Here is a 54,250-nt window from a genome sequence, read left to right as displayed (position 1 = left end):
CAAGGCCGAAACGCGCCGCCAGCCCCGGCGCGTAAGGCCTGCCGGCCTCGCGAAAGATCTCCGACGTGCCGATCCACAACAGCGGCGCGGACGCATCGGGTTCAGGCAACAGCCGGCAAAGCGCCAGCGCAAAACCGACCGCCGCGCCCGCGTCGCGAACCGCGGCGGCATGGATCTCGAGCAACCCCTCGGCGGGCAGGCCACCGCCGAGGGCCGCATCGAGCCGTTCCACCCCCAAAAGCAAGGCGCGAGACCGGCCCGCCGGAACAAGCGCCATACCCTTCACCGCCGGTTCTTCGGCGTCTTCGAGGCGCTCGGCGAGCCGTCCTTCGATCTTCGCGATTTTATGCCGCAGGGCGCAAACAACGTCCCGCGCCACGGCACCGGTAGCCATGACATCTTCCGATCAATCTTGTTCCTGTTATGTTCTTATAGATTCCAGAGCGGATAGGCAGAGTCAAGCGCAGCCAGCGAAGAATTTATTCCTCCCCTAGCGAGTTTTCATATGCCTTCGCGTAAAAGCCTCGAAACATGCGAGGCAAAAGGCTATATGCGCCTCAAAAGGACTAGGAATGGCCCGCATTTACCAAACCCGCGCATGGCACGATCAGCTTTCGCCTTCCATCGAGGAATTCGAACTCATGGCGCTGGAAGCCTATGCGCATCTGCCGGAGGATTTTCGCAAGCTCACCGGCGAGGTCGTCATCGAGATCGCCGAGTTCCCGACCGACGAGATCATGGACGATCTTTCGCTGGAAACGCCGTTCGACCTGCTCGGCCTGTTCGAGGGCCGGGGCATCGCCGAGCGCTGGAACCCGGCGACCGGCGAAGGGCCGAACCGCGTCACCCTCTACAGGCGCGCCATCCTCGACTACTGGGCCGAGAATGAGGAAACGCTGGGTTCGATCGTCAACCACGTGTTGATCCACGAGATCGGCCACCATTTCGGCCTCTCCGACGACGACATGGACAAGATCGAGACGAGCGTCGAATAACGCTGTCTTGCCTGGCACGCGCCAGCCGTCCCTGCCGGATTGCGCCTCAGCCGGCGGGAGCCGGGGCGTAACGGCTGCCGAGCGAGTAGCGGCTGCCGGCATAGGTGAAGGTGTTGACGGTGGCGATCGCCGCGCCCGACCAGGTGCGCCGGTGCAGCAGCAGGCAGGGCTCGCCCAGCCGGATCGCCAGATGCCGGGCGCTGAATGCGTCGGCCGGCACGGCGGAGATCACCTGCTCGACCTCGGTCAGCGGTGTCGCCCGCTGCAGGTAATCATAGGTGGTAATGGCGGAGAAATCCTGCCGGTGGTAGTCGGGTGCGAGGTCCGGATTGACGAAGCGCTCCTCCAGTTGCACCGGAACGTCGTTCTCGAAATGCACGACGATCGAATGCGCGACAGGACGCCGGGCGGCGAACTCAAACGCCGCGACCAGTTCCGGCTCGGGTTCGGCGATAAGCTCCACAAGCACCATCCCGGCACGATGCCGGCTGCCCCGCGCCCGGATCTCGCTGGCGATGTTGGCGATCTCGATCAGCGTCGATTGCGGTTTCGGTGGCGCCACGAAGGTGCCGACACCCTGGATGCGCAGCAGATGACCTTCGGAGGTCAGCTCGCGCAACGCCCGATGCACCGTCATGCGCGATACGCCCAGCGCGCTGACCAGCTCGTTCTCGGACGGCAGACGGCGATCCTTCGACCACTTCCCGCTGCCGATGTTGGCGAGCACGAAGTCCTTGACCTTTTCGTAGAGCGGGCTGGCCGTGTCCGGAAGGCCGGGCGAGGGTTCGGGCGCGGCATCCTCGTTGCGGCCGGTCATCGCGCAGCCTCTGCCGGGACCATGCGTATGATCGTCTTCAGCCCGGTGCTTTTACCGGCGAGCAGCCGCGCATAGGCCGCGGGGATGCCGTCGATACCGATCTCCTCGTCGATCAGTTGCAGGAGCTGCGGCTGAAGCGTCGGCAGCAGACCGGCCGCTTCAGCGAGCTCATCGGCGTAGACATGGCAGCCGACCAGCGAAATCTCGCGCTCGACCAGCAGGTTGGGGTCGAGGTCGAGCCGGCCATGGGCGATGCCGACCAGACCGAGCGTGCCTCCTCCCGCAAGCAGTTCCACCAGCGCCATGATCGCCGGCACGCTGCCGGTCGCATCGAGTGCGTGTCGCAACGGGCGTTCGCCAAGAACCGCCGCGATCGATACCTTGTCCAGCGCGACCGGATGTGCCCCGGCAACCTCGACGACGAGCGCGGCACGTGCCAGATTACGATCCGCGACCAGCACCGGTCCGTCATGCAACCGCGACAAGAGCAGCGCGGCAAATCCGCCGATCGGGCCGCAGCCGGCGAGCAGTATTGGCTCGGCCTTCACCATGTTTAGCCGGCGAATGGCATGCAGCGCCACTGCCAGCGGTTCAGCCATAGCTGCCACGCGCGGATCGAGCGCGGGATCGTGGCGGACGAGGAGGCGCGCAAGCAAAACCGCTTGCTCGGCAAAGCCGCCGTCGCAAACCTCGCCGACGAAACCCAGCGTCTCGCACACGTTGTGCCGTCCCGCCCGGCAATTCGCACACGCGCCGCACCAGAAGCGCGAATCGGCGACGACGGTGTCGCCCGGCGCAAGATCCGGCACACCCGCGCCGACAGCGGTGACGACGCCGGCGAATTCGTGACCGGCGGTGCTCGGGCTGCGCGAGATCCACTGGCCGGTACGGAAATTGTGCAGGTCCGAGCCGCAGATGCCGGCGGCTACAACCTTCAGCCGCACCCAGCCGGGTTCGGGATCGCCGGGTGCGGGAACATCCTCGACACGCAAGTCGCCGGCCGCGTAGAGCCGCGCCGCCTTCATCGGATCACGCCTTCGCTAGATAGTGTTCACGCACGGCCGACACCGCGTGTTCGTGCGACGAAAATCCCTCGTAGCGCGCCAGCGTATGCGCGGCCTTCGCGAATTGCGGATAGGCGGACGCCGTCACGTAACCGATCGACGAGCGCTTGACGAAATCGGTCACCGACAGCGGTCCGCAGGTGCGCGCCCAGCGGCTGGTCGGCAGCACGGCATTGGGGCCGAGTCCGAAGTTGCCGATCGACACGGGCGTATAAGGCCCCATCAGGATTTCCGCCGCCTCGGTGATATGGCCGAGATGGGCAAACGGATCGGTCGAAAGAATCTCCAGATGCTCCGGCGCATAGGCGTTGACGAACCGGTAGCTCTCCTCGATCGACGGGGTCAGCACGATGCCGCCGAACGGGCCGGTGAGCACGGCGGTCGAGAAGGTGACGCGCTGCTCGGTCATGCGCGCCCAATGGTCCGGCAGGGCGGCCAGCGCCTCCTCGGCGACACGCCTGCTGTGCGTCACCAGATAGGCGGAAGAGTCGGGGCCATGTTCCGCCTCGATCAGCAGGTCCAGCGCCGCCAGCCCGCCATGTACGCTGTTGTCGGCGAGGACGATCGCCTCCGACGGCCCTGCCGGCAGGCCGGGATCGATGGTACCCGCCAGCAGCCGCTTGGCCGCGACCACCCACGGGCTACCGGGGCCAACGATCTTCAGCGCCTTCTTCACTGTCTCGGTGCCGTAGGCGACTGCCGCAACGGCCTGCGCGCCGCCAACCTTGTAGACCGTCCCGACGCCGGCAATGCGCGCCGCCACCAACGTCGCCGCATCGACCGAACCGTCGGGCGCCGGGGGCGTGACGATGGCGATGTCCGGTACGCCGGCGACCACCGCCGGAACGGAGGTCATCATCGTCACCGAGGGAAACGCCCCCTTGCCGCGCGGCACATAGAGCGCGACGGAACGGATCGGCGTAAACCGGTCGCCGGCATAGGCGCCGGGGCGCATCTCCTTCAGCCACATCGCCTCGGGCTTCTGCTCCTCATGGAAATGCCGGATATTGTCGATGCCGAAGCGGATCGACTCCACCACCTCCTGCTCGACGAGCGAAAAGGCACGGTCGAATTCGGCCTCGGTCACCTTCAGCGCGCCGGGCTTCACGTCCGCCTTGTCGAGGTCGCGCGCAAAACGCAGCAGCGCCGCATCGCCTTCGGTGCGAACCGCCTCGATGATCGGCCCGACCTTGTCGATGAAGCCCGAGAGATCGGTCTCCGAACGCTTCATCAGCGCCTCGCGCTGGTCGGGTCCCAGCTTGGCCAGTTCATGAAAGGAGACGTTTCTTTGCATGGCATTTCCTTCCGGCCGGAGCCGGTCACTTTGACTTGAGGAAAATTTCCAGCCCGACCAGCCTGTCGAGCAACACGATGGCAAGGCCGGAGCAGGCAATGAACACCACCGAGATGGCGGCCAGGTCGGGCGTGATGATGGAGCGGATCGAATTGTAGATCTGCACCGGAAGCGTCACGATGCGCGCGTCGGTCAACAGCAGGCTGACCAGAAACTCGTTCAGCGCCAGGATGAACATCAGCAGCGAGCCGGTGATGACGCCGGGCATCACTGCCGGCAGGGTGACCGAGAAGAACACCTGCAGCGGCGGCGCGCCGCAATTCGCGGCGGCGAGTTCGAGGTCGGGGTCGAGGCCGGCCGCGCTCGCCGTCACCGCCCAGATCATGAAGGGCAGGTTGATGACGCAGCAGGCGATGCCGACCGGCCAGAGCTGCCCGAGCACGCCTGCATTGCCGAAGATGAGCATCAGGCCGATCCCCGAACCGATCAGCGGGATGGTGAAAGGCAGCAGCAGGTAGACCTGAATCGTCCTCTCGAAACGCACCGCGTATTTGGCGAGCGTGATGCCCGCCAGCGTTCCCACCGGAATGGCAACGACCGTACAGACGGCCGCCACCCACAGCGTGCGCAGGAACGCGTTGCGCAGGTCGCTCGCCTGGGAGATCGCCGCATACCATTTCAGCGACAATCCGTCGGGCGGGAAGGTGATGATATTGCCCGCAGTGAAAGAGGCGCCGAGCACGACGACGGTCGGCGCCGACAGCGTGACGATCGCCACCACAACGAACGCCCACAGCACCAGCCGTTTCGACAGCGGCTCCCTCATTTGCGCGCCCTCGCAACGGCCAGCGTGCCGGCACCAAACAGCGCGAACACCAGCCCGACCACGATCGAGCCCAGCGCCACCAGCATCAGCGCCAATGTTGCGCCAAGCCCCTGGTCGGAGGTGCGGAAGAACTGGTCGTAGATCGCGTTGGCGATGAAATCCTGCGATCCGCCGCCGAGGATTGCCGGAACCGCGAAATCGGTAAGCGACAGCGTCACCACCACCACGCCGGCGCCGATGAAACCGGGCCGCGCCAGCGGCAGCACGACATGGAGGAAGGTGCGAACCCAATTGGCGCCGAGCGAGCCGGCCGCCGCCTCAATCTCTTCCGGAATGGCCGTGAGGGCAGGCGCCAGCATCAGCACGGCGAAGGGCAGCATGTATTGGATGAGGCCGAACAGCACTGCCGGATAGTTGTAGATAAGACGCATAGGCGGGACGCCCACCAGCCCGAGCGCTTCGTTCACCATGCCCTGGTTGCCCAAAATGATCAGCCAGCCATAGGCGCGCACCACCTGGCCGATGAAGAACGGCAGGAACAGCGCGATCAGCAGGATTTTCCGCAGCGCGGAAGAACGGGTCCTTACCATCAGATAGGCATAGGGAAAGGCGAAGATCAGCGTCACGACCGTGACGATCACCGCCGCCAGCAGGCTGCGCCAGGCGACGACGGCGAACAGCGGCTCGGTGACGGCGCGGCGGTAGTTTGCCAGCGAATAATCTTCGGAGAACAGGAAGGTCGTGGTGTCCAGCGTGCGCAGGCTGGCATCCGCCATCTGCGCCAGCCCGAGCACCAGCAGTCCGACCAGCAGCACCGCCGGCGCCAGCATCAGATACGGCGTGGCGCGCGCCATCCGCCTCGGCCAGGCGAATGCCGCCAAGGCTTCCAGCGCATCCATGATGCGCCAGGTGAGGGGGTAGGCTGTGCGTGATGTCGCCATAGAATTCCTGATTCACATAGGCGCCGCCGGTGCGGCCAGATCACCCTCCCCCTTGAGGGGAGGGTCGACGAGACGGCGTAGCGAAGCGAAGCCGACGAGGCGGGGTGGGGTCGCTTCAGGATGGGGCACCTCTTGAACGACCCCGCCCCGCGTCAAAACCTTGCGTTCGCTCAGCTTTCTCTGCCCCGGCCCTCCGCTATGGTTCCGGGCGTTCGTCGTTCGAAAAGCCAAGTCGTTCGCTTTTCGCCGGCCACGTCCGGACGTTTCTCACCCCTGCATGATCGCCTTGAACTTTCCGAACCAGTCGCTTTCGTTCTCGACCTGCACCTTGGAGGAAATGCGGATGAGGTTCTTGAAATCCTCTTCCTTGGTTGGATAGGACGGGTCGCCGACGAGATCGGCGGGCGGCGTCAGGCCGGGCACGACCCCGGGCAGGCCGAGACCGTCGAGCCACACCTGCTGCGCTTCCTTGGTCAGGGCGAAGTTAATGTATTGCTTGGCCCAGTAGAGTTCGTTCTCCGGCAGGCCCTTGGGAATCCACAGCCCGTCGGTGTCGAACTTGCAGCCTTCCTCCGGCACCACCCAGCTGATGTCGATGCCGTTCTTCTTGGCCTCGCGGGCATTGGTGGAAATCGTGCAGGCGGCATCGATCTCGCCGTTCTGGAACCAGGTCGTGAAGTCCGGGTCCTCGCCGAGCAGCGGCTTCTGTTCTTTCATCTTGGCAACGAAATCCCAGGCCGCCTGCATGTTCGCCGGAATGTCCTCCAGCTTGCCGCCGCCGGCAACCTGCGCCGGGAAATGGAAGCCGATGCCGTCATTGTAGAAGGCGACCCGGCCCTTCAGCTCCGGATCGAGCAAATCTTTCCACGACTTCGGCGCGCCATCCGGGAAGGCAGCCGGCCGGTAGGCGAGCACATAGACGTAGCCGTAGGTGTTGACGATCGGATAGCCGTCGAGCCCGACCGGCTTGGCAAGGTCGGTCACATTGGCCAGGTTCGGCAGGTCGGAGAGATCCTCGGTCACGCCGCGCAGCGCCGATTTCGTCGCGTTGGTGGTCGTATCCCAGTTGATGTGGATCGGCGGCACGCGCTTCTGGGCGACCGCCGCCCAGACCTTCGGCTGGATCTCGTTGTCCTCGGTCAGGTCGTGGCGCACGGCAACGCCGGTCGCCTTGGTGAAGGGATCGGACACGCCGGCCTTCAGGCTGTCGACCCAGCTGCCGCCCCAGGCGCGCACGATGATCTCGGCTGGTTTTGCCGGCTCCTGCGCGAAGGCGCCGCGCAGGCCGAGCGCGGATGCACCGCCGAGCGCCGAAGCACCCTGCAGCAGCATGCGGCGATTGACGTAAGGCATGGAAAGCTTCTGCTCTTTCATTGTCGTTCTCCTCTGGTTGGTTTCTGGTTGGCTTCAGGCAAATACGAGCACGTCCCGGGCATTCCACCCGAGGACAACTTTCGAACCGATCTCATGCTGGGAATGGCCTTCGGGGTCATGGTCGAAGACCCTGAGCACGGCGCCGCCAAGCGCGGCGACCGTGACTTCGTAGACGACCCGTTCGCCTTCGAAGATCGCATCGGACACCACGCCCCCGATGACCATGTTCAACTCCGAGAGCCGGCCGGCATCGCCCGCGATCCGGATCTGCTCGGCGCGAATCGCGCCCGAGGCGGTTCCGCCGACCTTGGGCGGCGACTGAGGATCACCAGTCGTTCCCCGGATTTCGAGGTCGCCATGAACCAGCGACACAAGGCCGCCCTGGACCTCTCGCACCGTCCCGCTCAGGAAATTCGTCACGCCGATGAAATTGGCGACAAAGGCATTGTGCGGCTGGCGATAGGTGATGGCCGGGCGGGCGATCTGCTGGATCTCGCCCTTGTCCATGACGATAATCTCGTCGGAGACGACCAGCGCCTCGCGCTGGTCGTGCGTGACGTTGATCGTCGTGACGCCGAGTTCGCGCTGGATACGGCGGAATTCCAGCTGCATCTCCTCGCGCAGCTTGCGGTCGAGCGCGGCAAGCGGCTCGTCGAGCAGCAACAGATCGGGCTCGAACACCAGCGCCCGGGCAATCGCCACCCGCTGCTGCTGGCCGCCGGAGAGTTCGTGGATGCGCCGGCCGCCATAACCGCCGAGTTTTACCAGATCGAGGTAGCGGTCGACGCGCTCGGGAATCGTGCGGGCATCGCGCCGTCGCATCTTCAGCGGAAAGGCGACGTTCTCGGCGGCCGTCATATGCGGAAACAGCGCCAGTTTCTGGAACACCATGCCGATAGACCGCCTATGCGGGGGAACAGCGCTAACCGCCTCGCCATTGATGAATATCTCGCCGGCGGTGGGGGTCTGGAAACCGGCAATCATCCGCAGCAAGGTCGTCTTGCCGGAGCCTGACGGGCCGAGGATGGTCAGGAACTTGCCCCTGGGCAGATCGAAGGACGCATCCTTGACCGCAGGGACCCCATCGAAGTCCATGCCGACATTTCGAACCGCGACTGCGACCGGAAGGGCGCCGGCGGCTTGTGCGGCCGCTATCGCCGGGATCGCCTCCTGCATGCGACTATCCTTGCTTGAAGCAGGCCGATCATAGGGTCGTTAACTCGTATATACAAGTACGTACAACCAGGAATCCATCCCGCCTTGCGATGTCTCTGGCCGTCAGACGGAAGCCAGATAACCGCCGTCGATCGGAATGCAATGGCCGGTGACATAGGCCGACGCGTCACTCGCCAGAAACACCACCGTTCCGCCGATATCCTGCATGGTGCCAAATCGCCTCTGCGGGATCTTGGCCAGCATCGCCTTCTGCCACTCCGCATCCTGATAGAACACGTCGGTCATCGCCGTATGGAAGTAACCGGGGGCGATGGCGTTGACGCGGATGCCCAGCGGCGCCCACTCGGTGGCAAGCGCCCGCGTCATGCCGAGCAGCCCGGTCTTCGACGAACCGTAGGCGACAGCGGTAGGGATGCCGACATAGGAGGTGAGCGAGCACAGATTGATGATCGCACCGCCCTTGCCGCTGGCCGCCATGCGTTTCGCCGCAGCTTGCGCCGCGAAGAACGCGCCTTTCAAATTGGTCTCGACGATCCTGTCCCACAGCGCCTCGTCAACCTCGAGGGACGGGCGCACCTCCTCGTAGCCGGCATTGTTGACGAGGATATCGAGCCCGCCGAACTGTCCGGCAGCACCAGCGATCGCTTCGCTCGATCCGGGAATGTCGGTGACATCATGCGCAATCGCGATGCACCGCCGGCCGACCGCCTCGACCTTCGCCCTTGTTTCCGCAAGCGAATCCAGGCCGCGCGCCGAGACGGCGACGTCTGCGCCGGCCTCGGCCAGCGCCTCGGCGATGGCCTGTCCGATGCCGCGGCTGGCGCCGGTCACGAAGGCCTTGCGGCCGGTCAGGTCGAAATAACGGGTCATGAAGCACTCATCGGGATACCGCCGATCGACGGTAACGAAACCGGAACACGAAACGCCCGGACTTGTCCATCCATCCTAAGCGGACGCGCAGGCGTCTCGATCAATTCTGGATTTCAAGCCGCCCATGTTATAGGCGGGGCTAGGATTCCTTGCCCGCAAACCGATCGGACGTGCCGTGACGCCAAAAACCCTGATCGAGATCGGCCTCGCAGCCGGCCGCGAGATCATGGCGGTCTATGCGGACAGCACGTTCGGGCACCGGCATAAGGGTGACGGATCGCCGGTGACGGAGGCCGACCACCGGGCGGAAGCCGTTATCCTTCAAGCACTTGCCGCCAAGGCCGGCGACATACCGGTGATCGCCGAGGAAGAGGTTTCGGCTGGCCGCGTTCCAGCGGCGTCAGAAAAATTCTTCCTCGTCGACCCGCTCGACGGCACCCGCGAATTCATCAATCGCAACGGTGAGTTCACGGTCAACATCGCCCTGGTCGACCGGGGCATCCCGGTGATGGGCATGATCTACGCCCCGGCGCTGGGACAGGTCTTCGCCGCCGTGAACGGCTCGGCCTGGCGCGCCGATGTCGACCACGGACGGGCGGGCGAATTGCGGGCGATCAAGGCGCGGCCAGCGCCGAAACGCCTGGCCGCGGTCGGCAGCCGTTCTAATTGTACCGATGAAACAATGGCTTGGCTTAAGCGCTTCGATGTCGAAGGTTTCGTCTCGCGCGGTTCGTCGCTGAAATTCTGCCTGGTTGCATGCGGCGAGGCCGACATCTATCCGCGCTTCGGCCGCACGATGGAATGGGATACGGCGGCGGGAGATGCGATCCTGCGCGCCGCCGGCGGCGTCACCACCACCATCGACGGCAGGCCTCTCGGTTACGGCAATCGAGGCAGCGGGGCCGACGCGGATTTCGCCAACCCGTCCTTCGTGGCGTTCGGCGATCCGTCGCTGCGCGACGCGGCAGGCAGCCCCATTCTGAGCCCGTGAAGTCCGCAATATCGTTTGCAATCATAGGCTTGCGCGGCGCATCGGTCGCCAGGTGGCGAATCGAATTCACGCGAGGCCGTTTTTGACGGGCCAGACCATCCTTTTCCGTGGTTTTGACCTTCCTCGACAAGCCAATTCGCTGATCATTGTGCCTATGACATTTCCTTCCTCGCCCCTTGTGGGGTGCTGCCCTATTCTGGCTAACTGACGCGGAGGCAAGACGCCAAGCGAGGGACCCTGACCATGCCGCTTTTTCCGATTTCGAGACGTACGCTTCTGTCAGGCTCGGCCGTGCTGCTGGCCTCGACCGCGCTGCCTTCGACCTTGTGGGCGCAGGAGGCGAAGAAAGGCGGGCGCTTGATCGTCGCCGCCGATTCCGAGCCCCGCAATCTGAATCCGGCCATGGTGGCCTCGAACGGAGTCTTCTTCGTCTCCAGCAAGGTGGTCGAGACACTGGCCGAGGCCTCGTTCGACGGCAAGGACGGGCTGGAACCGAAACTGGCGACCAGTTGGGAGGGATCAGCCGACGGACTGACGATAACCTTCAAGCTGCGCGAGGGCGTGACCTGGCATGACGGCAAGCCGTTCACCTCGGCGGACGTCGCCTTCTCGGCGCTGCAGGTGTGGAAGCCGCTGCAGAATCTTGGCCGCGTGGTGTTCAAGGATCTGGAGGCCGTCGACACGCCTGACGAGCACACCGCCGTCTTCCGTTTCGCCAAGCCGACGCCGTTCCAGTTGATCCGCAACGCGCTGCCGCCGCTGACCAGCGTGCTGCCGAAGCATCTTTATGAAATCGGCAAGATCGAGGAGAATCCGGCTAACAATGCGCCGGTAGGCACCGGCCCGTTCAAGTTCGCCGAACACAAGCCGGGCGAATATTACCGGCTGGAGAAGAACACGGCCTACTGGGGCAAGGACCTGCCCTATCTCGACGAGATCGTCTATCGCGTGCTGCCCGACCGCGCGGCGGCGGCCGGCGCATTGGAAGCGGAAGAGATCCACCTTGCCGCATTCTCCGCGGTGCCGCTGGCCGACCTTGCCCGCATCGCGAAGGTCCCGGGCATCGAGGTGGTTTCGCGCGGTTATGAGGGGCTGACCTACCAGCTCGTGGTCGAGATCAACCATCGCCGCAAGGAACTGGCCGACCTCAAGGTGCGTCAGGCGATTGCGCACGCCATCGACAAGAAGTTCGTGGTCGACACGATCTTCCTCGGCTACGCAACCGCCTCGACCGGACCGGTGCCGGTCAACGACAAGCAGTTTTATACGGCGGACGTTCCGCAATACGCCTTCGACGTCGCCAAGGCCAACGCCCTGCTCGACGAGGCCGGCTACAAGCGCGGCGCCGACGGCAACCGGTTTACGCTGAAACTGCTGCCCGCGCCGTATTTCAACGAGACGCGCCAGTTCGGCGACTATCTGCGCCAGGCGCTGGCGGCCGTGGGCATCGACGCGCAACTGGTCAACAACGACGCCGCCGCGCACCAGACTGCGGTCTACAAGAACCATGATTTCGATCTGGCGGTCGCGCCGCCCGTCTTCCGTGGCGATCCGGCGATCTCGACGACCATCCTCGTGCAGAGCGGCATTCCGGACGGGGTGCCCTTCTCCAACCAGGGCGGCTACAAGAACGACGGCATAGACGCGCTCATTGCCAAGGCAGCTGAAACCATCGATCCGGCGGCGCGCACCGAACTCTATCGCGAATTCCAGAAGAAGGTCGAGGAAGACCTGCCGCTGATCAACGTCGCCGAATGGGGTTTCATCTCGGTGGCGCGGACATCCGTGAAGAACATCGCCAACAACCCCCGCTGGGTGGTGTCGAGCTGGGCGGATACGTGGGTGGACGCATAGGCGCGGGAACGCGCTTGCACGACATCGCCGCGGGTGCTCAATTCGTGAGGTGAGCGCCCTACGTTGCCCCCCCCCGTCCTGCCGGACATCTCCCCCGCAAGGGGGGAGATTGGACGGCCGTTTTGCTGTGGCCAATCTTCGACGTTGGGGACGAGACGCCGAAGTCGATCTTACCCCGCGCAGGGCAAATGTCCGACAAAGCGTAGAGAGACGCCATGGAACAGTGCTCATCGAAATCCGTCGGCACGAGGCCGATGCCGGGGGAACTGGAGGGGACAGTTTACTTAATTCCGCCTGCATCAACCTTGAAGCGCTGCGCCTTTCTGCGGAATTAAGTAAACTGTCCCCGGCCTCTGCACCGCCTCCGCAGCAAACCTTCGAACGGATTTCGAGTTTACGGCTGGGCCGAGCAGTACCTTTTCCCAAGGGCGAGCCGCAGCAGCGGAAATCTCACGCGGACGGAATGAAACAATGCCATCCCCCGCACCTCTCCCGGACTGACGCGAAGAATGCGGCGGCTCGTCAAGCTTCCCCATGAACCGCATCCGCGCTCTCATCCTTCGCCGGCTTATCGGCGCCCTTCCCGTTCTGGCGATCGTCATCGTCGGGGGGTTCCTGCTGCTCGAGGCAGCGCCCGGCGACGCGGTCGACGCCTATGTCGTGTCGGTCGGCGGTGACGCGCAGATGATCGAGGAACTGCGCCGAGCCTGGGGCCTCGACCAGTCGGCGTGGGCGCGCCTGGCCTTTTATCTCTGGTCGCTAGTCCATCTCGACCTCGGCCAGTCCGTCACCTTTTCGCGCCCTGTGCTCGATGTCGTGCTGCAGCGGCTGCCCAACACGCTGCTGCTGATGGGCAGCGCGACGGCGCTGTCCTTCTCGCTCGGATCGCTGCTGGGAATCCTCGCCGGCTCGCGGCCGGGCAGCCTTCGCGACCGGCTGCTGTCGGTCGGCTCGCTGGCGCTTTACGCGGTGCCGGGATTCTGGCTCGGGCTGGTGCTGAGCGTGGTCTTCGCCGTGCAACTGCGCTGGCTGCCGGGCAGCGGCATCGAGACCATCGCCTCGGGCAAGGCCGGCCTGGACCGGGCGCTGGATATCGCCCGTCATCTCGTGCTGCCTGTCGCCAGCCTCGGCTTGATCTACCTCGCCCTCTATCTCAGGGTCATGCGCGCCGGCATGGCGGAGGCATGGCGCATGGACTACGTGCTGGCCGCACGGGCCCGCGGCGTGCCGCGCCGGCGCATCGTCATCCGCCATGTCGCCCGGAACGCGCTGCTCCCGCTTGTCACCATGCTCGGCCTGCAATCCGCCGCCATGCTCGGCGGCAGCGTCGTCATCGAAAGCCTGTTCTCCATCCCCGGCCTCGGGAGGCTGGCGCAGGAGGCCGTGAGTTCGCGCGACACGCCGCTGCTGCTGGGCATCATCCTGGTGAGCGCGGTGCTGGTGATCGTCATCAATCTGGTCGTCGACTGCCTTTACGCGGTGCTCGACCCGCGCGTCGGCGCCAGCGAGGCGACGGCATGACACGCGTGGGGTTCTTCAGGTCGCCGGAAGCCGTTGCCGGCGTCACGATCCTCGTGGCGATCGCCGCGATGGCGCTTTTCGCGCCGGTGCTCTTTCCGGCTGATCCCCTCTCCATCGCCGGAGCGCCGCTGATCCCGCCGTTCCAGGACTGGTCGCATGCGCTCGGCACCGACAGGCTCGGCCGCGACGTGCTCGCCGGCCTCTTCCATGGCGCACGCACCTCGCTGACGGTCGGACTGGCGGCGGCGGCGGCGGCGATCGTCCTTGGCAGCGTCGTCGGCACTGTGGCGGGTTTTGCCGGCGGCCTTGCCGACGAGGTGTTGATGCGCATCACAGACGCGTTCCAGACCGTGCCGGCCTTCCTGCTGGCGCTAGCCTTCGTCAGCGTCGTCGGCCCCTCGCTCGGCACCGTTGTCGCGGCGATCGCGCTTGGCGCCTGGACAGGACCCGCCCGCATCGCCCGCGCCGAAATCCTGTCCCTGCGCGAACGCGACTTTGTCGCAGGCGCACGCATCATCGGCATGCATCCGGGCGAGATCGCCTTCCGCGAAGTTTTGCCCAACGCGCTGCCGCCGGTGCTGGCCCTGAGCTCGGTGATCGTCGCGGGCGCGGTGCTGATCGAGGCGTCGCTCTCGTTCCTCGGCCTGGGCGACCCGAACCGGGTGACCTGGGGCGGCATGATCGCCGAGGGACGCACGGTGCTGCGTTCCGCGCCGTTCCTGTCGATCATTCCAGGCATCGCGCTCGTGCTCTCGGTGCTCGGCGTCTATCTCGCAGGCGAGGGCGTCGTCGAGGCATCGGCGGCGCGCCGGAGTTTTTCGTGACCGCGCTGCTGGCGATCTCCAGATTGCGGGTGCGTTACGGCGCGCGGCAAGCCGAGGCGCTGCGGGGGATCGACCTGACGGTCGGCGCCGGCGAGCGCGTCGCCGTGATCGGCGAGAGCGGCTCCGGGAAGAGCACGCTGGCCCTGGCGATCGCCGGACTGCTGCCGCCCAAAACGTCGACCGACGGCATCATCGGCTGGCCGGGACTTCCCCGCCCGCCGCGCAACGGCAAGGACATCGGTTTCGTCTTCCAGGACCCCGGCGCGACGCTCGATCCGGTGATGACGGTCGGCCGTCAGGTGGCGGAGGTCGCGGAAGTGCATCTCGGCCTCGGCAGCCGGGCGGCGCTCGGCCTCGCGGCGGAGCTGTTCGAGCGGGTGCGGCTGCCCGCGCCGCACACGCTCGTCCATGCCTATCCGCACCAGCTTTCGGGCGGGCAGCGGCAGCGCGTCGGCATCGCCGCCGCGATCGCCGCCGGACCGGCGCTGCTGATCGCCGACGAACCGACCAGCGCCCTCGACACCATCGTCCAGGCCGACATCGTCGGACTGATCGGCCGTCTCGTCCGCGAGACCGGCATGTCGCTGCTGATCGTCAGCCACGACATCGCTCTGGCGGCAACGATCGCCGACCGCATCGTCGTGCTGAAGGATGGCGCGATCGTCGAGGCGGGCGCCGCCCTGGACATCGTGCAGAGGCCGCGCGAACCCTATACACGCTCCTTGCTGGCGGCGGCGCTGAGCCTCGACCCTGTCGAGGACTGGCAGACACGATGAGGACGCCGGGGCCGCTCTTGCAGGCGACCGGCCTGCGAAAGGATTTCCGCCGCGGCGAGGATCGATTCGCCGCCCTTGCCGGTGTCGACCTGGACATCGCGGCTGGCGAGACGCTGGCGCTGGTCGGCCCCTCCGGCAGCGGGAAATCGACGCTGGCGCGCGTGCTGATGCGGCTTGCGGAGCCGGACTCGGGCACGCTGCGCTTTGCCGGCGAAGACCTGCTGGCCTTGCGCGGATCGCGGCTGCGCGTCTTGCGGCGGCGGTTCCAGATGGTGTTCCAGGATCCGCTGTCGGCCTTCAACCCCCGCACCACGGTGGAGCGCGCGCTCGACGATCCCCTGCGCATCCATGCGATCGCCGGACGGGCGGCGCGGCCCCGCGCCATCGGTGCGCTGCTGGAGCGGGTGGGGCTTGCGGACGGCCTGCGCCACCGGCGCATCCACGAGATTTCCGGTGGTCAGCGGCAGCGCGTCGCCATCGCCCGCGCCATGGCGACCCGCCCGGAACTGATCGTGCTGGACGAAGCGGTGTCGGCGCTCGACGTCTCGGTGCGGGCGGATATCCTGGCGCTGCTTCTCGACCTGCAACGCCAGCACGACATCGCCTATCTCTTCATCTCGCACGACCTGGCGGTGGTCCGGCAGACCGCGCATCGCGTGGCGATCATGGACCAGGGCCGGATCGTCGAGACCGGCGACGCACGGCAGGTCATCGCCGCGCCGGCGTCGAAGATGGGGAAGGCGCTGCTGGCCGCCGCGATGAAGCTGCCCGGCGGATCGAACGTTTAGGCTGCAAATACGGTGCTGTCGTCCGCGAAGCGGGCGGGCATCCATCTCTTTCCGCGAGCAGCCTGCGACATGCCGTTTTTCGTTACCTGCACGGCGGCGGCATGCTATCCCGCGTCCCATGGCGCAACTGAAAGCACATGAGGTGGACGGCTGGCTGGCGCGGCCGCAGGCCGGCACGCCGATCGTTCTGATCTACGGGCCGGACCGCGGCCTGGTGAGCGAACGGGCCCGGCGGTTTGCCGAGAAAAGCGGCGTGCCGCTCGACGATCCGTTCTCGGTCGTGCGGCTGGAAGCCTCCGAACTCGACAAGGATGCGGGACGCCTGGTCGACGAGGCCAACACGCTGCCGATGTTTGCCGGCCGGCGGCTGCTCTGGGTGCGGAACGCGGCGGGCCAGAAGGCACTGGCCGACGACGTGAAGGCGCTGTGCGCCGCGCCGCCGCCCGAGACGACGATCCTGATCGAGGCCGGCGACCTGAAGAAGGGGACCGGGCTGCGGGCGACCGTCGAAGGAGCCAAGCAAGCGATCGCCCTGCCCTGCTACAGCGACGACGCGCGCTCCGTCGACACGGTGATCGACGACGAATTGCGCAAGGCCGGCCTGTCGATCGATGCGGAGGCGCGGGCCTTGCTGCGCCGCAATCTGGGCGGCGACCGCATGGCCACCCGGGCGGAGGTCGCCAAGCTGGCGCTCTACGCCCTCGGACAGCACAGCATAACCAGCGACGACATCCGCGCCCTTACCGGCGACGTGTCGTCCGTCTCGGTCGACGAGGCGGTCGACGCGGTGCTGGAAGGCAATCTGGCCGCCTTCGACGCAGCCTATTCCCGGCAGGCGATGGGCACCAGCCAGGCCTATGCAGTGCTTTCGGCTCTTCAGCGCCAGCTGCAGTCGCTGCAGCTGATGCGGGCGGCGATGGAGAGGGACGGTGGAAACGCCGCTTCCGCCGTGGCGGCGGCGCGGCCGCCGGTGTTCTTCGGCCGGCGAAAGATGGTCGAGCAATCGCTTTCGCGCTGGCCGAGCCGGACGTTGGCGCGCATCCTCGAACGGCTGCACGAGACGGTGCTGCTGACGCGGCGGCGGCCCGAACTTGCGGTCGCCGCCACGCATCGCCTGCTGCTGGATGTGGCGCGCGACGCCGCGCGCGGCGGTCAGGCGCGAAACTAGATAGCCAGCTAAATATCTATGAAATGTTGCCGCCTAATTCTTTAGCCGGCGGCATAACTCGTCGAGCTGTTCGAGGCTGCGGTAGGCGATACGCACCTCGCCGCCCTTCTGCTTGTGGTTGATCGCCACCTTCAGCCCAGTCACGTCGGAGAGCAGTTTTTCCAGCGCGATGGTGTCGGCCTCCTTCTCCACGACCGGCTTCGGCGGCGTATCGGCCTGCGCGGCCGCCGGCTGCTGGGCGAGCACCTCGGCCTGGCGCACGGAGAGACCATCCTCGACGATGCGCCGTGCCAGCGCAGCCGGGTCTGGCGCCGTGACCAGCGTGCGGGCATGACCGGCCGACAGCGCTCCGTCGATCAGCAAGGCGCGAATGTCGTCCGGCAGCTTGAGAAGCCGCAGCGTGTTGGCGACGTGGCTGCGGCTCTTGCCGATCACCTGCCCGAGATCGGCTTGCGTATAACTGTGGTCGTCGATGAGTTGCTGATAGCCCATCGCTTCTTCGATCGGGTTGAGATCGGTCCGCTGGACGTTCTCGATGATCGCCAGTTCGAGCGCCGTGCGGTCGTTGACCTCGCGCACAATCACCGGGATTTCCGTCAGTCCCGCCCGCTGCGCAGCGCGCCAACGCCGTTCACCGGCGATGATCTCGTAACGCCCGGCGGCGTCGGCGGCCGGTCGTACCACGACCGGCTGAACGATGCCGTGTTCCTTGATGGACTGGGCGAGGTCGGTCAGATCGGCATCGCCGAAGGCGCGACGCGGGTTGCGCGGATTGGGCTGAATGAACTCGATCGGCGCCTTGCCGTCGACCGGTACTATAGACTGACGCGACACAGCCGGCTTGTCGATCTCGCCGATGAGAGCCGCGAGGCCACGACCCAATCGCCGTTTGGAGAGGTCTTCGCTCATGTAACCCTACCTGGAATAAACTCGAAACCGAACAGCGACTATGCCGCTCGCAACTTGCGTTCCTGCCTGATCACCTCCGACGCAAGCTGGAGATAGGCCTGGCTGCCGGAACATTTGAGATCATACAGGATCGCCGGCTTACCGTAGGACGGCGCCTCCGAGACACGGACGTTGCGCGGAATGATCGTGTTGTAGACCTTGTCGCCGAGATGCGCCCGAACATCGTCAACCACCTGGTTCGCCAGGTTGTTGCGGCCGTCATACATGGTCATCACGATGCCCTGGATGGTGAGGTCCGGATTGATCGTCCGGTGCACCTCCTCCACCGTCTCCAGCAACTGGCTGAGACCCTCGAGCGCGAAGAACTCGCATTGCAGCGGGACAAGCACCGAATCCGCAGCCGCCATGGAGTTCAACGTCAACAGATTGAGGGATGGCGGGCAATCGATCAAGATGTAGCTGTAGAGCCCTACTTTTGCCGCCGAGGCGCGGACGGCATTGCGCAGCCGCAGCACACGATCGGGCGTGCCGGCGATCTCCATCTCCACGCCGAGAAGGTCCAGCGTCGAGGGAACGATCGAGAGACCGGGAACAGCCGTCGACACGGCCGCATCCTCAAGACTCATCGCACCGGTGATCACATCGTAGGACGATGTCGTACGGTCGCGCTTGTCGATCCCCAGCCCGGTGCTGGCGTTGCCTTGCGGGTCGAGATCCACAAGGAGAACGCTCTCGCCGATCGCGGCAAGCGCCGTCGCCAAATTGATGGCGGTGGTCGTCTTACCGACGCCGCCTTTTTGGTTGGCGATGGTTATGATGCGTGGAATATTGGACATTGTACGTGCCGCGACAGCCATTTCATCAACGCGGCAGACGCTTCAAGCCTTTGATCTCAAGGATCACGCTTTGCGATTCAACCACGCTTGCGTGTTCTATCAGGTCGTAGCTCCACGAGTGAGCACTTTCTTCGACCTCACGGCGATATTCACGGCCTTTGTGGAAGAGAGCCGTGGCGCCCGAGGATAGGAATGGCTCCGACAGCTCCAGAAGTTTTGTCAAGGACGCGAGTGCGCGGGAGCTTACAATCTCCGGCAGGCTGATTCTTGCGGCGACATCCTCTATGCGCCGGGCATGAACGACAGCGGGGAGCGCGAATTGTCCGGCCATCATCTGAAGGAAAGAAGCCTTCTTTCGATTGCTTTCCACCAGATCGACGCGGCTCTCTTTTGTCTCCCGAATCAAGATCGCCGTCACAAGCCCCGGAAAGCCACCGCCAGAGCCGAGATCGAGCCAACGCCGTGCATCAGGAGCCAGGCTTTTCAACTGTGCGCTGTCCAGCACATGTCTATGCCAAATCTCATCGACGGTGGAGGAGGCGACCAGATTGGTGACCCGGTTCCAGCGCTGGAACTCGCCTAGAAAGCTCTGAAGAACGGAAAATGTTTCACGTGAAACAGGGCCGGCGATCTTGACAAGCTCGTCATACTCGCCACTCACGCCGCTGTGTTCCTGGCAAGCCGCTCGTGCTCCCGAACCCGCGCCACGATAATAGCCATCGCGGCCGGCGTCATGCCTTCCATACGTTCCGCCGCAGCAACAGAAGTCGGGCGATAGCGCAGCATCTTCTGTTTCAGTTCGTTCGACAATCCCGGAAGCGAGGCATAATCGAGATCGATTGGCAAAGCTCGATGCTCTTCCCGCTTCATCTGCTCGATGTCCGAAGCCTGACGGTCAAGATAAACCGCGTAACTGGCTTCGATCTCCAGACCTTCCGCAGCCTTGATACTCAATCCCTTCAGCTCGGGCCAGATCTTAGCCAATTCATTCAAACTATTGCCTGGATAGGACAATAGTTCATAGGCCGTGCGGCGACGTCCGTCCATATTAACGTTAAGTCCGTGCCTTTGGGCTTCGTTCGGCGTCAACGATAGCGACTTCGCCAGCTCAACCGCTGCCGACAACTCACCTGAGATAGTCTCGAATGCGTTGACTCTCGCGGAAGAAGCGAGGCCGAGCTTCATAGCCACAGGTGTCAACCGTTGATCGGCATTGTCCGACCGTAGCGAGAGCCTGAACTCAGCCCGGGACGTGAACATCCTGTAGGGTTCGGTGACGCCGCGGCTGGTGAGATCGTCCACCAGCACCCCGATATAGGCTTCCGAGCGACCTATCGTGACGCCCTCCGCGCCGCCGGCACGCCGCGCCGCATTGAGGCCGGCGAGGAGGCCCTGGGCGGCCGCTTCTTCATAACCGGTCGTACCGTTTATCTGCCCGGCCAGGAACAAACCGGAAATCCTGCGTGTCTCAAGCGTTTTGTGAAGCTCTCGAGGATCGACGTGGTCGTATTCGATGGCGTAACCCGGTTGCAGCATCTTCGCGCGTTCGAGCCCTGGTATCGTCTTCAAAATCTCAGCCTGGACGTTTTCGGGGAGAGACGTCGAAATACCATTCGGATACACGACCGGATCGTCCAGCCCTTCCGGCTCCAGGAAAATCTGGTGCCCATCACGATCCCCAAATTTGACGATCTTGTCTTCGATGGAAGGACAGTAGCGGGGCCCAATGCCCTCGATGGAGCCTGAATACATGGCGGACCGGCTCAAATTCTCCCGTATCACCCGGTGCGTCTCGGCCGTAGTTCGCGTGATCCCACAATCGATCTGTGGGTTGTCGATTGTTTTCGTAAGCAAAGAGAAGGGCACGGGCTCTTCATCGGCGACCTGCCGGTCAAGGCCGGCCCAGTCGATCGTCTTCGTATCCAGGCGCGGCGGGGTGCCGGTCTTCAGCCGGCCAAGGCTGAAACCAATCTTTGTCATCGAAGCCGAAAGGCTGACCGCGGCAGCCTCGTTCATACGACCGGCAGGAAAGCGCCTTTCGCCGATATGGATCAGGCCGCGGAGAAAAGTCCCTGTCGTAAGCACCACGGCGCCACAATGAATCTCGGTTCCGTCAGCCAAACGAACGGCCTGCAAACGGTCTCCCGCCACCACCAGTTCTGCAATCTCACCCTCGATAACGGCAAGGTCGGCCTGGTTGGCAATAAAATTCTGAACCGCCTGGCGATAGAGCTTGCGATCCGCCTGGGTTCGAGGTCCGCGAACCGCCGGTCCCTTGCGTCGGTTCAGCAACCGGAACTGAATGCCGGCTGCGTCGGCAGCCCGGCCCATGAGGCCATCCAGCCCATCGATCTCCCGGACGAGCTGGCCTTTTCCTATGCCGCCGATGGCGGGATTGCAGGACATCGTGCCGATCGCGTCGGCGCGCATGGTAACAAGCGCAGTTTTCGCACCGGCCCGGGCCGACGCCGACGCAGCTTCGCAGCCAGCGTGCCCGCCCCCGACAACGACCACATCAAATTGCATCGAGCTCATGATACACCTTGCATTAGGCTCCTCCGGATTTCTGTCAAGCACCGCCGGCGGGTTTCACGTGAAACTGTATGGCACGGCGTGTTTCACGTGAATCACTTGCCGATGCAGAACTGACCAAAGATCACATCGAGCAGATCCTCGACATCCACGGCGCCACTGATACGGCCTAGCGCATTTGCCGCCAACCGAAGTTCCTCCGATCGCAGTTCGAGGCCGGCTTCGCGACCGGACAGGGCGGTCTCCATATGCCGTCGGCACTCGGCCAGAAGCTCAACGTGACGCAACCGCCATGGAAGCACTTCGCCCATCGTTGGTGCGGCGTCCTTAGCCTTGCGGGATATGGCTTCCAACAACTCGGCCAAACCTTCGCCGGAGACACATGATACGATGAAATCGTACCCAGCGGGCTGGCGTCGCCTCCCCAACAGATCAGCTTTCGTACCTATTTTCCACGACTCTGGAGCAGCCAGGCTTCCGATTGGCAAGGGAGCGGTCATATCCTCGAGCACCAGGACAAGCCCAGCCTTGCCGGCCCGTGACCTCGCTCGTTCGATACCCAGTTGCTCCACCAGCCCTTGCGTCTCACGGATACCGGCTGTGTCCGTAACGCGAACCTTCAATCCGTCGATATCAAGAACGACCTCGACGAGATCGCGGGTGGTTCCCGGCTCGGCAGTGACGATCGCCACGTCGCGGCGAGCCAGTGCGTTCAAAAGACTGGATTTTCCAGAATTTGGGGCGCCGATCAGGACAATGTCGAAGCCATCCCGCAGCATCTCGGCCTTGCCATATCCGAGGCTGTGCACCTCGACATCGCGGCACAGTTCCGAGATCTCCTGCCATACCTGATCCGACACCGATCCGGGGACATCGCCCTCATCGGAGAAGTCCAGTTCGGCCTCAATGAAAGCGCGTGAACGGATCAGGCGGTTACGCCAGTCCGCATAAAGCGCTGCGTGGGCGCCCGTGCCGTTCTGGACGGCAAAGCGCCGCTGCGCTTCGGTTTCCGCGGTAACGATGTCGGCGGTCGCCTCGACCGCAAGCAGATCCATCTTGCCGTGCTCGAAGGCGCGCCGCGAAAATTCGCCGGCCAGCGCCAGGCGGCAGCCGGGGATCGCACAGATGGTCCGCAGCAAGACATCAACCGTGGCGCGCCCGCCATGAACCTGGAATTCCCCGCAATCCTCGCCCGTGAAGCTATTCGGGGCAGGGAAGAACAGGGTCAAGCCCTGATCCAGCAACGAACCGTCGGCCAGCCGCAGCGATCCGAAGCGTGCGATTCTCGGGGCAGGCAAGGAGTTTGCAATCGAGATGATAGCGTCGCGGACCTTGGGCCCGCTGAGACGGACGACTGCAACGCCCGACGGCAACTGGCCGCTGGAAAGTGCGACGATTGTATCCCTGGAGGCGTTCCGCTGCATCTTGGCGATACCGAACTGTTGGCGGGCCGATTTTGAACGGTACTCGCCGAACCACCACAAACACGGTTACCATGTCCGTGAATTGTTTCGGATACGAATCAACTAAGCCAAGGCAAATCTTCGTTTCGCTTGGCATAAGCCCCATGTGGATTCATTACGGATACGAATCGATTCCTGCCGCAGACGCGTAGTTCCCACCTACGGACCAATGAAACGGGTCCTGAACCGGCGTCCTTGAACCTGTAAATGTCAGCCAAACGGCGCCGCCTGACGCGGCGCCGCCCAAAAATCACGTATTCATCGAATCGAAGAAGTCGGAATTCGTCTTTGTCTGCTTCAGCTTGTCGATCAGGAACTCGATCGCATCCGTGGTCCCCATCGGCGCCAGGATGCGGCGAAGCACGAAGACCTTCTGCAGGTCCTGGCGCGGCACCAGAAGGTCTTCCTTGCGGGTACCAGACTTCAAGATATCCATCGCCGGGAAGATGCGCTTGTCGGCCACCTTGCGGTCGAGCACGATTTCCGAATTGCCGGTGCCCTTGAACTCCTCGAAGATCACCTCGTCCATGCGGCTGCCTGTGTCGATCAGCGCCGTCGCGATGATGGTCAGCGAGCCGCCTTCCTCGATGTTACGTGCCGCGCCGAAGAAGCGCTTCGGCCGCTGCAGCGCGTTGGCATCGACGCCGCCGGTGAGTACCTTGCCGGACGACGGAACGACCGTGTTGTAGGCGCGGCCGAGGCGGGTGATCGAATCGAGCAGGATGACGACGTCGCGGCCATGCTCGACCAGCCGCTTGGCCTTCTCGATGACCATCTCGGCGACCTGAACGTGGCGTACAGCCGGCTCGTCGAAGGTCGAGGACACCACCTCGCCCTTGACCGACCGCTGCATGTCCGTGACCTCCTCCGGCCGCTCGTCGATCAGCAGGACGATCAGATAACATTCCGGGTGATTGGTGGTGACCGAATGCGCGATGTTCTGCAGCAGCACCGTCTTACCCGTGCGCGGCTGCGCGACGATCAGCGCGCGCTGGCCCTTGCCGATGGGCGCCACGAGATCGATGACGCGCGGCGAGATATCCTTGGTGGTCGGGTTTTCCACCTCCATCTTCAGCCGCGACGTCGGATAGAGCGGTGTAAGATTGTCGAAATGGATCTTGTGACGGATCTTTTCCGGGTCGTCGAAATTGATCGAGTTGACCTTCAGCAGGGCGAAATAGCGCTCGCCTTCCTTCGGGCTACGGATAGGCCCTTCCACCGTGTCGCCGGTCTTCAGCGAGAAGCGCCGGATCTGTGAGGGAGAGATGTAGATGTCGTCCGGGCCTGGCAGGTAGTTGGCATTGGCGGAGCGCAGAAAGCCGAACCCGTCCTGGAGGACTTCCACCACGCCGTCGCCGATGATCTCGACATCCTGCGCCGCCAGCTTCTTCAGGATCGCGAACATCAGCTCCTGCTTGCGCATCACACTGGCGTTCTCGACATCGAGCGACTCGGCGAAGGCGATCAGATCGATCGGCTTCTTGTTCTTGAAGTCCTGTAGTTTCATTTCCTGCATAAGGAGGCCTTGGTGGTGAAGGTGGGAAAGCTGAAGCTATCGGCGAAAGCGATGAGCGTGCCTGGCGCGACCGACTGCGAATAACGAACGGCTGGCGCATGGCGGAGAGGAAGGCCCTGCTTTTATCGCCAACGCGGAAAAAGAGCAAGGCGCGTTTTGAGATCCTCGGTCAGAACGGTTTCACGACCACGAGCACGACAATGAAGATCATCAACGCCGTCGGCACCTCGTTGATGATCCGCCAATGGCGGGCCGATTTCTCGTTGCGATCCCCGGCGAAACGCCGGACCGCCCCGCCGAGATAGCCATGCACGGCCGAGAGCGCCAGCACGGCGGCGATCTTGGCGTGCAGCCAGCCGCCGGAGAAGCCAAAGCCCTTCCAGGCCAGCCAGAGCCCGAACACCCAAGTCGCTATCATCGCCGGATTGATGATCAGGCGATAAAGCCGCCGCTCCATGACCTTGAACGTTTCCGACTGCACGGATCCGCGTTCGGCAGCGGTGTGATAGATGAACAACCGCGGCAGATAGAGCATGCCGGCCATCCACGAGATGACGGCGATGACATGCGCTGCCTTGATCCAGAGATAGAGATTGGCCGGGTCGATTGCAAAGAGCAGCGCCGCCGCCGCGGCAAATATGACCAGCGCGATGATGGCGCGCCTGGCCGCGCTGCGGTTGCTTGCCGGTATGGTCTGGTTCTCGGTCATGCCTGGCAATCCTGTCTCATATCGCTCCGTGCTTCGTCAGCGTTCCGGAGCCTCTTCACGAAGGGTGCGCCATTGCGCACAGCCTCCCTTCAAATCTTAAACTTTTATAAATGAATCTTCTGATTCTTAGACTCTGTTGGAATCGATGATTCCGATTTGTCCCCTCATCCGCCGCCGAAGCCACGTGGCCGCTTGTTGCACGATTTCCGGACAGGAAAGGAGAACAGCGGGGAAAAGTCGAAAATGCTCTTTGTTTTTAGTAGCTAAGCATAAGCCTGTTTGCGGACGGCTTCGACACGATGCGTCGCTGTCCGACTTTTCCCCAGACTTCTGCAAACCGGACCCGCCGTTTCGACAGCGCCGCGAATTGTGGACAAGTCGCCATCTGATACAGTCGCCCGGACGGCCTTGGGAAAACTGCGGGAGTTTTCCACACGAGGCCACAGGACGGGACGCGATCTGTGAACAAACCGCAGAGCTTCTTTCATCTCCATCTGATCTCGGACGCCACCGGCGAAACGCTGCTCGCGGCCGGCCGCGCAGCCTCTGCGCAGTACAAGGACGCGCGCGCCATCGAGCATATCTATCCGCTGATCCGCACCGGGAAGCAGCTGAACAAGGTGTTCGAGGACATCGATGAGGAGCCCGGCATCGTGCTCTACACCATTGTCGACCAGCAGCTCGCGGGAACGATCGATTCGCGCTGCGCCGAGATGGGATTGCCCTGCGTGTCGGTGCTCGAGCCGGTTCTGACAGTCTTCCAGTCTTATCTGGGCACGCCGGCCGGCCGGCGCGTCGGCGCCCAGCATGTGCTCGACGCGGATTATTTCCGACGGATCGACGCGTTGAATTTCACGATGGAGCATGACGACGGGCAACTGCCGGACGACGCCGATGCTGCGGACGTGGTGCTGATCGGGATATCGCGGACGTCGAAGACCCCGACCAGCATCTATCTCGCCAATCGCGGCATCAAGACCGCCAACATCCCGATCGTGCTCGGCGTGCCGATCCCGGACAGCCTGACCCAGGCGACGCGGCCGCTGATCGTCGGACTGGTGGCCAGCGCCGAACGTGTTTCCCAAGTCCGCCAGAACCGCATGCTTGGCGTCACCGGCGGGTTCGACGCGCAGTCCTATGTCGATCGCGCCACTATCTCGGAAGAGCTTGCTTATGCCCGCCAGATCTGCACGCGCCACAACTGGCCGATGATCGACGTCAGCCGCCGCTCGATCGAGGAGACGGCGGCGGCAATCGTTGCCCTGCGCGGCAAGACGCGCTAGGCGATAGCCGATCGAACCAGGCAAGAATTCCATGGCCGAACCCTTTATCCTTGCTTCAGCGAGCCCGTTCCGAAAGACCATGCTGGCCAATGCCGGCCTCGATTTTCGTCCGGTCGCAGCCGATGTAGACGAACGCGCGGTCGAGGCGCCGCTGAACGGATCGGGCGCGACGCCGGAAGAGGTGGCCGAGGTTCTGGCCGAGGCCAAGGCGATAGAGGTCAGCGACCGTCATCCGGGTGTTCTTGTGCTTGGCTGCGACCAGACGCTGTCGCTGGGCGACCGCTTGTTCCACAAGCCGAAGGACATGGAGGACGCGCGCCGTCATCTGCTCGCGCTTTCCGGCAAGACCCACCACCTCAACAGTGCTGCCGTGCTGGTGCGCGATGGCAACGTGCTGTGGCGCACCGTGTCGGTGGCAAAGCTGACGATGCGCACGCTCGAGCCTGCCTTCATCGGCCGGCACCTGGCGCGGGTCGGCCAGAAGGCGCTACACAGCGTTGGCGCCTACCAGATCGAGGGCGAGGGCATCCAACTGTTCGACAAGATCGAAGGCGACTATTTCACCATTGTCGGCTTGCCGTTGCTGCCGGTACTGGCGGCGCTTCGCGATCTCGGCGCCATCGATGGCTGAAATGACACGGAAAGCCTTTGTCTGCGGGCATCCTATCGCCCATTCGCGCTCGCCGAAAATCCATGGCCATTGGCTCGCTTATTACGGGCTGGACGGCTGCTATGAGGCGATCGACGTCGCGCCGGCCGATTTTGCGGATTTCGCGGCCTCGGTCCGAGCCGGCCGCTATGTCGGCGGCAACATAACCATTCCGAACAAGGAGATCGCTTCCCAGGCCGTCGACCGCCTCGACGCGGCGGCGAAGGAGATCGGCGCGGTCAACACGCTGTGGGTTCAAGACGGCCTGCTTCAAGGTTCGAACACCGATGCCTACGGTTTTGCCGCCAATCTCGACGATCATGCGCCGGACTGGAGCGCTGTGCCGGGGGCGGCGGTGGTGCTGGGCGCCGGCGGTGCGGCGCGCGCCGTGCTTTTTGCACTCAAGCATCGCGGGTTCTCCGACATCCGTATCGTCAACCGCACGCCGGCTCGAGCCCAGGCGCTGGCCGCGGAATTCGGACCAGCTTTTTCCGCCCATGATTTCGGCGCGGCGAATGCCTTGCTGGACGACGCGGCCTTGCTGGTCAACACCACCTCGCTCGGCATGCATGGCGAAACAGACATAGCGGTCGATCTCGGCCGGCTGCCGGTTGGCGCGCTGGTGGCCGATATCGTCTACGTGCCGCTCGAAACGCCACTGCTGGCCGCTGCCCGACAGCGTGGGCTGAAGACGGTCGATGGCCTCGGCATGCTGCTTCATCAGGCTGTGCCGGGCTTTGAAATATGGTTCGGAGTGAGGCCCGAGGTCACACCCGAGCTGCGCGGCCTGATCGTGGCCGACATTCTGGCCAAGGCGGCATGAAAATCCTTGGGCTGACCGGTTCGATCGGCATGGGCAAGTCGACGACGGCGCGTATGTTCGCCGAGGCCGGCGTGCCGGTGCATGATTCGGACGAGGCCGTCCACCGCCTCTATTCCGGGGCCCTCGCGCCACTGGTGGAAGCGGCCTTCCCTGGGACGATGAAACAGGGGTCGGTCGACCGTATCGAACTGGCCAAACGGGTGCTCGGCAAACCGGAGGCCCTGAAAAAACTCGAATCGATCGTTCATCCGCTGGTTCGCGCGGATGCCGATGCATTTCTTGCCCGGCATCGTGTAGCGGGCGCGGCGCTGGTGGTCCTCGACATTCCTCTGCTGTTCGAGACAGGCGGCCGCGGTCGCGTCGACAAGGTCGTGGTCGTCACGGCCGATGCCGCGATACAGCGGCAGCGTGTGCTTGAGCGGCCCGGCATGACCGAGGAGAAATTCGAGGCGATCCTCGCCAAGCAAGTTCCGGATGCCGAAAAACGCCGGCAGGCCGATTATATCATCGACACCGGCCAAGGCATGGAAAGCGCCCGCCGCGCGGTTTCGGCGATTGTCGCCGAACTCGGCGGGGAAAACTCGGCCTGAGGCGTTGCAGCGCTTGCCGTCCACTCGTTCCGGGCCGAGGATCACGGTCCGCAGCCTTGTCCGAAAGAACCGATTCGTATGCGCGAGATCATTTTCGATACCGAAACCACCGGCCTCGACGCGCGCGAAGACCGGGTGATCGAAATCGGCGGCGTCGAGCTGGACAACCGTTTCCCGACGGGCCGCACGTTTCACGTCTATATCAATGCCCAGGGCAGGCCGGTGCATCCCGACGCCCTCGCGGTCCATGGCATCAGCGACGCCGAACTGGCCGACAAGCCGACCTTTCCACAGATCGCCGAGCAGTTCTCGGCCTTCATCGACGGCGCGCGCCTGGTCGCCCACAACGCCGGCTTCGACATGGGCTTCATCAATGCCGAGTTTGCCCGGCTGGGCCTGCCGCCGATCGGCCCGGAGCGGGTAACCGACACGCTGGCGCTGGCGCGGCGCAAACATCCGATGGGGCCGAACTCGCTCGATGCGCTCTGTCGGCGCTACGGCATCGACAACAGCCGACGTACCAAGCACGGGGCGCTGCTCGATTCGGAGCTGCTCGCCGAGGTCTATATCGAGCTGATCGGCGGCAAGCAGGCCGCGCTTGTCCTGGAAACCGCGGAGGTTTCCAATGTGGAGCTTACGGCCGAGCTGGTCGAGACGAGCATCCGCGAACGGCCGCGCCCGCTTTTGCCAAGGCTGACGCCGGCCGAGCGCGAGGCGCATGCGCGCCTAGTGGCTCAGCTCGGCGAAAAGGCGATCTGGCTGGAAACCGCCGGTGCGTTGCAGCCGGCGGAAGCGCTTGGCTGACTTAGCTGACCTTGACCTTCGAAGCGGCCTGATCTTCGGCCAGCTTCTGCTGGAACATCTGCGCGAAGTCGATCGGGTCGAGCATCAGCGGCGGGAAGCCGCCATTGCGGGTCGCCTCGGCAATGATCTGGCGCGCGAACGGGAACAGCAGGCGCGGGCACTCGATGAACAGCAGCGGCAGCATGTGCTCCTGCGGAAAACCTTCGATGCGGAACACGCCGCCATAGACCAGCTCGACATTGAACAGCACGTCCTTCTCGAAGGAGGCCTTGGCGTTCAGGGTCACGTTGACGTCGAATTCCTTGTCCGAGAGCGGATTGGCGGCGACGTTGACGTTGATGTTGATGCCGGGCGCCTTGTCGCGGCCGCGCAGGGAATTCGGCGCGCCGGGACTTTCAAAGGAAAGGTCCTTCACATACTGGGCAAGCACGTTGAGCGACGGCTTTGCCGCCTGGGCGTTTCCGTTGGTCGCCGTCCCCGCCGGCGCATTCTCGTTGATGGCCATCGGCCGTAGTCCTTTCGCTTCAGCCGCGCTGCGGCCCGGTCAAAATCGCGGCTTCGCTAGCATGGCGGGCAAGGCAACACAAGTTTGCCTATTCTTTGCCGTCGATCCGCTTCCAAGGGGAATCCGGATTGGGCGTCGGCTTGTAGTCGTCCTCGTCGAGATCGATGACCGGACCGCGCCGCTGGCCGCGTCCGGCTTCAAACCCGCCGCGGAACATGCCGAAATTGCCGACGACGCGGACGCGGGAGCGCATGAAACGCCAGGCAAGGTCGCGCACCGGCGGCAGGAACAGCAGCAGGCCGACGATATCCGTGATGAAGCCGGGAATGATGAGCAATATGCCGGCGAGGACGATCATGACCCCATGCGCCATCTGCCGGCCAGGGTCGCCGCCCGCCTCGAGGTCGCGCCGCAGGTTGGTGAGTGCACTGAATCCCTGCCATCGCAAAAGGATAGATCCGACCACTGCGCTGAGCAGCACGAGGCCTATCGTCGCCAGAGCGCCGATCTTGCTGCCGACCACGACGAAGCCGGCGATCTCGGCCAGAGGCAGCACGATGAGGAGGAAAAGCGGAATCAAGCGATACACGGCGGGCCCAGGTTGGTGTTTGCCATGCAGCCAATTGCTGCTGGCGCAATCCTTCATACATAGGTATGCAAGCGTTTGATTTGAATGATCGCACCTTGCGATCTATATGCATTGCTTGCAAGCCATGGTGCCGCGCCCGGTCGGGGAGCGGGAGCCGCGTCATAGGATCGGTTGGCGGAAGATATGGAATTCTTCGACTTCGGGACGATTTTTTTCCTGGTCGCGGCGGTTGTGATCTTCTTCCAGCTGCGCAACGTGCTCGGCCGGCGGACCGGTAACGAGCGCCCGCCCTTCGATCCCTATACCGCTGGCCGCAACCGCGAAAAAGATCCCGCCAAGACGGACAATGTCGTTTCGCTGCCGCGCAAGCGGGCGCCGGGCGAGCCGGACGAGACCTACGCGGCGATCGACGCCGCCGCGCCGCCGCCCAGCGACCTGAACAAGGGCCTGCGCGCCATTCGCGACGCGGACCCGACCTTCGAGCCGAAGGGCTTCGTCGAGGGCGCCAAGATGGCATATGAGATGATCGTCATGGCCTATGCCGACGGCGATCGTAAGGCTTTGAAGAACCTGCTTTCCCGTGAGGTCTATGACGGTTTCGTCGCGGCGATCGGCGATCGCGAGTCCCGCTCCGAGAAGATCCAGTCGTCCTTCGTCGGTATCGACAAGGCCGACATCGTTTCGGCCGAGATGAAGGGCGGCGAGGCGCACATCACGCTGCGCATCGTCAGCGAGCTGATTTCCGCAACCCGCAACAAGGCCGGCGAGGTGATCGACGGCGACCCGGAGACGGTAGCCGAGGTCAAGGACGTCTGGACGTTCGCGCGCGACACGCGCTCGAAGGACCCGAACTGGAAGCTAGTCGCGACCGAAGAGGAAGAGTAGATCCTCACGGGAGGGCGCGCCGCCATGCCGCCACTTTCCGCAGCCTTCACCCCGGTCGACTACGGTGATTTGCCCGGATGGGCCGAGGATGATCAAAACCTCGCCTTCGAAGCCTTCCGCCGATCCGCTTTCCACATCCTGACCAAACCCTATCGCACCGGCAGCCTGGGCGTGGATTTTGCCGCCTTTGCGCCGGCCTATGCGGAGGCTCGCTCGGCCGAGGGGCTGGACAGGCCGCAGGCGCGTGCCTTTTTCGAACGCCATTTTATCCCTGCCCGCGTGTCGCCGAGCGAGGGGGCTGGCGGATTGGTCACCGGCTTCTACGAACCGGAAGTTCGGGTATCTCCTGTCCGGACCGATGATTTCACCGTTCCTCTGCTGGCGCGGCCATCCGACCTGGTCGACATCGACGACACCAATCGGCCCCAAAACTTCGATCCGTATTTCGCCTTCGGCCGGGATACGGCGGGCGGCATCGTCGAGTATTTCGATCGCGGCCAGATCGAGCGCGGTGCATTGGCCGGCAGGGGGCTGGAGATCGCCTGGCTCGCCGAAAAGGTCGACGCCTTCTTCATCCATGTGCAAGGCGCGGCCCGCCTCGTCATGCCGGATGGCTCGATGCGCCGCGTCACCTATGCCGCCAAGACCGGACATCGCTTTAGCGGGCCGGGCCGGATTCTTGCTGATCTGGGTGAAATCCCTTTGGCGCAGGTCACCATGCAGTCGATCCGCGCCTGGCTCGCGGCCAACCCGCAGCGCATCGACGAGATTTTCTGGCGGAACCGATCCTACATCTTTTTTCGCGAGGCCGAGGTTGACGATCCGGCGCTCGGGCCTGTGGCGGCGGCGAAGGTGCCGCTCACCGCCGGGCGGTCGGTCGCCGTCGACCGGCTGCTGCACACATTCGGTACGCCGTTTTTCATCCATGCGCCCGCTTTGACGGCTTTCGACACAAAACCGTTCCGCAGGCTGATGATCGCGCAGGACACGGGTTCGGCGATCGTCGGTCCGGCGCGCGGCGACCTGTTCGCCGGGTCGGGCGATGCCGCGGGCGAGATCGCCGGCGTGGTGCGCAACGAGGCCGACTTCTTCGCGCTGCTGCCGCGTCCGCTCGTCGAGGGTGGCGGTCGGTGAGCCTGCGCACCGACAAGGCGCTCACGGACGAGGACCGGGTCCTGTGGAGCCTTGTCGCGCGCTCCGCAACGCCGCTGAAGGGCCGCAAGCACCCGGCAACCCCGGAACAGAAGCCGCTGTCGATGGCGGAGGCGCTGTCGGAGACAATGCCGGAGCCGCCGAAGCCTGCCCCGGCGCCTGTGGCCGCCCGCCGAAGCCCGCTTGGCCAGAGTGCACTCGACCGGCCGACGCATGACAAGATCGCCGCCGGCCGCCTGCCGATCGAGGGCCGCGTCGACCTGCACGGCCTGACCCAGGATCAGGCCTACGGGCTGCTGCTGTCGTTCCTGGGCCGTGCCTATTCCAATGGCGTGCGCTACGTCCTCGTCATCACCGGCAAGGGTTCGTCCTCCGGCGGCGATGGCGTGCTGCGCCGCGCCGTGCCCGGCTGGCTGGCGACCGCGCCCTTCCGACCCCTGGTCAGCAGCCACGACCACGCGGCCCGGCATCATGGCGGCGCCGGCGCGCTTTACGTAAGGCTGCGCCGGAAGGTGGCGCATTGACCCCCTTCGGGGCAAAGCTGCGGGCCCTGCGGGCCGAACGCGGCATCAGCCAGAAGCAGATGGCCGCCGCGCTCGGCGTCAGCGCCGCCTATCTGTCGGCGCTTGAGCATGGTCGACGCGGCGCGCCCGGCTGGGCGCTGGTGCAGAAGATCATCGGTTATTTCAACATCATCTGGGACGACGCGGAGGAGCTGGAGCGGCTCGCCGCCACCTCCGACCCGCGCGTCGTCATCGACACGTCCGGGCTTTCGCCGGAAGCCACCCGGCTGGCGAACTTGCTCGCGGAGCAAGTCCGCGAGCTCGATGCCAAAACGATCCTCGAATTGACCGAAAGGCTTTTGGCGGTCCGCGAACAGGTCGCTTAATTCTTCGCGGTCGGCGCAGGAACGGTATTTTCGCGATCGGTGCTACAAAGCCCTGGATCGTCGAAAAACAGGCTTATGCGATCGAATTCCGCCGAGATCCAGTGATCGAAACTGGCCCAACGGTTGAGCACGCGCCGCGAACTGTCTTCGGGTGCTCGCACAACGCTGTCGTCCGGTTCGATGAAAACCGAAGACCCATCTCCATATCGAGAGATGCACAGCCCGCTTCCGCTCGGGCTCCTTGATGTGCTGGTTATTGCCGGAACAAACAGGTCGAACGGATTACAGAGCATGGCGTCGAACTCGGAGCGATCCCAACTGCGCCTCATTCCAAAGATGAAAAGGCTGCCGTCGAAGCAGTTAACACCGTTTGCCTGCTTGTAGAATCGGCGAAGACGATCCGGGATCGATCTCCTTATCTGCGTTTCGAGTTGATCGATCTCAGCGTCGGTGAGAGGGCCGAAGAATCGATGAAGATAGGCACCGGGTCCCTTTTTCGGCATGCGGCCTATGAGGACTGTTCCGTCAGAAAGATGCCGTTCCCCCAAATGACTCCACTTTCCGGCCTTTTGCTTCAGGTCGTCGAGATCGAGTTTCATAGGCAGGTAACCACGCGCGAAGCCTGCTAAAAAAGCGCCTGCAGCTCCGGCAGCTTGTCGTTGACCAGCCAGCCGTAATAGTTGACCTCGGGCATGCGCGGCTGCTTGCCTTCCGCCGCCCGCGCCTTGTTCTCGGCGCGCAGCGCGTAGGCGCGGCCCTCGGGATCGCCGACATTGTAGAGCGTGGCTGTTATGCCGGGGTTCTGCGAGATGTCGAAACCGGCGATCTTGCGATAGCTGTCGATCGACATCTTCAGCGTCGCCGCAACGTAGGCGATGGTCAGGTCCGGGTCCATGATCGTCTCGTAGACCTTGTTCGGATCCGACGCCTCAAGCGGCGGGAAACCGGAGACCTGGCTGACCAGATCGCTCATCTGCAACGCGGTCAGCGGATTGAGCTGGCCGATGCCAAATGTCTGGCCGGCATAGAAAGGCTGGAAGAACACGGCGCTGAAGCGGTTGTTCGGGAACGACTTGCCGCCGACCGTCTTGCCGCGGAACTCCTTGTTCCAGACACGCTCGCGGCAGGTCCACAGGCCATAACTGTCGGTCTTGTCGGCGCAGCCCTGGAACTGCGGCCGCTGGACGAAGTCGGTGACCTCTTCGCCGTCATAGGCGAAGTGCAGCTTGCTGGTGAGATAGGATGCAGCCTTGACATAATAGGTCTGGAGCCGGTCGTAGGCGTCGACATTGTAGGTGTGCTCGCCGACGATGGCGCCGACGATGTGCATCGGGTCGATGCCGTAAGCGGCGGCCTGCTGCTTGATCTTGGCGCGCAGCTTCGCGTCGTTTTTCAGCAGGCCGTAGACCTTGCGGTATTTGCGCTCGAAGGTCGTGCCGCTCGATTTGGTGCGCTTGGTCGAGGCACCGGGAATGGAAGGCTGCTCGACCGAACTGTTGCCGGGCGGCACGACGGTCTGGGCGGAAGCAAGATCGGGAACAAGGACGGCGACCGCCATCATCGCCGTAAAGGCCGCAGCTAAAAATACCTTTGCTTTCATTGACCAGCTTCCCGCCCGAGGTTCTAGCTCCTTACAGAATAAACCGCGACAAATCTGTGTTCCTCGACAGGTCGCCGACGTGTTTCTCCACGTAGGCCGCGTCGATCGTGACTTTCGTGCCGTTCTGGTCGGGCGCGGTGTAGGAAATCTCGTCGAGAACGCGCTCCATCACGGTCTGCAGCCGGCGCGCGCCGATATTCTCGACGCTGGCATTGAGGTCGACGGCGATGCCGGCAAGCGAGTCGATGGCATCCTCGGTGAAGTCGAGCTCGACGCCCTCCGTCTTCATCAGCGCGATATACTGCTTGATCAGGCTGGCCTCGGTCTCGGTGAGGATTCGAACGAAGTCGTCCTTCTCCAGCGCGCGGAGTTCGACGCGGATCGGCAGGCGGCCCTGCAGTTCCGGCAGCAGGTCCGATGGCTTGGATACGTGGAAGGCGCCCGAGGCGATGAACAGGATATGGTCCGTCTTGATCGGCCCGTATTTGGTGGCGACCGTGGTGCCTTCGACCAGCGGCAGCAGGTCGCGCTGCACGCCCTCGCGCGACGGCCCGCCGGAAATGTCGCTGCGCGCCGCGATCTTGTCGATCTCGTCGAGGAAGACGATGCCGTCATTCTCCGCCGATTCCAGCGCCAGCCGCACCACCTCGTCCTGGTCGAGCAACTTGTCGGATTCATCGGCGACGAGCACGTCGTGGGATTCCTTGACCGTCGTCTTGCGCGTCTTGGTCTTCTTGCCGCCCATCGCCTTCGACAGCATGTCGTTGATGTTCATCACGCCGATATTGGCGCCGGGCATGCCGGGAATCTCGAAGCTCGGCATGCCGCCGGTGCCGGTGTCGGCTACTTCGATCTCGATCTCCTTGTCGTCCATCTCGCCGTCGCGCAGCTTCTTGCGGAAGGAGTCGCGCGTCGCCGGGCTGGCGGTCTTGCCCACCAGCGCTTCCAGCACGCGCTCCTCTGCGTTGATATGGGCGCGCGCCTTGACGTCCTCGCGCATCTTGTCGCGCGTCAGCCCGATCGCCGCCTCCACCAGGTCGCGGATGATCTGCTCGACGTCGCGCCCGACATAACCGACCTCGGTGAACTTTGTCGCTTCGACCTTGATGAACGGCGCGCCGGCGAGCTTCGCCAGGCGGCGCGAGATCTCGGTCTTGCCGACGCCGGTGGGGCCGATCATCAGGATGTTCTTCGGCATCACCTCTTCGCGCATCTGGCCAACCAGCTGCTGGCGCCGCCAGCGGTTGCGCAGCGCGATGGCGACGGCGCGCTTGGCGTCCTTCTGGCCGATGATGTAGCGGTCGAGTTCGGAGACGATTTCACGGGGGGAGAAGCTGCTCATGAATGGCACACGTTACGCTTTTTTGATGGGGGGTAATCTGTCGAGCACGGATGTGGGGAGCGTGGTCCCGATGATCAAGCGCCTGATATGCTGCCAGCCGGCGCCGAAGCAGATGACCAGCGCGCCGATCACCAGCAGGATCAGGGCGAAGGGCGGAATGCCGGTGGTGTTGGCCGCCGAATTGACCAGATAGTAGATGCCGAGCGAACCGAAATAGGCGAGCGTCGGCACCAGCAGGGACCGCCTGTCGATGGCAAGCGCGACATAGACGAATCCAGTGATGAGAACGGCCAGCATGATCGTTGCGTTTGCATCGGGCTCGATGCGGCCCATGACCACGTCCTGCCCCGTCGCCATGATGAACAGGGGGTGCACGAGCATCGGCGCCGACACGACGTGGAGCCAGAACGCGCAGTCCGACCATACCTTGCGCCGTTCCCGATCGAATATGTCGAGCGCGACGCCCGTGGCGAAGACGACGAGACCGCAAATGAGCGGCATGTAGAGTGCAGCCCGCAGCAGTTCGGGCATGTCTTCGAGCCGCGGCGGGGCGATGGAGCCGGCCGCCACGCCGTCATAGAGCAGGAGCGCGGTCTGCAGGAAGGCCAGAAGCGTCGCGGCGATCGCGAAGACGCCTGCGAGAATGGGAACCTTGAAGCGCCAGAAATAGAGGGCGACGGCGGCCATGACGCCGCCGAGGAAGAGATAGCCGGCGCCCGAGACCTGCTGGCGCAGGGCCAGCAATTGCCACATCGATTCCGGAGTCCGGATCGGATAGCGCTCAAGGACTTCAAGGCCCAGTGCGACGACGAAGGCGGCGACGAAGAACAGGCTCAGCACCGTCGAAGACAGCTTCATCCGATGCTGGCGCGTGACGATCTCGGCGACGGCCCAGGAAAACAGCGCGACAAGTGCCGCGATCCACATAGGCTGGCCGGGAAGCAGCGTGATCAGGACGAAATAGAAGCCGGCCGTCAGCAGGATCGTTCCAACGGTGACGAAAAGGTCGTTGCCGCCGCCGATCAGGCGCAGGTTTTCCTCGCCGGATTCATCGTCCCCGCCCACGGCGAGCCGCCCGTTGCGGTCCAGCGCATGGAGCTGGTCGCGCTGTGCTGCGGTGATGACCCCCGTGGCGACCGCGGCTTCAAGCGTTTCCGGATTGATCGAACCAGGCAATGATGTCATTGCAACGCGCCCTGCCAGGCTTTCACGCTCTCCAGCGGATAGACCAGCATAAGGACGTTCAGCGTAAGATTGTCACGGATGATGTAACCGACGCCGAGTTCGAAGACGATCGCCAGTGCAACCGTCACCCATACGGGACGCCGCGCCGCCAAGGCAAAACCCAGCACCATCCACAGCGTGTCCGACACCGAGTTGATGACGCTGTCGCCGAAATAATCGAGCGAGATCGTCGCTTCGCGGTAGCGGTTGATGATGAAGTCGGAGTTCTCCAGCAACTCCCAGCCGACCTCGATGATGACGGCGCCGACGAGGCGCAGCCCGACATTGACGCGCGGCATGACAAGGTGGAAAAGGCCGTAGAACAGGAAGCCGTGGATGATGTGTGAGAAGGTGTACCAGTCGGCAAGGTGCTGGCTGTTCTCGCTGCTCTGCACGACGCCGTGCCACAGTTTCACCGTCCCGCATTTGCAGATCAGCGGCTGGCCCATCAGGTAGAGCGTGACGCCCTGCGCGGCGATCAGTGCGGCTGCCAGTAGCAGGCCGATGAGGAAGACGCGCTTGTGGGCCGAGGCCTGGTTTTCGGCAGGCGGCGTCGATGTCATAAAAAATCCCCGTCCTCGTTGTCCCGCGCCATCAATAGCACGTGTCCATAGACGGAGGTGCGCTCGCCGACCGGTCTGAAGCCGGCTTTCTCGTAGGCCCGCACCGCCCGCCTGTTGGCGGGATCGGGGTCGATGACGACACGCGGCGTGCCCTCGGCGAACAACTCGTCGACGAATTGCCCGAGCAGCGTTGAGCCGTGGCCCTTGCCGACCAGATCCGGCACGCCGATGGACAGGTCGAGGCCGAGCGTACCGAAAGGCTGGTCGTTGTAGGGATGGTCGTCCTCCAGATGCGGATCATATGTCTGGAGATAGCCGATCGGCTTGCCGTCGAGTTCGACGATCAGCGGCTCGACCGAGACCGAGTCCATATTCTCGCGAATTCCCGCAAGCTCCTCCTCCGGGTCATCCCACCATTCCGCCACATGCGGCTCGCGCAGCCAGCGGCCGAGCATGGGAAAATCCTTCTCGGTTACCGGCCGAAAACTGTAGCGGGGCTTGGCCTCACGCGGCATCGAGCGTTTCGACGACAAAATTGCTGTTGGTGTAGACGCAGATTTCCGATGCGATCTGCATCGCCTTGCGGGCGATCTCTTCCGCGTCCTTGTCGGTGTCCATCAGGGCGCGCGCGGCGGCGAGTGCGTAATTGCCACCCGAGCCGATCGCCATCACGCCGTGCTCCGGCTCCAGCACGTCGCCGGTTCCGGTAAGCGCCAGGGAGACGTTCTTGTCGGCCACCAGCATCATCGCTTCGAGTCGGCGCAAATAGCGGTCGGTGCGCCAGTCCTTGGCAAGTTCGACGCAGGCGCGGGTGAGCTGGTCCGGGTATTGTTCGAGTTTTGCCTCCAGCCGCTCCAGCAGGGTGAAGGCGTCGGCTGTGGCGCCGGCAAAACCCGCGATGACGTTGCCGCCCTTGCCGATGCGGCGCACCTTTTTGGCGTTGCCCTTCATGATCGTCTGGCCGAGGCTCACCTGGCCGTCACCGGCGATCACGACCTTTCCTCCCTTGCGCACCGTCACGATCGTGGTGGCGTGCATGGTCAGTTCATTCGACATGTGTTGCTCCGATTCCGCGCGATCCCTAAGAGCGGCGATCCGCGCGATACGAGGGTATGAAGCGCCATATGTATGCGGCGCGGCGCGGAATGCAAATTGCGGCGGTCGTGGCAACTTTCATTCGCCGGACCATGCTGTTACAAGGCTCGCGCTTTCGCTACAAACGGGATTTTCCATGGCCGCCCGCACCGCCGAAGTAAGCCGCTCGACCAAGGAGACGCGCATCGCCGTCTCGATCGACGTCAATGGCACGGGCCAGGGCGAGATCGCCACCGGCGTCGGTTTCTTCGACCACATGCTCGACCAGCTCTGCCGCCATTCGCTGATCGACATGAAGGTGCGCGCCGAGGGCGACCTGCACATCGACGATCATCACACGGTCGAGGACACCGGCATCGCGCTCGGCCAGGCGTTGTCGAAGGCGCTCGGCGAACGGCGCGGCATCATGCGTTATGCGTCGCTCGACCTCGCCATGGACGAGACGCTGACGCGCGCTGCGGTAGACGTTTCGGGCAGGCCCTGGCTTGTCTGGAACGTGCCGTTCTCCTCACCGAAGATCGGCACCTTCGATACCGAACTGGTGCGCGAGTTCTTCCATGCTTTCGCCCAGAACGCCGGCATCACGCTGCATGTGACCAATCTCTACGGCGCCAACAACCACCATATCGCGGAAACCTGCTTCAAGGCCGTTGCCCGCGTGCTGCGCGACGCACTGGAGCGCGACCCGCGCCGGCCGGATGCCGTGCCGTCCACCAAGGGCAGTCTCAAGGGGTAGGGTTATGGCGCGCTTCGTTGTCATGGAACCGGCCGGCGCGTTCGGAGACGATGCGGCGGCCGAGGCGCGGATCGTCCGGGACGGGTTTTCGCTGCTCGGCTTTGTCTTCCCGCCCTTCTGGCTGTTGTGGCATGGGCTGGTGATCGAGGCGCTCGTCACCTTCGCCGCCATGTTCGGGATAGCCGCGGCGACCGAACTGCTCGGTCTCGGCCCCGCAGGCTCGCTGCTCTCCCTGCTCCTGTCGATCTATGTCGGTCTGGAAGGCTCCGCCTTGCGCATCGCCGCGCTGCGTCGGCGTGGCTGGCGCGAATGGGGCGTTCTGGAGGCCGATTCGCTGGCTGATGCCGAGACGCGCTACGCCATCGAGGTTTTCGGCGGGGTCGATGCGGATGCGTCGGCGCCGCCGGCAGCCGTGATCGCCCCAGCGCAGCCGCCCGCGCCGCGCCATGCCGCCGGCCCGGCTCTCGGCCTCTTCAGTTATCCCGGACATAAATGACATGCGCGTCGCCATCATCGATTACGGGTCGGGAAACCTGCGTTCGGCGACCAAGGCCTTCGAGCGCGCGGCAGGCGAGGCCGGCATCGCCGCAGAGATCGACCTGACCGCCGATGCCGACCGGGTTCGCACCGCCGACCGCATCGTGCTGCCGGGCGTCGGCGCCTATGCCGACTGCGCCGCCGGTCTGCGCGCCGTCGACGGTATGTGGGAGGCGGTCGAGGAGGTGGCGGTCGCTCGGGCGAGACCGTTTCTCGGCATCTGCGTCGGCATGCAACTGATGTCCGAGCGAGGGTTGGAAAAGACGGTGACGTACGGCTTCGGCTGGATCGCCGGCGACGTCAAGGAGATCGCGCCGTCCGATCCCACACTAAAGATCCCGCAGATCGGCTGGAACACGATTCACGTGAAACATTCGCATCCGCTGTTCGACGGGATCAGGACCGGGGACGACGGCCTGCACGCCTATTTCGTGCATTCCTATCATCTTGATTCTCTGCATGAAGATGAGGTTCTGGCGGTAACCGACTATGGCGGACCGGTAACGGCGGCGGTTTCGCGCGACAATCTGGCCGGCACGCAGTTTCATCCGGAGAAGAGCCAGGCGCTCGGCTTGGCTCTCATCGCCAATTTCCTGAGGTGGAAGCCATGAGCAAGAAGGGTTACTGGATGGCCATGGTGTCGGTCCTCGACGAAGAAAACTACCCGCAATACATCGCTGCCAACAAAGCGGCGTTCGACAAATATGGCGCTAAGTTCCTGGTGCGCGGCGGACAGTCGTCCAGCCCCGAGGGTTTTGCCGCCAACCGGCATGTCATCATCGAGTTCGAATCCTACGAGAAGGCGCTGGCCTGCTATCACTCGCCCGAATATCAGGCGGCGCTGAAACTGCGCCGCGCCTTTTCGGCTTCGCATTTCGCCATCGTCGAAGGCGCGTGACCAAATGATCCTTTTCCCCGCCATCGACCTGAAGGACGGCCAGTGCGTGCGCCTCAAGCTCGGCGACATGGATCAGGCCACCGTCTACAACTCCGACCCGGCCGCGCAGGCGAAGGCTTTCGAAGAGCAGGGGTTCGAGTGGCTGCACGTCGTCGACCTCGACGGCGCCTTCGCCGGCGAGAGCCGCAACGGCGCGGCGGTCGAGGCGATCCTCAAGGCAACCAAAAACCCGGTGCAGCTCGGCGGCGGCATTCGCACGCATGCCCACATCGACGCCTGGCTGGCAAAGGGCCTCGCCCGCGTCATCCTCGGCACGGTCGCGGTGCGCGATCCAGCGCTGGTGAAGGAGGCCTGCCGGCTGCATCCCGGCAGGATCGCCGTCGGCATCGACGCCAAGGGCGGCAAGGTCGCGGTCGAGGGCTGGGCCGAGGCGTTGTCGCTCGGGGTCATCGAGCTCGCGAAGAAATTCGAGGGCGCCGGTGTGGCGGCGATCATCTACACCGACATCGACCGCGACGGCGTGCTTGCCGGCATCAACTGGGACGCGACCATCGCGCTGGCGGATGCTGTATCCATTCCGGTCATCGCCTCCGGCGGGCTCGCCTCGCTGGCGGATATCAGGCGCATGACCATGCCCGACGCCGGCAAGCTGGAGGGCGCAATCTCCGGCCGCGCCCTGTATGATGGTCGCATCGACCCGGCCGAGGCCCTGACGCTGCTGCGGGCCGCCTAGGAGACCCGCGATGAAACTTTCGCTCATTCTGGCCCCGTACGACAGCGGCCATTACCATGTCGGTTTCGGCCAGGGTCCCGAGGCGCTGATTTCCGGCGGCATCGTCGAGGCGCTGGCGCTCAACGGCCACGACGTCGCTGTCGAGGACATAGGCCAGATCGGCGAATCGCCGCGCCGTGAGATCGCGACCGGCTTTGCGGTGTGCCGCGCCGTTTCGATCAAGGCCGACGCCGCGGTGTCCGAAGGGCGGTTCCCGATCGTGCTCGCCGGAAACTGCCTGTCCGCCATTGGCGCTGTGGCGGGCGAGGCGGCCGACTCGATCGTCTGGGTCGACCAGCACGGCGACATCAACACGCCGGAAACCTCCATCCACGGCTTTCTCGACGGCATGGCGCTGGCGGTGGCGATCGGGCTCTGCTGGAAGCCGCTGGCCGCCAGCATTCCGGACTTCCGGCCGCTGAATCCGGCCCGATGCATGCTGGTCGACGCGCGCGATCTCGATCCCCCCGAAAAGCGCCTGCTGGAGAGCCTGCCGATCATCAGGGCCGCCGTTCGCGACGCTCCGGGCGAGGTCGGCAAGCTCAAGGCGGCGGGCGTTTCGCGAACACACCTGCATCTCGACCTCGACGTGCACGATCCGGACACGCTGCAAGTGAACCGTTACGCGGCGCCGGGCGGCCCCAACCCCGATCAACTCCGGCAGATGGCCTGCGGCATCGCCCGCTCCATCCCCGTCGTCGGCCTGACGCTGACGGCCTATGACCCGGCCTTCGACGCCAAGGCGGAGGTTCCTCCCGTTGTCGGCCGGCTTCTCATCGATTTTCTGGCGGCGCTGGAGCGGATTTGATAGATTGAAACCATGAACATCCAGTCGAGACATCCAACCACGGCGGACGAGTTCCTGCGCTGGAATGAGGGGCGCGAGGGCAAGCGCGAGTTCGTCCGGGGGAGGGTTGTCGAGATGATGATCAACGTCACGAGGCGCCATTGGCAGCTGGCTTCGCGCTTGATGTTGCAACTCGCGTCCCAGGTCGGGGTCGAGCAGTACAACGTTGGCGCGGCCGAGTTCGGAGTCCGCGCCGGGGAAGGAGTCCGTTTTCCGGACGTCATGATCGAGACGTTCTCGGGAGACGGCAAAGCGCTCGCAACGAATTCACCGCTGTTTCTGGCCGAAGTGCTTTCACCATCCACAATGGCTGACGATTTCGGACAAAAGGCGCGGGACTATCTGGCTCTGGAGACGTTGCAGCATTATCTGACGCTGTCGCAGGACGAAGTCCGCGTCTGGCTCTGGTCCCGGGATGACCGCAGGCAGTGGATGGCGCCCGAGATTGTCGAGAGCGGCCAGGTCACCCTGCGTATTGACGGCAAGCCAATCCTCATCGACCTCGATGCCCTGTATCGCGGTATTGTCGGCAATTGAGATCGGCAGAGGGTGGCATGCATCGGAGGCCCAACCGAAATTGATCACTGATGATATCTCCAAGATCTGAACGAAAACGATGAACATTCAATCCAAGACACCAACCTCACCGGACGAGTTCCTGCGCTGGAATGAAGGGCGTGAGGGCAAGCGCGAGTTCGTCCGGGGGAGAGTTGTCGAGATGATGATCAACGTGACGCGGAACCACGTTGAGATAGCGACCAATCTTGTTCATGCCCTTCGTCAGCAGCTTGATCGGAAGGCGTTCAGCGTAGGGTCCGCGGATTTCGGTGTCCGCACGCCGGATGGTATCCGCTATCCCGATGTCTTCGTCGACCACAAGACATCGGGTTCGCAAGGGTCCGATCTTGCGGCAGTGAATCCGCTTTTGCTGGCGGAGGTTCTCTCTCCTTCATCCTATGGACGCGACTTCGTGGAGAAGATGGCTGACTACCAGCATGTAGAATCGCTTCTCTACTATTTGATCTTGTCGCATGAGGAACCGAGAGTCTGGCTGTCGAGGCGCAATGAGGGAGCGTGGGCAAAACCCGAGGAGGTGGCGGGTGAAGATCAGGTTCTCGATTTGAATCTGCTCGACGTCAAACTGTCCCTCGCCGATCTTTATGATGGCGTCGAGCTGCGCCGTCCCGCATGACCCTCAAATCCCGTGTCATCCCGTGCCTCGACGTCAAGGACGGCCGTGTCGTCAAAGGCGTCAACTTCGTCGACCTGATCGATGCTGGCGACCCGGTCGAGGCGGCGCGCGCCTATGATGCCGCCGGCGCCGACGAGCTCTGTTTCCTCGACATCACCGCCTCGTCGGACAATCGCGAAACGATCTTCGACGTCATAGCGCGAACGGCGGAACAGTGTTTCATGCCGCTGACCGTCGGCGGCGGTGTGCGCCAGGTCGGCGATATCCGGAAACTGCTGCTGGCCGGCGCCGACAAGGTGTCGATCAACACGGCGGCGGTGAAGAATCCGGATTTCGTCGCCGAAGCCGCCGACAAGTTCGGCAACCAGTGCATCGTCGTCGCCATCGACGCCAAGAAGGTTTCGGGCCAAGGCGAGACCGATCGCTGGGAGATTTTCACCCATGGCGGCCGCGAAAAGACCGGCATCGACGCCCTCGCGTTCGCGCGGAAAGTGGTCGATCTCGGCGCCGGCGAAATCCTGCTGACCTCGATGGATCGCGACGGCACCAAAGCCGGCTACGATATAGCGCTGACCCGCGCCGTTGCCGACGCGGTGCGCGTGCCGGTCATCGCCTCGGGCGGCGTGGGCACGCTCGATCATCTGGTCGAGGGCATCCGCGACGGCCACGCGACGGCGGTGCTCGCAGCATCCATCTTCCATTTCGGCACCTATTCGATCTCGGAGGCGAAGGCGCATATGGCCGCTGCGGGTCTCGCGATGCGACTCGACTTCGCAGCGCAACACGCTTAAACGCCGGCCAATGACCGCATTTTCCCTCTCCGATCTGGAAAAGATCGTCGCCGAGCGCGCTAAGTCGGGCGATGCGTCGTCGTCGTGGACCGCCAAGCTGTTTGCGGCCGGCATGGACCGCGCCGCCAAGAAGATGGGCGAGGAGGCGGTCGAGACGGTGATCGCGGCGGTGCAGGGCAGGCCCGCCGACCTCGTCGCCGAAAGCGCCGACCTTCTCTACCATTTGCTGGTCGTGTTGGCGGTTGCCGGCGTGCCGCTGGCCGACGTCATGGCCGAACTGGAGCGCAGGACCGGGCAATCGGGACTTGCGGAAAAGGCGTCCCGTGCCGGCTGACGCATCGGTGTCGAGAGGATAGATGGATCAATTCGCCCCGACCGAGAAATATTCCCCCTACCGCTTCTTCACGGCGGAGCGATGGGCGGAATTTCGCGCCGACACCCCGCTGACGCTGACGGCTGAGGAAGTGGAGCGGCTGCGCTCGCTGCAGGACCGGGTCGATCTCGACGAAGTCAGGCGCATCTATCTTTCGCTGTCGCGCCTGCTGTCGGCTCATGTCGAAACCAGCCAGTCGCTGTTTCGCCAGCGCAAGGCCTTCTTCAATGCCGGCGATGTGCGCAAGACACCCTTTATCATCGGCATGGCGGGGTCGGTCGCCGTGGGCAAGTCGACCACCGCCCGCCTGCTGAAGGAACTCATGCGCCGCTGGCCCTCCAGCCCCAAGGTCGACCTCATCACCACCGACGGTTTCCTCCTGCCCAACGACGTCTTGCGCCGCCAGGGGCTGATGGAACGCAAGGGCTTTCCCGAGAGCTACGATGTCGGCGCGCTGCTGCGCTTCCTCTCGGCGATCAAGTCGGGGGAGGCGCATGTCCGCGCCCCTGTCTATTCGCACCTGACCTACGACGTGGTGCCGGGCGAATTCGTCACCATTGACCGGCCGGACATCCTGATCTTCGAGGGCCTCAACGTCCTCCAGCCCCGCGACCTGCCGAAGGACGGCAAATATGTGCCGTTCCTCTCGGATTTCTTCGATTTCTCGTTCTTCATCGACGCCGATGAGGATTTGATCCACGATTGGTACATTTCCCGCTTCATGCGGCTGCGTGATACCGCCTTCCGCAATCCCGACTCCTTCTTCCACCGCTATTCGCAGCTTTCCGAGGATGCGGCCCGCGCCATCGGCGAGGGCCTCTGGCAGAACATCAACCTGAAGAATCTGCGCGAGAACATCCTCCCGACCCGTCCGCGCGCCGACCTGATCCTGCGCAAGGGCGAGGATCATTTCGTCAAGGAAGTGGCGCTGCGCAAGCTGTGACGCGATCGGTAGGCCGGTATTGTTTGCCGGCTCATGACGCGCCGGTCCGGCGAATTGCCAAGTCTTCAGCGCGGGACCGTCACCCGCCGCAGCGTCAGGTTGATCCGCCCGCCCTTGGGGAGCAGCACCGAGGTCGCCGGATAGATCCGGTCGACGCCGTGGAAGCAGAGCCGTCCTTCGCCGCCGAGCACGACGATGTCGCCGCTGTCCAGCCGGAGCGACATGGTCGGCCCGTCGCGAAAAGTCTGGCCGACGCGGAACAGGCAACTGTCGCCGAGCGATATCGAAACCACCGGCGCCCCGAGATCCGCCTCGTCGCGATCCTGGTGCAGTCCCATCTTCGCGGTTTCCGAATAGAAATTGACCAGGCAGGCTTCAGGCGGATGCGGATAGCCTGACACTTCGCGCCACAGCGCAAGCAGCATGCCGGGGATCGGAGGCCAAGGCTCGCCGGTCACGGGATGGGTCGCTTGATAGCGGTAGCCGCGATCCTTGTCGGTGACCCAGCCGAGCGAACCGCAATTGGTCATGCGCACGCTCATCTCCTTGCCGCTCTTCGGCATGGCGGGCGTGTAGAGCGGGGCGGCGCGCACGACGTCGCGGATCGCGTCCACCAGCGCCCGCTGCGCCGGGTGATCTATGAAACCCGGCATGTGCCGGACGCCTCTTGGAAGCACGAGCATGAACTGTTCCCGTCGTGAATGTCGGCCCAGGGCGCGGTTCTGGAAAGCAGAGGCGGCTGGAAATGAGAACGGCCGCGCTTGCCGCGCGGCCGTCGATCCTAACAGGCCTGCATTCCAAATCGACCCGAAACCTACCTCGGGTCAGAACCGGGCTTTCGCCGGATCAGGCGGTTTCCAGATCGGGAATGCGCAGCACCTGGCCCGGATAGATCTTGTCGGGATGCGTCAGCATCGGCTTGTTGGCCTCGAAGATCACCGTGTTCTTGGCGCCCTTGCCCTTGCCGTAGTTCGCCTCGGCGATCTTCCAGAGGTTGTCGCCCTTCTTGACCGTGTAGAAGACGGGCTCCTTTGCCGGCGTCGAGGCCTTGACCAGCGCGGTCAGGTCGGTGGTTTCCAGCTTCAGGTTCGATTCTGGCGTCACGATCTTCAGTTCCTCCGCTTCGACCGAGGAAACGCCCAGCGTGTTGCCGACGGCGATGACGGCCTTCTCGAAGACGGACTGGTCCTTGACCACGCCCGTCAGGACGACCTTGTCGCCCTTGACCGAAACATCGACCTTTTCTGTCCCGAGATCATGCGAATCGAGTTCCTTCTTCAGCGCCTCGGCCTTCGCCGCCGCGTCGTCGTCATCGCCGAAGCCCAGCTTCTTGCCGACATTTTTTACGAAGTCGAACATTCCCATCGTGTTGGCACTCCATGGCTCGTTGAATCGCGCCGACCTTTGCATCGAAAGCGCGGAATGGAAAGTCTCGGGCTCGACATACCCCCGGTGCTCAGTCTTCGCCGATCTTGCCGCGCAGTTTTTTCACCGTCGAACGGCCGGCCTTGGATTTCAGCCGGCGTTCCACCGCGCCCTTTGACGGCCGCGTCTTCTTGCGCGGCGGGGGAGGCGGTTCCGCGGCCTTGGCGACCAGCGCCGTCAGCCGCTCGCGGGCATCCGCGCGGTTACGCTCCTGCGTGCGAAAACGGTCCGCCTCGATGACGATGACGCCGTCCTTCGTGGCCCGCTGCCCGGCGAGAGCGATCACGCGGTCTCGCACGCGCTCCGGCAGGCCGCGCGCATTCGCGGCGTCGAAACGCAGTTGCACGGCGGTGGCAACCTTGTTGACGTTCTGCCCGCCGGGACCCGACGAACGGATAAACTGCTCGGCGAGATCGTCTTCATGGATGAAGACGTCGGCCGCGATGTCGATGCGTGTGGGAGCGTTCATTGCGCCGGCCGGAATGAGTCTAACTGCTGCACCGCCAAGGTTCAGCGTTTCTGGTCACGCTCGCGGAGCACTTCGCGCATCGTATCGCGCACGATATCTGGAAGGTCCTTCGCCAGCGCATCGACCTTCTTGTCCAGCCGGTCAACCTTTCGGTCCAGATCGTCGACCTTGACCTCGATGCGGCCCACGCGCGTCTTCAAAGCGGCAAGATCGTCGCCATTGCGGCGCGTCTGCTCCAATATATATCGCGTGACGACTTTCTCGCCCTGGACTTCCTGGGCGAGTTCATCGAATTCCGCGCGGGTGACCTCTGTCGGCATGGGCAGCATCTCCTTGCCGCCCACCGTATCACAGATAGCGGGTTGCAGCATACGCCGCTGGGCTCGCACCGCGAACACCAAGTTTAGCCGATATAGGCACGGGGCCAGACGGCCGTCGCGTGTTATTCCGCCGCCTCGCTGAAGCGGGGCGCCGCGCCGGCGACATGGGCGTCGACGTGTGCCTCGAATTTCTCGAAATTGCCGATGAACATCTCAACCATGCGCCTTGCCTGCCGGTCGTACGCCGCCTTGTCCGCCCAGGTGCTGCGCGGGTCAAGGATCTGTGGATCGACGCCCGGCACCGATACCGGCACGGCGAAGCCGAAATTCGCATCGGTGCGGAACTCGGCCTGGTTCAGGCTGCCGTCGAGCGCGGCCGCGAGCAGCGCGCGGGTCGCCTTGATCGGCATGCGTTTTCCCGTGCCGAAGGCACCGCCCGTCCAGCCGGTGTTCACCAGCCAGCAGTCGGCGCCGTGGCGGGCGATGAGTTCGCGCAGCAGATTGCCGTATTCCGAGGGATGGCGCGGCATGAAGGGGGCGCCGAAGCAGGTGGAGAATGTCGCCTCCGGCTCCTTCACGCCCTTCTCGGTGCCCGCGACCTTGGCGGTGTAGCCGGAGAGGAAGTGGTACATCGCCTGTTCCGGCGTCAGCTTTGCGATCGGCGGCATCACGCCGAAGGCATCGGCGGTGAGCATCACGATGTTCTTCGGGTGGCCGGCCCGGCCGGTCGCGCTGGCATTGGGGATGAAGTCGAGCGGATAGGCGCAGCGGGTGTTTTCCGTCAGCGAGCCGTCGTCGAAGTCGGGCACGCGGTTGCCGTCCAGCACGACGTTTTCCAGCACCGTGCCGAAGCGCCTTGTGGTGGCGAAAATCTCCGGCTCGGCCTCGGCCGACAGCTTGATCGTCTTGGCGTAGCAGCCACCCTCGAAGTTGAAGATGCCCTCCGGCCCCCAGCCATGTTCGTCGTCGCCGATCAGCGTGCGCGAGGCATCGGCCGACAGTGTCGTCTTGCCGGTGCCGGACAGGCCGAAGAAAACGGCGGCATCGCCAGCCGGGCCTTCATTGGCCGAGCAGTGCATCGGCATGACGCCGCGCGCCGGCAGCAGGTAGTTCAGCGCGGTAAAGACCGACTTCTTCATCTCGCCGGCATAGGAGGTGCCGCCGATCAGCACGATCATGCGCGTCAGGTCGACGGCAATCACCGTCTCCGTGCGCGTGCCGTGGCGCGCCGGGTCGGCGCGGAAGGACGGCAGGTCGATGATCGTCATTTTTGGCACGAAGCCGGCAAGCGCCGCGGCCTCGGGTCGGATCAGCAGATTGCGGATGAACAGCGAGTGCCAGGCGTATTCGGTGATGACCCGCGTCGGCAGCTTTTGGCTTTCGTCGGCGCCGCCGACGAGATCCTGCACAAACAGGTCTTTCGCCCCGGCATGCGCCTGGAAATCGGCGAGCAGCGTGTCGAAATGCGCAGGCGTGATGGCGCCGTTGTTGTCCCACCAGACATGCGGCTCGGTCGCCGCGTCGCGAACGACGAATTTATCCTTTGGCGAGCGCCCGGTGTGCTGGCCGGTATAGGCGACGAGCGCCCCGTCGGCGGTCAGCGTCGCCTCTCCGCGGCGGATGGCCTCTTCGTAGAGAGCCGCTGCACCGAGATTGTAACGCACGGTGCCGGAGGTTCTTATGCCAAAAGTCTCGATCCCGCAGGCGGGATTGCGCATGCCGATTTCGCCCATCTTTCCCTCGAACTGGTGGGTGTGCGCTGATCCGGCCGAAGCCGGGAAATGAAAGTCGCTGCCGCTCGACCTCTCGAGCGGAGGCCTTCGAAACCAGAAAAGCGTAGGTATATCAAATGATTAATCGATTTAAAGATTTTGAAATCGTTTAAATCGTTTAAAAGACAAGGATACTGGCCGCAGTTGCACAAGCTGAGGGCAGACATTTCAGGCAGTTGCCGTTGAAAGCGCCAGGCGGCGCGACGGACTCACATCACCCGGCGCAGCGCGTCCACCACGATGTCGACCTCGGCGGCCGTGTTGTAATGCGCGAGGCCGAGGCGCAGCACGCCGCCTCTGTCGGCGAGCCCCAGCCGGTCGATCGCCTCCACGGCGTAGTTGTGGCCGCTCCAGGCAAAGATGTTTTGCGCGGCAAGCGCCTTGGCCAGATCGCTCGGCGCATGACGCGGCGTGGTGAACGACACGGTCGGCACCCGGCGGCCCATCGCCTCCGGCGCGGTGATGCCCTGGACGGTCACCTCGGGCAGTTCCTTGAGCCCGTCGATCAGCCTTTCGGCGAGCATCTGCTCATAAGCGAAAAGCAAATCCATCGCCGTCCGCACATCGCGCCGCCGCCCGGAGAAACCGGCATGGCGGGCGTGCCGGTCCGCCCCCATCGTCGCACCGATGCCGGCGAAATAGTCGACTGCCGCGGTTACGCCGGCCAGTCCTTCATGGCTCTGCGTGCCGGTCTCGAACTTGTCGGGGCCAGCGTTGGAGGCCGGGCGCACCTTGTAGGCTTCCAGTTCCACCAGTAACTCGGCGCGGCCCCACAAGATGCCCTGGTGCGGGCCAAAGAACTTGTAGGCCGAACACACCAGGAAATCGCAACCGATGTCCTGCACGTCGATGCTGCCATGCGGCGCGTATTGCACGGAATCGACATAGATCAGTGCGCCGACCTCTTTCGCCATCCGGCTGATCGCCTTGACGTCGTTGATCGTGCCGGTAGCGTTGCTGGCGTGGTTGACGGCGACCAGCTTTGTGCGCGGCCCGAGCAGCGCCGCAAGATCGGAGAGGTCGAACTCGAACGTCTGCGGGTTGAAATCCAGCCACTTTACCGTCAGCCCGAGGTCGCGCGCCAGCAGCAGCCAGGGCGAGACGTTGCCGTCATGGTCCATGCGGGTAACGATGATCTCGTCGCCCGCGCTGAATCGCCGGCCGAGCGAGCGTGACATGGCAAAAGTCAGCGTCGTCATGTTCTGGCCGAACACGATCTCGTCGGGCGAGGCGGCGTTGAGGAAATCGGCCATGGCCGCGCGAGCGCCTTCCATGATCGCGCCGGCGCCGACCGAACTGGCGAAGGCGCCGCCCAGATTGGCGTTGTTGCGGATCAGGCAGTCGGTCATGCGGTCGATGACGATCTGCGGCACCTGCGTGCCGCCCGGATTGTCGAAATAGATTCGTGCCCGGTTGTCGTCGGTGACCGCCAGCGATGGAAACTGCGAGCGGATTTTCTCGATGTCGATGGGCATGGTTTTCTCTTGTCGACCGGTCACACTTCGTCGCGCAGCGCGGCGGAGATCGCGGCGAGCCCGCCACGCAGTTCCGCTTCGGTCGGCCAGCCGAAACCGACGCGGAAGAAGCTTTTCGGCATGTCGAACCAGTGGCCGGGTCCGACATAGGTACCGTGGCGCTCGAGCAGCCGGACATAGAAAGCGTCGAGATCGAAATCCGGGCCGACATTCAGGCGCGGGAAACCGACCACGCCGCCTTCCGGCCTTATCCAGTCGACCAGTTCTTCGCCGTCGATCCAGCTTTGCACGATGTCGCGGCGGTTGGCCATTTCCGGCATGACAGCGCCAAGGAACTGGCCGCGCTGCTCCAGCATGGTGCGCGCGATGCGCTCGTCGATGACGCTGCCGCAGATGCCGATCTGCTCCTTGGCAGCGAGAAAACGCTCGTAGAGTTCGGTGTCGCGGGTCACCAGCCAGCCGATGCGGATGCCGGGGATGCCGAAGGCTTTCGAAAGCGACGAGACGCTGATGGCGCTGGAACTCAGCGAGGCGGCGGCCGGCAGGCGGCGGCCGTAGCTCAGGTCGCGATAGGTTTCGTCGACCAGCAGGCGGCAGCCATGGCTTTCCGCCAGCGCCACCAGCCCGGCGAGATCGGCTTCGCTCATCATCGTGCCAGTCGGGTTGTGCGGGCAGGTGACGCTGATCAGCCTTGTGTTGGGCTTCAGCGCCGCCGCGATCCGCTTCAGGTCGACGGCAAAACCGTCGTCGAAGGAGAGATCGATATAGCCGATCTCGCAGCCGATGGCCTTGGGCGTTTCGATGTTGGTGGCGTAGTTCGGGCGCACGACGACGAGATGGTCGTCGGCCGAAAGCAGGGTGGTGGCGATGATGAACAGAGCGCCGGCGGCCCCCGCCGTCACTAGCACGTCGTTGGGTGAGATGCCTTCGTCCTGGGCGGCGATCAGGTTGCGCAGTTCCGGCTCGCCGCGATGCTCGCCGTAGAACAGGGTCAGGTCTGGCAGCGAGATGCCGATGTCGGAAAGTTTTCGGTCGGCGATCGAGCTTTCGGAGAGATTGAAGCGAATGCGGTCGTAGCCGTATTCCTCCGGCGCTTCCTTCTCGATCACCATTCTGGCGTAGTTCATCGGCATCCCCTCAGCGCGCGGCCGAAGGGACCGCGATTTCGTGTCCCGTGTTAGCTGGTGCGCCGCCCGCTCCGCAAGCACTGGCGCGAGGTCTGGTCCATCGGAATCCCCGGCTGCCAGCCTGTGGCTGCCGCCGGGTTACCGCACGCCGATTGCGGCCGTCAGCCCGCCATCCGCCCTGTAGTCGGCGCCCGTGCAGAAGCCGGCTTTGTCGGAGCACAGGAAGGCGATCAGCTCCGCCAGTTCTTCCGGCTCGCCGATCCGCCCGATCGGGTGAGCGTCGCCGAAGCGCTGGAAAGCCGCCTCGATGTCGACGTCTTCGCCGTCCGAAACCCGCGCCGCATTGGCGAGGATCGGCGTTCGCACCGAACCGGGGCTGACGGAGTTCACGCGAATGCCGGCACGCGCATGGTCGAGCGCCATGGCGCGGGTCAGCGCGTGGATCGCGCCCTTGGTGGTCGTATAGGCGGCGACGTTCTGCTGCGAGGCGAAACCCTGCACGGACGAGACGTTGACGATCGCGCCGCCGCCACGTTTGACCATCTCGGGTATGCCGAAATGCGCGGTGAGGTAGATCGAGCCGACATTGACGGCCATGGCGCGGTTCCAGGTCTCGAACGGCGTGTCGAGCACGGTTCCGTAGGGATGCACGGCGGCGGCGTTGACGATGATGTCCAGGCCCCCGAAGCGCTGCACGCCATGCACCACGGCTTCTTGAACCGCATCCGGCACGGAGACGTCGACATGGAGCACCAGCACCTCGAATTTTGCCGCATCGAACGCATCCTGCATCGCCGCATTGGCACTCCGGTCGATGCCGCAGGCGATGATCGCCGCTCCGCCGGCCGCCAGTCTTTTCGCCGTTGCCAGACCTATGCCGGTCGTACCGGTGACCAGCGCTACCTTGCCCTCGAATTCACGCATGGAATCCCCTCCGTTTGATCGGCATTTCTCTACCATGCCGGCCGCACTCGTCACCTCCCCCTGGCATATCGACTGGAAGGCGAAAGCCGGATTTCATGGGGATACGATTCGGCGGGGAGGAAAAGATGGCAATCGAACTGAAGAAGATCGCGATACCCGATTTCGGCCCGCTCGGCAGCCAGCCACAAGTGCCGGCGCCTACCTATGAGGCGCGGGTGAAGGCAACCTACGAACGGGCCGGCTGCGACTGGCTGGCCGTCTATGCCGACCGCGAGCATTTCGGCAACATCGTCTTCCTCAGCGGCTTCGAGCCGCGTTTCGAGGAGGCGTTCCTGCTGCTCGGCCCGAAGGGCGAGCGCGTGCTGCTGACCGGCAATGAATCGGAAAGTTATGCGCCGCTTGCCGGCTTGCC

62 protein-coding genes (2 of these 62 cut by a window edge) are annotated in these 54,250 nt (G+C 64.0%); 29 read left to right on the top strand and 33 right to left on the bottom strand.

Annotated features, from left to right (window positions below):
- On the bottom strand, positions 1-394 hold the beginning of the coding sequence (locus ACSBOB_RS02340; protein WP_442580863.1) for an ImuA family protein. 578 nt of this gene lie to the left of the window's left edge; the window shows 394 of its 972 coding nt (coding positions 1-394); it begins with the start codon at positions 392-394; the stop codon falls past the left edge of the window.
- 178 nt (positions 395-572) lie between these two features.
- Here ACSBOB_RS02340 and ACSBOB_RS02335 point away from each other — a divergent pair, with 178 nt between their 5' ends.
- Positions 573-995, top strand: a complete 423-nt coding sequence (locus ACSBOB_RS02335) for a metallopeptidase family protein (protein ID WP_442580862.1) — start codon at positions 573-575, stop codon at positions 993-995.
- A gap of 46 nt (positions 996-1,041) precedes the next feature.
- On the opposite strand, the gene hutC is transcribed toward ACSBOB_RS02335, so the two are convergent.
- The 8 genes from hutC to ACSBOB_RS02295 all read right to left on the bottom strand — a co-directional run bounded on the left by hutC (position 1,042) and on the right by ACSBOB_RS02295 (position 9,357).
- Entirely contained in the window at positions 1,042-1,812 is a 771-nt protein-coding gene (gene hutC, locus ACSBOB_RS02330; protein WP_442580861.1) for a histidine utilization repressor, read from the bottom strand.
- Positions 1,809-2,837 carry a zinc-dependent alcohol dehydrogenase gene (locus ACSBOB_RS02325; protein ID WP_442580860.1) on the bottom strand — a complete coding sequence of 343 codons (1,029 nt, stop codon included), beginning with the start codon at positions 2,835-2,837 and terminating at the stop codon, positions 1,809-1,811. The genes hutC and ACSBOB_RS02325 overlap by 4 nt, the downstream gene beginning before the upstream one ends.
- Before the next feature lie 4 nt (positions 2,838-2,841).
- Positions 2,842-4,170 carry a histidinol dehydrogenase gene (gene hisD, locus ACSBOB_RS02320; protein ID WP_442580859.1) on the bottom strand — a complete coding sequence of 443 codons (1,329 nt, stop codon included), beginning with the start codon at positions 4,168-4,170 and terminating at the stop codon, positions 2,842-2,844.
- A 25-nt stretch (positions 4,171-4,195) separates the two neighbouring features.
- Complete coding sequence (locus tag ACSBOB_RS02315) at positions 4,196-4,996, bottom strand: ABC transporter permease (RefSeq protein ID WP_442580858.1); 801 nt, start codon at positions 4,994-4,996, stop codon at positions 4,196-4,198.
- On the bottom strand, positions 4,993-5,937 hold the full coding sequence (locus ACSBOB_RS02310; RefSeq protein ID WP_442580857.1) for an ABC transporter permease: 945 nt from the start codon (positions 5,935-5,937) through the stop codon (positions 4,993-4,995). The genes ACSBOB_RS02315 and ACSBOB_RS02310 overlap by 4 nt, the downstream gene beginning before the upstream one ends.
- Before the next feature lie 267 nt (positions 5,938-6,204).
- Entirely contained in the window at positions 6,205-7,311 is a 1,107-nt protein-coding gene (locus ACSBOB_RS02305) for an ABC transporter substrate-binding protein (protein ID WP_442580856.1), read from the bottom strand.
- A 33-nt stretch (positions 7,312-7,344) separates the two neighbouring features.
- Positions 7,345-8,487, bottom strand: a complete 1,143-nt coding sequence (locus ACSBOB_RS02300) for an ABC transporter ATP-binding protein (protein ID WP_442580855.1) — start codon at positions 8,485-8,487, stop codon at positions 7,345-7,347.
- 102 nt (positions 8,488-8,589) lie between these two features.
- Positions 8,590-9,357, bottom strand: a complete 768-nt coding sequence (locus tag ACSBOB_RS02295; protein WP_442580854.1) for an SDR family NAD(P)-dependent oxidoreductase — start codon at positions 9,355-9,357, stop codon at positions 8,590-8,592.
- Between the two features lie 226 nt (positions 9,358-9,583).
- Between ACSBOB_RS02295 and cysQ the strand changes: the two genes are divergently transcribed.
- The 7 genes from cysQ (at position 9,584) to holA (ending at position 17,279) form a co-directional block, all read left to right on the top strand.
- Positions 9,584-10,348: a 3'(2'),5'-bisphosphate nucleotidase CysQ gene (gene cysQ, locus ACSBOB_RS02290; RefSeq protein WP_442583943.1), complete on the top strand. Its 765-nt coding sequence runs from the start codon at positions 9,584-9,586 to the stop codon at positions 10,346-10,348.
- Positions 10,349-10,591: 243 nt separating this feature from the next.
- Positions 10,592-12,202, top strand: a complete 1,611-nt coding sequence (locus ACSBOB_RS02285; RefSeq protein ID WP_442580853.1) for an ABC transporter substrate-binding protein — start codon at positions 10,592-10,594, stop codon at positions 12,200-12,202.
- Positions 12,203-12,736: 534 nt separating this feature from the next.
- Positions 12,737-13,723 carry an ABC transporter permease gene (locus ACSBOB_RS02280; RefSeq protein ID WP_442580852.1) on the top strand — a complete coding sequence of 329 codons (987 nt, stop codon included), beginning with the start codon at positions 12,737-12,739 and terminating at the stop codon, positions 13,721-13,723.
- Positions 13,720-14,547, top strand: coding sequence for an ABC transporter permease (locus ACSBOB_RS02275; protein WP_442580851.1), 828 nt, complete (start codon positions 13,720-13,722; stop codon positions 14,545-14,547). Before ACSBOB_RS02280 ends, ACSBOB_RS02275 begins: the two co-directional genes overlap by 4 nt.
- The gene (locus ACSBOB_RS02270) at positions 14,544-15,323 is read left to right on the top strand and encodes an ABC transporter ATP-binding protein (protein WP_442580850.1); all 780 of its coding nucleotides are present in this window, start codon (positions 14,544-14,546) and stop codon (positions 15,321-15,323) included. Before ACSBOB_RS02275 ends, ACSBOB_RS02270 begins: the two co-directional genes overlap by 4 nt.
- Positions 15,320-16,111 carry an ATP-binding cassette domain-containing protein gene (locus ACSBOB_RS02265; protein WP_442580849.1) on the top strand — a complete coding sequence of 264 codons (792 nt, stop codon included), beginning with the start codon at positions 15,320-15,322 and terminating at the stop codon, positions 16,109-16,111. Before ACSBOB_RS02270 ends, ACSBOB_RS02265 begins: the two co-directional genes overlap by 4 nt.
- A 118-nt stretch (positions 16,112-16,229) precedes the next feature.
- On the top strand, positions 16,230-17,279 hold the full coding sequence (gene holA / locus ACSBOB_RS02260) for a DNA polymerase III subunit delta (RefSeq protein WP_442580848.1): 1,050 nt from the start codon (positions 16,230-16,232) through the stop codon (positions 17,277-17,279).
- A gap of 33 nt (positions 17,280-17,312) precedes the next feature.
- On the opposite strand, the gene ACSBOB_RS02255 is transcribed toward holA, so the two are convergent.
- The 7 genes from ACSBOB_RS02255 to hemJ form a co-directional block, all read right to left on the bottom strand.
- Positions 17,313-18,188 (bottom strand): ParB/RepB/Spo0J family partition protein, encoded by an 876-nt coding sequence (locus tag ACSBOB_RS02255; RefSeq protein ID WP_442580847.1) that lies wholly within the window; start codon positions 18,186-18,188, stop codon positions 17,313-17,315.
- Between the two features lie 38 nt (positions 18,189-18,226).
- A complete protein-coding gene (locus ACSBOB_RS02250; RefSeq protein WP_442580846.1) occupies positions 18,227-19,024 on the bottom strand; it encodes a ParA family protein in 798 nt (265 codons plus the stop codon).
- Positions 19,025-19,049: 25 nt separating this feature from the next.
- Complete coding sequence (gene rsmG / locus ACSBOB_RS02245) at positions 19,050-19,685, bottom strand: 16S rRNA (guanine(527)-N(7))-methyltransferase RsmG (protein ID WP_442580845.1); 636 nt, start codon at positions 19,683-19,685, stop codon at positions 19,050-19,052.
- Positions 19,682-21,559, bottom strand: coding sequence for a tRNA uridine-5-carboxymethylaminomethyl(34) synthesis enzyme MnmG (gene mnmG / locus ACSBOB_RS02240; RefSeq protein WP_442580844.1), 1,878 nt, complete (start codon positions 21,557-21,559; stop codon positions 19,682-19,684). Before mnmG ends, rsmG begins: the two co-directional genes overlap by 4 nt.
- A gap of 92 nt (positions 21,560-21,651) precedes the next feature.
- Positions 21,652-22,980: a tRNA uridine-5-carboxymethylaminomethyl(34) synthesis GTPase MnmE gene (gene mnmE / locus ACSBOB_RS02235; protein ID WP_442583942.1), complete on the bottom strand. Its 1,329-nt coding sequence runs from the start codon at positions 22,978-22,980 to the stop codon at positions 21,652-21,654.
- 289 nt (positions 22,981-23,269) lie between these two features.
- Entirely contained in the window at positions 23,270-24,535 is a 1,266-nt protein-coding gene (gene rho, locus ACSBOB_RS02230; RefSeq protein WP_442580843.1) for a transcription termination factor Rho, read from the bottom strand.
- 169 nt (positions 24,536-24,704) lie between these two features.
- Positions 24,705-25,244, bottom strand: a complete 540-nt coding sequence (gene hemJ, locus ACSBOB_RS02225) for a protoporphyrinogen oxidase HemJ (RefSeq protein ID WP_442580842.1) — start codon at positions 25,242-25,244, stop codon at positions 24,705-24,707.
- 461 nt (positions 25,245-25,705) lie between these two features.
- On the opposite strand from hemJ, the gene ACSBOB_RS02220 reads away from it, so the two are divergent.
- The 5 genes from ACSBOB_RS02220 (at position 25,706) to dnaQ (ending at position 29,393) form a co-directional block, all read left to right on the top strand.
- Complete coding sequence (locus ACSBOB_RS02220) at positions 25,706-26,527, top strand: pyruvate, water dikinase regulatory protein (protein WP_442580841.1); 822 nt, start codon at positions 25,706-25,708, stop codon at positions 26,525-26,527.
- 31 nt (positions 26,528-26,558) lie between these two features.
- Entirely contained in the window at positions 26,559-27,158 is a 600-nt protein-coding gene (locus ACSBOB_RS02215; protein WP_442580840.1) for a Maf-like protein, read from the top strand.
- Positions 27,151-27,999, top strand: a complete 849-nt coding sequence (locus ACSBOB_RS02210; RefSeq protein ID WP_442580839.1) for a shikimate dehydrogenase — start codon at positions 27,151-27,153, stop codon at positions 27,997-27,999. Before ACSBOB_RS02215 ends, ACSBOB_RS02210 begins: the two co-directional genes overlap by 8 nt.
- On the top strand, positions 27,996-28,589 hold the full coding sequence (coaE, locus tag ACSBOB_RS02205) for a dephospho-CoA kinase (protein WP_442580838.1): 594 nt from the start codon (positions 27,996-27,998) through the stop codon (positions 28,587-28,589). Before ACSBOB_RS02210 ends, coaE begins: the two co-directional genes overlap by 4 nt.
- Before the next feature lie 78 nt (positions 28,590-28,667).
- A complete protein-coding gene (gene dnaQ / locus ACSBOB_RS02200) occupies positions 28,668-29,393 on the top strand; it encodes a DNA polymerase III subunit epsilon (protein WP_442580837.1) in 726 nt (241 codons plus the stop codon).
- A 1-nt stretch (position 29,394) separates the two neighbouring features.
- On the opposite strand, the gene secB is transcribed toward dnaQ, so the two are convergent.
- Together secB and ACSBOB_RS02190 are read right to left on the bottom strand one after the other, a co-directional pair.
- Positions 29,395-29,898 (bottom strand): protein-export chaperone SecB, encoded by a 504-nt coding sequence (gene secB, locus ACSBOB_RS02195; RefSeq protein WP_442580836.1) that lies wholly within the window; start codon positions 29,896-29,898, stop codon positions 29,395-29,397.
- 88 nt (positions 29,899-29,986) lie between these two features.
- Entirely contained in the window at positions 29,987-30,487 is a 501-nt protein-coding gene (locus ACSBOB_RS02190; RefSeq protein ID WP_442580835.1) for an FxsA family protein, read from the bottom strand.
- Between the two features lie 183 nt (positions 30,488-30,670).
- On the opposite strand from ACSBOB_RS02190, the gene ACSBOB_RS02185 reads away from it, so the two are divergent.
- Genes ACSBOB_RS02185 through ACSBOB_RS02170 form a run of 4 tightly spaced genes read left to right on the top strand, consistent with a single transcriptional unit; the run spans position 30,671 to position 33,413 of the window.
- Positions 30,671-31,372, top strand: coding sequence for a Tim44/TimA family putative adaptor protein (locus tag ACSBOB_RS02185; RefSeq protein WP_442580834.1), 702 nt, complete (start codon positions 30,671-30,673; stop codon positions 31,370-31,372).
- A gap of 24 nt (positions 31,373-31,396) precedes the next feature.
- Complete coding sequence (gene mltA, locus ACSBOB_RS02180) at positions 31,397-32,506, top strand: murein transglycosylase A (RefSeq protein WP_442580833.1); 1,110 nt, start codon at positions 31,397-31,399, stop codon at positions 32,504-32,506.
- The gene (locus tag ACSBOB_RS02175; RefSeq protein WP_442580832.1) at positions 32,503-33,048 is read left to right on the top strand and encodes a Smr/MutS family protein; all 546 of its coding nucleotides are present in this window, start codon (positions 32,503-32,505) and stop codon (positions 33,046-33,048) included. Before mltA ends, ACSBOB_RS02175 begins: the two co-directional genes overlap by 4 nt.
- Positions 33,045-33,413: a helix-turn-helix domain-containing protein gene (locus ACSBOB_RS02170; RefSeq protein WP_442580831.1), complete on the top strand. Its 369-nt coding sequence runs from the start codon at positions 33,045-33,047 to the stop codon at positions 33,411-33,413. Before ACSBOB_RS02175 ends, ACSBOB_RS02170 begins: the two co-directional genes overlap by 4 nt.
- Here the strand turns inward: ACSBOB_RS02170 and ACSBOB_RS02165 are convergent.
- From ACSBOB_RS02165 to hslV, 7 genes are all read right to left on the bottom strand, one after another.
- A complete protein-coding gene (locus tag ACSBOB_RS02165) occupies positions 33,410-34,012 on the bottom strand; it encodes an SMI1/KNR4 family protein (RefSeq protein WP_442580830.1) in 603 nt (200 codons plus the stop codon). The genes ACSBOB_RS02170 and ACSBOB_RS02165 overlap by 4 nt on opposite strands.
- Positions 34,013-34,038: 26 nt before the next feature.
- Positions 34,039-34,974 carry a DUF1402 family protein gene (locus ACSBOB_RS02160; protein WP_442583941.1) on the bottom strand — a complete coding sequence of 312 codons (936 nt, stop codon included), beginning with the start codon at positions 34,972-34,974 and terminating at the stop codon, positions 34,039-34,041.
- 70 nt (positions 34,975-35,044) lie between these two features.
- Entirely contained in the window at positions 35,045-36,355 is a 1,311-nt protein-coding gene (hslU, locus tag ACSBOB_RS02155; protein WP_442580829.1) for an ATP-dependent protease ATPase subunit HslU, read from the bottom strand.
- Between the two features lie 12 nt (positions 36,356-36,367).
- A complete protein-coding gene (locus tag ACSBOB_RS02150) occupies positions 36,368-37,540 on the bottom strand; it encodes a hypothetical protein (protein ID WP_442580828.1) in 1,173 nt (390 codons plus the stop codon).
- Positions 37,537-38,142 (bottom strand): DUF2585 domain-containing protein, encoded by a 606-nt coding sequence (locus tag ACSBOB_RS02145; RefSeq protein ID WP_442580827.1) that lies wholly within the window; start codon positions 38,140-38,142, stop codon positions 37,537-37,539. The genes ACSBOB_RS02150 and ACSBOB_RS02145 overlap by 4 nt, the downstream gene beginning before the upstream one ends.
- Positions 38,139-38,657, bottom strand: coding sequence for a GNAT family N-acetyltransferase (locus ACSBOB_RS02140; protein WP_442580826.1), 519 nt, complete (start codon positions 38,655-38,657; stop codon positions 38,139-38,141). The genes ACSBOB_RS02145 and ACSBOB_RS02140 overlap by 4 nt, the downstream gene beginning before the upstream one ends.
- Positions 38,647-39,198, bottom strand: coding sequence for an ATP-dependent protease subunit HslV (hslV, locus tag ACSBOB_RS02135; RefSeq protein ID WP_442580825.1), 552 nt, complete (start codon positions 39,196-39,198; stop codon positions 38,647-38,649). Before hslV ends, ACSBOB_RS02140 begins: the two co-directional genes overlap by 11 nt.
- 175 nt (positions 39,199-39,373) lie before the next feature.
- Between hslV and hisB the strand changes: the two genes are divergently transcribed.
- The 11 genes from hisB to coaA all read left to right on the top strand — a co-directional run bounded on the left by hisB (position 39,374) and on the right by coaA (position 46,326).
- Positions 39,374-39,973, top strand: a complete 600-nt coding sequence (gene hisB, locus ACSBOB_RS02130) for an imidazoleglycerol-phosphate dehydratase HisB (RefSeq protein ID WP_442580824.1) — start codon at positions 39,374-39,376, stop codon at positions 39,971-39,973.
- A 4-nt stretch (positions 39,974-39,977) separates the two neighbouring features.
- Positions 39,978-40,469 carry a DUF2628 domain-containing protein gene (locus ACSBOB_RS02125; protein ID WP_442580823.1) on the top strand — a complete coding sequence of 164 codons (492 nt, stop codon included), beginning with the start codon at positions 39,978-39,980 and terminating at the stop codon, positions 40,467-40,469.
- A 1-nt stretch (position 40,470) separates the two neighbouring features.
- Positions 40,471-41,121 carry an imidazole glycerol phosphate synthase subunit HisH gene (gene hisH / locus ACSBOB_RS02120; protein WP_442580822.1) on the top strand — a complete coding sequence of 217 codons (651 nt, stop codon included), beginning with the start codon at positions 40,471-40,473 and terminating at the stop codon, positions 41,119-41,121.
- Positions 41,118-41,408: a DUF1330 domain-containing protein gene (locus ACSBOB_RS02115; RefSeq protein WP_442580821.1), complete on the top strand. Its 291-nt coding sequence runs from the start codon at positions 41,118-41,120 to the stop codon at positions 41,406-41,408. The genes hisH and ACSBOB_RS02115 overlap by 4 nt, the downstream gene beginning before the upstream one ends.
- A 4-nt stretch (positions 41,409-41,412) precedes the next feature.
- Positions 41,413-42,141 (top strand): 1-(5-phosphoribosyl)-5-[(5-phosphoribosylamino)methylideneamino]imidazole-4-carboxamide isomerase, encoded by a 729-nt coding sequence (gene hisA / locus ACSBOB_RS02110; RefSeq protein WP_442580820.1) that lies wholly within the window; start codon positions 41,413-41,415, stop codon positions 42,139-42,141.
- Between the two features lie 10 nt (positions 42,142-42,151).
- A complete protein-coding gene (locus ACSBOB_RS02105) occupies positions 42,152-42,988 on the top strand; it encodes an arginase family protein (protein ID WP_442580819.1) in 837 nt (278 codons plus the stop codon).
- A gap of 12 nt (positions 42,989-43,000) precedes the next feature.
- Positions 43,001-43,564, top strand: a complete 564-nt coding sequence (locus ACSBOB_RS02100; RefSeq protein WP_442580818.1) for a Uma2 family endonuclease — start codon at positions 43,001-43,003, stop codon at positions 43,562-43,564.
- A 79-nt stretch (positions 43,565-43,643) separates the two neighbouring features.
- On the top strand, positions 43,644-44,219 hold the full coding sequence (locus ACSBOB_RS02095; protein ID WP_442580817.1) for a Uma2 family endonuclease: 576 nt from the start codon (positions 43,644-43,646) through the stop codon (positions 44,217-44,219).
- Positions 44,216-45,010 (top strand): imidazole glycerol phosphate synthase subunit HisF, encoded by a 795-nt coding sequence (gene hisF, locus ACSBOB_RS02090; protein ID WP_442580816.1) that lies wholly within the window; start codon positions 44,216-44,218, stop codon positions 45,008-45,010. Before ACSBOB_RS02095 ends, hisF begins: the two co-directional genes overlap by 4 nt.
- Before the next feature lie 10 nt (positions 45,011-45,020).
- Positions 45,021-45,344: a phosphoribosyl-ATP diphosphatase gene (locus ACSBOB_RS02085; RefSeq protein WP_442580815.1), complete on the top strand. Its 324-nt coding sequence runs from the start codon at positions 45,021-45,023 to the stop codon at positions 45,342-45,344.
- A 22-nt stretch (positions 45,345-45,366) separates the two neighbouring features.
- A complete protein-coding gene (coaA, locus tag ACSBOB_RS02080) occupies positions 45,367-46,326 on the top strand; it encodes a type I pantothenate kinase (RefSeq protein WP_442580814.1) in 960 nt (319 codons plus the stop codon).
- A gap of 65 nt (positions 46,327-46,391) precedes the next feature.
- Here the strand turns inward: coaA and ACSBOB_RS02075 are convergent, their stop codons facing one another.
- The 8 genes from ACSBOB_RS02075 to ACSBOB_RS02040 form a co-directional block, all read right to left on the bottom strand.
- Positions 46,392-47,009: an alpha-ketoglutarate-dependent dioxygenase AlkB family protein gene (locus ACSBOB_RS02075; protein WP_442580813.1), complete on the bottom strand. Its 618-nt coding sequence runs from the start codon at positions 47,007-47,009 to the stop codon at positions 46,392-46,394.
- 163 nt (positions 47,010-47,172) lie between these two features.
- Positions 47,173-47,691, bottom strand: a complete 519-nt coding sequence (lysM, locus tag ACSBOB_RS02070; RefSeq protein WP_442580812.1) for a peptidoglycan-binding protein LysM — start codon at positions 47,689-47,691, stop codon at positions 47,173-47,175.
- A 91-nt stretch (positions 47,692-47,782) separates the two neighbouring features.
- Complete coding sequence (arfB, locus tag ACSBOB_RS02065) at positions 47,783-48,220, bottom strand: alternative ribosome rescue aminoacyl-tRNA hydrolase ArfB (protein ID WP_442580811.1); 438 nt, start codon at positions 48,218-48,220, stop codon at positions 47,783-47,785.
- Positions 48,221-48,261: 41 nt separating this feature from the next.
- Positions 48,262-48,540, bottom strand: coding sequence for a hypothetical protein (locus tag ACSBOB_RS02060; protein ID WP_442580810.1), 279 nt, complete (start codon positions 48,538-48,540; stop codon positions 48,262-48,264).
- 122 nt (positions 48,541-48,662) lie between these two features.
- Positions 48,663-50,273, bottom strand: coding sequence for a phosphoenolpyruvate carboxykinase (locus tag ACSBOB_RS02055; protein ID WP_442580809.1), 1,611 nt, complete (start codon positions 50,271-50,273; stop codon positions 48,663-48,665).
- A 248-nt stretch (positions 50,274-50,521) separates the two neighbouring features.
- On the bottom strand, positions 50,522-51,787 hold the full coding sequence (locus ACSBOB_RS02050; protein WP_442580808.1) for a cysteine desulfurase-like protein: 1,266 nt from the start codon (positions 51,785-51,787) through the stop codon (positions 50,522-50,524).
- A 20-nt stretch (positions 51,788-51,807) separates the two neighbouring features.
- Positions 51,808-52,914: a pyridoxal phosphate-dependent aminotransferase gene (locus tag ACSBOB_RS02045; protein ID WP_442580807.1), complete on the bottom strand. Its 1,107-nt coding sequence runs from the start codon at positions 52,912-52,914 to the stop codon at positions 51,808-51,810.
- Positions 52,915-53,052: 138 nt separating this feature from the next.
- On the bottom strand, positions 53,053-53,838 hold the full coding sequence (locus ACSBOB_RS02040) for an SDR family NAD(P)-dependent oxidoreductase (RefSeq protein ID WP_442580806.1): 786 nt from the start codon (positions 53,836-53,838) through the stop codon (positions 53,053-53,055).
- Positions 53,839-53,963: 125 nt separating this feature from the next.
- Between ACSBOB_RS02040 and ACSBOB_RS02035 the strand changes: the two genes are divergently transcribed.
- A protein-coding gene (locus tag ACSBOB_RS02035; protein ID WP_442580805.1) for a Xaa-Pro aminopeptidase crosses the window boundary here: on the top strand, positions 53,964-54,250 show its beginning. The gene runs 1,078 nt beyond the window's last position; 287 of the gene's 1,365 nt are visible here — the first part of the coding sequence; it begins with the start codon at positions 53,964-53,966; its stop codon lies beyond the right edge, outside the window.

It is taken from the genome of Mesorhizobium sp. KACC 23794, from assembly GCF_052180275.1.
In the GTDB taxonomy this organism is placed as follows: Bacteria; Pseudomonadota; Alphaproteobacteria; order Rhizobiales; family Rhizobiaceae; genus Kumtagia.
Note: the sequence above shows the minus strand (reverse complement) of the source record. Positions and strands in the feature narration are given on the sequence as shown.

Coding starts and splice junctions, on each gene's coding strand:
- ACSBOB_RS02250 (WP_442580846.1), bottom strand. CDS start 19,024: ATGTCCAATATTCCACGCATCATAACCATCGCCAACCAAAAAGGCGGC.
- coaE (WP_442580838.1), top strand. CDS start 27,996: ATGAAAATCCTTGGGCTGACCGGTTCGATCGGCATGGGCAAGTCGACG.
- mnmG (WP_442580844.1), bottom strand. CDS start 21,559: ATGAGCTCGATGCAATTTGATGTGGTCGTTGTCGGGGGCGGGCACGCT.
- ACSBOB_RS02310 (WP_442580857.1), bottom strand. CDS start 5,937: ATGGCGACATCACGCACAGCCTACCCCCTCACCTGGCGCATCATGGAT.
- ACSBOB_RS02280 (WP_442580852.1), top strand. CDS start 12,737: ATGAACCGCATCCGCGCTCTCATCCTTCGCCGGCTTATCGGCGCCCTT.
- hisB (WP_442580824.1), top strand. CDS start 39,374: ATGGCCGCCCGCACCGCCGAAGTAAGCCGCTCGACCAAGGAGACGCGC.
- ACSBOB_RS02085 (WP_442580815.1), top strand. CDS start 45,021: ATGACCGCATTTTCCCTCTCCGATCTGGAAAAGATCGTCGCCGAGCGC.
- ACSBOB_RS02300 (WP_442580855.1), bottom strand. CDS start 8,487: ATGCAGGAGGCGATCCCGGCGATAGCGGCCGCACAAGCCGCCGGCGCC.
- ACSBOB_RS02275 (WP_442580851.1), top strand. CDS start 13,720: ATGACACGCGTGGGGTTCTTCAGGTCGCCGGAAGCCGTTGCCGGCGTC.
- ACSBOB_RS02165 (WP_442580830.1), bottom strand. CDS start 34,012: ATGAAACTCGATCTCGACGACCTGAAGCAAAAGGCCGGAAAGTGGAGT.
- hisA (WP_442580820.1), top strand. CDS start 41,413: ATGATCCTTTTCCCCGCCATCGACCTGAAGGACGGCCAGTGCGTGCGC.
- ACSBOB_RS02295 (WP_442580854.1), bottom strand. CDS start 9,357: ATGACCCGTTATTTCGACCTGACCGGCCGCAAGGCCTTCGTGACCGGC.
- holA (WP_442580848.1), top strand. CDS start 16,230: ATGGCGCAACTGAAAGCACATGAGGTGGACGGCTGGCTGGCGCGGCCG.
- ACSBOB_RS02255 (WP_442580847.1), bottom strand. CDS start 18,188: ATGAGCGAAGACCTCTCCAAACGGCGATTGGGTCGTGGCCTCGCGGCT.
- ACSBOB_RS02105 (WP_442580819.1), top strand. CDS start 42,152: ATGAAACTTTCGCTCATTCTGGCCCCGTACGACAGCGGCCATTACCAT.
- lysM (WP_442580812.1), bottom strand. CDS start 47,691: ATGGGAATGTTCGACTTCGTAAAAAATGTCGGCAAGAAGCTGGGCTTC.
- hisH (WP_442580822.1), top strand. CDS start 40,471: ATGCGCGTCGCCATCATCGATTACGGGTCGGGAAACCTGCGTTCGGCG.
- ACSBOB_RS02060 (WP_442580810.1), bottom strand. CDS start 48,540: ATGCCGACAGAGGTCACCCGCGCGGAATTCGATGAACTCGCCCAGGAA.
- ACSBOB_RS02125 (WP_442580823.1), top strand. CDS start 39,978: ATGGCGCGCTTCGTTGTCATGGAACCGGCCGGCGCGTTCGGAGACGAT.
- ACSBOB_RS02140 (WP_442580826.1), bottom strand. CDS start 38,657: ATGCCGCGTGAGGCCAAGCCCCGCTACAGTTTTCGGCCGGTAACCGAG.
- ACSBOB_RS02100 (WP_442580818.1), top strand. CDS start 43,001: ATGAACATCCAGTCGAGACATCCAACCACGGCGGACGAGTTCCTGCGC.
- ACSBOB_RS02050 (WP_442580808.1), bottom strand. CDS start 51,787: ATGCCCATCGACATCGAGAAAATCCGCTCGCAGTTTCCATCGCTGGCG.
- secB (WP_442580836.1), bottom strand. CDS start 29,898: ATGGCCATCAACGAGAATGCGCCGGCGGGGACGGCGACCAACGGAAAC.
- ACSBOB_RS02040 (WP_442580806.1), bottom strand. CDS start 53,838: ATGCGTGAATTCGAGGGCAAGGTAGCGCTGGTCACCGGTACGACCGGC.
- arfB (WP_442580811.1), bottom strand. CDS start 48,220: ATGAACGCTCCCACACGCATCGACATCGCGGCCGACGTCTTCATCCAT.
- ACSBOB_RS02045 (WP_442580807.1), bottom strand. CDS start 52,914: ATGAACTACGCCAGAATGGTGATCGAGAAGGAAGCGCCGGAGGAATAC.
- ACSBOB_RS02115 (WP_442580821.1), top strand. CDS start 41,118: ATGAGCAAGAAGGGTTACTGGATGGCCATGGTGTCGGTCCTCGACGAA.
- dnaQ (WP_442580837.1), top strand. CDS start 28,668: ATGCGCGAGATCATTTTCGATACCGAAACCACCGGCCTCGACGCGCGC.
- ACSBOB_RS02315 (WP_442580858.1), bottom strand. CDS start 4,996: ATGAGGGAGCCGCTGTCGAAACGGCTGGTGCTGTGGGCGTTCGTTGTG.
- ACSBOB_RS02215 (WP_442580840.1), top strand. CDS start 26,559: ATGGCCGAACCCTTTATCCTTGCTTCAGCGAGCCCGTTCCGAAAGACC.
- hisF (WP_442580816.1), top strand. CDS start 44,216: ATGACCCTCAAATCCCGTGTCATCCCGTGCCTCGACGTCAAGGACGGC.
- hslV (WP_442580825.1), bottom strand. CDS start 39,198: ATGTCGAATGAACTGACCATGCACGCCACCACGATCGTGACGGTGCGC.
- hemJ (WP_442580842.1), bottom strand. CDS start 25,244: ATGACCGAGAACCAGACCATACCGGCAAGCAACCGCAGCGCGGCCAGG.
- hutC (WP_442580861.1), bottom strand. CDS start 1,812: ATGACCGGCCGCAACGAGGATGCCGCGCCCGAACCCTCGCCCGGCCTT.
- cysQ (WP_442583943.1), top strand. CDS start 9,584: ATGGCGGTCTATGCGGACAGCACGTTCGGGCACCGGCATAAGGGTGAC.
- coaA (WP_442580814.1), top strand. CDS start 45,367: ATGGATCAATTCGCCCCGACCGAGAAATATTCCCCCTACCGCTTCTTC.
- ACSBOB_RS02265 (WP_442580849.1), top strand. CDS start 15,320: ATGAGGACGCCGGGGCCGCTCTTGCAGGCGACCGGCCTGCGAAAGGAT.
- ACSBOB_RS02095 (WP_442580817.1), top strand. CDS start 43,644: ATGAACATTCAATCCAAGACACCAACCTCACCGGACGAGTTCCTGCGC.
- ACSBOB_RS02160 (WP_442583941.1), bottom strand. CDS start 34,974: ATGATGGCGGTCGCCGTCCTTGTTCCCGATCTTGCTTCCGCCCAGACC.
- rho (WP_442580843.1), bottom strand. CDS start 24,535: ATGCAGGAAATGAAACTACAGGACTTCAAGAACAAGAAGCCGATCGAT.
- hisD (WP_442580859.1), bottom strand. CDS start 4,170: ATGCAAAGAAACGTCTCCTTTCATGAACTGGCCAAGCTGGGACCCGAC.
- mnmE (WP_442583942.1), bottom strand. CDS start 22,980: ATGCAGCGGAACGCCTCCAGGGATACAATCGTCGCACTTTCCAGCGGC.
- mltA (WP_442580833.1), top strand. CDS start 31,397: ATGCCGCCACTTTCCGCAGCCTTCACCCCGGTCGACTACGGTGATTTG.
- ACSBOB_RS02185 (WP_442580834.1), top strand. CDS start 30,671: ATGGAATTCTTCGACTTCGGGACGATTTTTTTCCTGGTCGCGGCGGTT.
- ACSBOB_RS02210 (WP_442580839.1), top strand. CDS start 27,151: ATGGCTGAAATGACACGGAAAGCCTTTGTCTGCGGGCATCCTATCGCC.
- ACSBOB_RS02305 (WP_442580856.1), bottom strand. CDS start 7,311: ATGAAAGAGCAGAAGCTTTCCATGCCTTACGTCAATCGCCGCATGCTG.
- ACSBOB_RS02335 (WP_442580862.1), top strand. CDS start 573: ATGGCCCGCATTTACCAAACCCGCGCATGGCACGATCAGCTTTCGCCT.
- ACSBOB_RS02150 (WP_442580828.1), bottom strand. CDS start 37,540: ATGACATCATTGCCTGGTTCGATCAATCCGGAAACGCTTGAAGCCGCG.
- hslU (WP_442580829.1), bottom strand. CDS start 36,355: ATGAGCAGCTTCTCCCCCCGTGAAATCGTCTCCGAACTCGACCGCTAC.
- ACSBOB_RS02285 (WP_442580853.1), top strand. CDS start 10,592: ATGCCGCTTTTTCCGATTTCGAGACGTACGCTTCTGTCAGGCTCGGCC.
- ACSBOB_RS02075 (WP_442580813.1), bottom strand. CDS start 47,009: ATGCTCGTGCTTCCAAGAGGCGTCCGGCACATGCCGGGTTTCATAGAT.
- ACSBOB_RS02055 (WP_442580809.1), bottom strand. CDS start 50,273: ATGGGCGAAATCGGCATGCGCAATCCCGCCTGCGGGATCGAGACTTTT.
- ACSBOB_RS02325 (WP_442580860.1), bottom strand. CDS start 2,837: ATGAAGGCGGCGCGGCTCTACGCGGCCGGCGACTTGCGTGTCGAGGAT.
- ACSBOB_RS02145 (WP_442580827.1), bottom strand. CDS start 38,142: ATGACATCGACGCCGCCTGCCGAAAACCAGGCCTCGGCCCACAAGCGC.